This is a genomic window from Legionella fairfieldensis ATCC 49588 (assembly GCF_000621525.1).
In the GTDB taxonomy this organism is placed as follows: Bacteria; Pseudomonadota; Gammaproteobacteria; order Legionellales; family Legionellaceae; genus Tatlockia; species Tatlockia fairfieldensis.
Window position 1 is genome coordinate 57,672 of the sequence record NZ_JHYC01000010.1, and the last position, 57,671, is coordinate 115,342.

Genomic DNA, 57,671 nt, shown 5'->3' on the forward strand with positions numbered 1-57,671 from the left:
TTTCAAAATTGGAGTAAACAAGAAACCAACAATTTAATCGGTTCCATTTTTCTTTACGTTGATTTTACCCTCCCTCTTCCAAAACTCCGTAAAAAAGTGGAAGAAATATTAAAGTTTTCTCCTCTGTGGGATGGAAAAACAGGCAAAGTCCAGGTTTATGATCTTAAAGAACAGGTGATGCAATTAAGAATAGTAGCCAGCGCCAGAAACGCAGACGATTTGTCTGCTCTTAAATGTGAGATCAGAGAAAAAATTATCAGTTATATTGTCGATAATTACCCGCATGCTTTACCTATAACACGCACTATCAACATGCCGCTTATAGAAAATAGCACGATGGAAAAAAAACTCACCCAGGCGGAAGTGGAGGAATATGAAGTCACTAGATATTAAGAAAATGAGGAGTCAACGTATTCAACAAACGATAAGAATTTATGATTGAAAAAAATCCTGCCATTGTTTTATAAATTGTTGCATTTGGTCGTTCCAAAGTTCGCCTGTTTTTTTATAATCACTTAAATACGCATTGGTCTGTATAGACTTTTCCAGACCGGCAAACATTTTCTCCAGAACCTCTTTAAATGATTTATTCAGAGGATGATGAGCCAATATAATGAGATAACGCAGGGCATCGGGAGACAAAAATTGAGTAGCTCCACTTTCCATATCTACAAAAATCTGGAGTAAAGTCGCACTTGTAATATCCTTGCCACTAGTGGCATCTTCTACTCGAAAAGACAAATCATCAATAACATAACGCTGTAATTCTTCCACCGTTATGTACTGGCTTTTTTCTGTATCATATAACCGGCGGTTTTTATATTTTTTAATTAATCTCGTCATTTCACCCTGCAACCAAGCTCTTTTTATTAATAGAGGTTAAATTAATTAACCTCTGTCTTTAATACATATGCAAACCGCCGTTTATACTTAAATTCGAACCCGTAATATAACGACTTTTATCACTGATTAAAAACTCAATCGCCCAGGCAATTTCTTCAGGCTCCGCCAGACGTTTCGCCGGAATTGAGGCAATAATAGACTTTAAAATATCAGGACGGATACCCTGCATAAGCCGCGTATTGACATAACCGGGAGAAAGACTGTTTACGGTAATATTTTTTGTCATTAACTCTTGAGCAAGGCTCTTGGTAAATCCATAAACACCTGCTTTTGATGCTGCATAATTCGCTTGGGAAAATTGACCTTTCTGGGCATTTACCGAAGAAATATTCACAATTCGCCCACTTTCCTGATTACGCATGCAATCAACTACCTGTCTGGTCACATTAAACATGCCATCAAGATTGACTTGTAAAACAGTATCCCATTGCTCCTTGGTCATTTTATGAAACACAGCATCGCGTGTAACGCCGGCATTATTAATTAACGCGTCGACACGACCATATTCAGCAATAATTTGACCAATTACTTCTCCACATTGAGCAAAATTGGTGACATCCATATGGCGAAAAATTGCCTGGTGATAGCCTTGTTCATATAATTCCGACTGCCACAAATCGGCTCTATCATCGGACACCACGTCAAGCGCGATCACCTTACTATAAAGTGGTGCTAATTGTTTTACAATAGCTGTACCGATATCACCTGTACCCCCTGTGATTAAAGCAACTTTTTCTTTCTGCATTTTATTCCCTTATAAGCTATATGACGAGATCCCTACAAATTACATGTATTGACCACCATTTATATCCAAATTAGCCCCTGTAATAAAACCAGATTCGGGTGCTGCAAAAAAAGCAACCGCATCAGCAACTTCTTTGGGCGTTCCTAAACGTCTCACAGGAATATTGGCAATAATATTTTTCAATACGTCTTCTTTAACAGCAGCGAGCATAGGGGTTTCAATATAACCCGGCGAAATAGTGTTGACTGTAATACCTTTGCATGCAACTTCTTGTGCGAGACTTTTACTGAAACCAAACAGTGCAGCTTTTGTTGAAGCATAGTTGCATTGACCAAATTGCCCTTTACGCCCGTTAATAGAAGAAATACTGATAATACGCCCGTATTCTCTTTCGAGCATAAGAGGCAATATATTACGTGTTACATTAAATACCGACGTTAAATTCGCGTCCAGAACTTGTTGCCATTGGGACGAGGTCATTTTTTTCAGGCTAACATCTATGGTAATCCCGGCATTATTAACCAACACATCAATTCGCCCATATCGCTCCATAATTAAAGCGGCCAGTTTTTCGCAATCGGCAAAATGAGCAAGATCAGCGTAAAGAATATCAATATCATATCCCTTTTCTTTCTGGGTGTTTTGCCACTGCTTTGCTTCTTCGTGTTTCCCATCCTTGAAATAACAGGCAATAACCTGGTACTCCTCTGCCAACCGCTGACAAATGGCCGAACCAATGCCCCCCGTACCGCCAGTAACAACAGCCGTCCTTCGCTCCATAATACCTCCTTTTTAAAATGTAATTGGTAACTTCTACTTCAAAGCAAAAGCCTGCAAATGTCAATGTTAATCCTGAGGAAACAGGCTAAAAGCACAAAAGTAGAAAACGTGTAGAAAGAGGAAGTTCTTGCATAACCTGTAGATTTTGCTTTAGGGCAAGACACAAAGCGTTCGAGGAGCGGAGTTTATAGGTAGAGAACGCTTTGTAATGTGCAATAATGGAAAAGATGCAGGTTTATGCAAGAACTCTAATGACTGTACCTGATAAAAGTGCGGCTCACAGCGGTAGCTTATCGTATGAAAGTATAGTTATTTGGGTATACGTGAAGCGATAAACGCGTTATTTCTATTTGTCTCAAACCTCGTCATTAACGCATTGAGACAAATACAATAATAACTAATACCGCCACCACCTCCCTGGTTAGCGATAACCCTGCATCTTAACAGGCTTTGGTACATAGCCTTTCATTTGCTGTGCAAATTGCCACAGTACTTCCAGACCAGATTCCTCAGCTTGCTTACACCACTGTTGCAACGCCTCTATCAATTCCTTTTGTGAACTGGCTGTTTTTAGCCAAATGTTTTGCAATGATTGACGGTAATTATACACTACCCGCAATTGCTCCCGGCTTGCTAATAAAGCCTGTAAACGGGATCTGGCTCTTGGTGACAGCAGACTGTCCTGACGGCGCAGTAAACTTCCGGCTCGCTGGAACAAACGTCTATCCTCTTTATTTGCCGTACTCGAACGTTCATGCTTAAGAATGGGGCGTACTACACGTTTGTAATAATGAGACATAATTTGGAAGCGATTGCTGATCACTGCTTTAACTGTATCCAGATCGACATGCCGTTTTCCAGCGTCTCTTGCTAACTTAGGCGGTAACTTTTTAACTTTAGCTAAACCTAAAAAAGAAAGGCAACGAATATAAAACCAGCCTAGATCAAACTCCCACCATTTTACAGAAAATTTGGCTGATGAAGCGAAAGTATGGTGATTGTTATGCAATTCTTCCCCACCGATCCAAAAACCCCAAGGAATAATGTTAGTCGCCGCATCAGGACACTCAAAGTTTCTATACCCCCAATGGTGGCCAATTCCATTGATAACCCCCGCAGCATGCAAGGGTATCCACATCATCTGGATAGCCCAAATGGTTATACCCGGAAGACCAAAAAACAGAAGATCAATAAAAAGCATGAGCAGAATACCCTTTGAGGATAAACGAGTATACACGTTACGCTCTATCCAATCATTGGGTGTACCATGTGAGTATTTGGCAACCATGTCTTTGTCTTTAGCCGCATTCTGATAAAGTTCAGCGCCCTGCCAAAATACTTTTTTTAACCCCAGAACCTTCGGGCTGTGAGGATCTCCCTCTACATCCGTAGTTGCATGATGTTTACGGTGAATAGCAACCCATTCCGCAGTCACCATACCGGTAGTCAACCATAGCCAGAAACGAAAAAAATGGCTGACAATGGGATGCAGGGTCAAAGCACGGTGGGTCTGGTAACGATGCAAATAGATAGTAACAGCAGCAATAGTAATTTGAGTAAGTACAATCGTTGCCACCACATAACCCCACAACGACAGATTTAAAACACCATAAATCATAAGCTACTCCACATAGAATGAATCGATAGAGCATCTGGTTAACTCATTCAATTTAACCAAATCACCCCAATACGTTCTTTTATAATACCACAAATTGCACAATTAGCACTGCATCAATGCGCTTGTAACGGGTAATTTTACAACAAACGTCTTGTAATACCACCCTCGCAACGCTAAATTCAATAAGAAACCGTTAAAAAGAAAAATATATCCTTTCAAATAAGGTCATGAACATGAATGAAAAATTACAGAAATTTCTGGAAAATATACTCCCTTTTCTCATAATAGGAACTGCGATTGCTTTGATAACAGGGTTATTTATTATGCTTTCTTACGTCTTATTCTGGGGCTTGTTAATTGGTGCTGTGCTTTGGTTTTTTTCCTGGGTAAAAAGTTTTTTTGCCGTTAAAAATGATAATTCACCCACTCGAACCACCAAAGGACGAATTATTGAACATAGTGATAAAGATTAATGCCTGAATTACCTGAAGTAGAAACGACCCGTCGTGGTATTAGCCCTTTTTTGCTCGGACAAACGATTACTTCGGTGGTTGTAAGGCAACCGCGATTGCGTTATCCGGTTCATGCTCAATTAAACAGCTTGTGTAGCGGACAAACCATACACGCTGTCTCACGAAGAGCGAAATACTTGCTATTTGAGTTATCTCAGGGGTATTTACTCAATCATTTAGGAATGTCCGGTCATTTACGTCTGGTTAATTCTTCTTGTGCTGCCAAAAAACACGATCATGTTGAGCTGCTGTTAAGTAATAACTATATTCTCCGCTATAATGATCCGCGCCGCTTTGGTCTATGGCTTTATCTCGGGAGTGATCCGGAACAACATCCGCTTTTAGCTTATTTAGGCCCGGAACCCTTATCAGAAAATTTTAATGCTGAGTATCTGTTACATCGGGCGCAGCATAAAAAACAAAGTATCAAGTCGTTTATCATGAACAACGAAATTGTAGTAGGTGTTGGGAATATCTATGCAACAGAAAGTTTATTTTTAGCCGGGATTCACCCTCAAACGCCAGCGGGCTTTTTAAACCCGACCCAATGCAACCGCCTTGTGAACGCTATTCAACAAATCTTGCAACAGGCTATTGAGGCAGGTGGCACTACGTTACGTGATTTCTATGCCAGTGATGGCAAACCAGGGTATTTTTCTCATCAGTTACAAGTCTATGGCCGTAAAAACCTGCCTTGTTTTCACTGTGAAACATTAATCCGGACAATAACTATCAGCGGGCGAAATTCCACATTTTGTCCCGCTTGCCAATCCTGATTTAATACATGAGTCGGGTGAATAAAAAGTGGTATCAACACATTTTATCACCTTAAGCCACTCATAATTGACTCGAAATGAATCCATGTGAATAAATTATAACTTCTTTATGACACACTCTAACTATTTTATAGTACAATTAATTATTATAAATCAGCCTATACAGATGGCCTGATAAACATTTTGGCCTTTTACCCTATGAAAATAAGCAAACTTCGTACACTGTGGATCATGGCATTATCCATTTTATATACAGCTAATATTTGTAGCCGTTCCATAGTAAAACACTTCCTGGGTAAAACAACCCGCCCTTGGGTTGATGCAACAATTCAGCGTTGGGCAGAGCAAATACTTAATCTGGTGGGAGTGCAATGCAAGGTTGTTAATCCTCACCATGTAGCGCCTCAACCTGGTCAAGCAACAATCATTATGTGTAATCACAGCAGTCTCTACGATATCCCTATTAGCTTTAAAGCGTTTCCACACCACTCTGTGCGAATGCTGGCTAAAAAAGAATTATCCCGAATTCCTATTATGGGGAAAGGAATGACTCGTGCCGAATTTCCTTTTATTGATCGCAAAAATAGACATCAGGCAATAAAGGAATTGGCTGCTGTGCGGAAACTGTTACAAAGCGGTATTGTGATGTGGATAGCCCCTGAAGGAACCCGTTCTAAAGATGGTAAACTGGCTTCTTTTAAAAAAGGCGCTTTTATCACAGCCATTGAAGCCAAGGCAATGATTATTCCTATCGGTATTCGTGGAGCTTATAATATTTTACCCGCACGCACCACGCAATTTAACATTAATCAAATTGCTGAAGTTCATATTGGAAAACCTGTTGATGCTTCCCAATATAATTATGAAAATCGTGATAAGTTGGTTACTTTGGTGCATCAAACTATAAAACACCTGCTCGAAGAATAAACCGCACTTAAGATCGACTAACGTACTGATTAAATCGCTTGGTACCAGATAAAGATTAAATCAACAAGAACCCTGTAATTAATGACTAAAACCATACCCTCCCGGATTTAGAGTAACAGCACCTGCCAAACCAATATGCCTTGGGTCAGAAGCGGCCGTAATCACGTTATTCTTCTTGTCCCAGGTGATTGCCTGCATATCGCCATAATATTGCTTCAACATCATTAGTTTATAACCCATGGATTTTAACTGGGCCTGCAAAGCAGGCGAGAATGTTTCTGGTTCAACCTGTAGCCAATCCGGTAAATATTGATGATGAAAGCGCATGGCTGAAACCATGGTAATTGCGCCTGTATAATTACTAAAAGCAAGAGAAGCCAATAAGACCATCGTAGGAATGCGACTTCCTCCAGGCGTGCCCACAATAGCAAGGCGTTCTGGCATTTCAAGAAAAGTAGGAGTCATACTGGACAATGGTCTTTTACCGGGTTCAATCGTGTTTTTATCACTACCCACAATTCCATAGACATTTCGCTCCCCAGGTTTGGTGGAAAAATCATCCATTTCATCATTCAGTAAAACGCCCGTCCCGCCAGCCACCACACTGGAACCAAAAATAAAATTAACCGTCATTGTGGCAGAAACACGGTTTCCTTCACTATCCAAAACTGCAATATGGGTTGTATTGCCGCCTTCTTTTTGCGTTGGGTCTCCTTGTAATGCGCTGCTGGGTAATGCTTTATTGGCAGGGATTAGCTGGCGTAGATAGTTGGCATTATCGGCAGATACCAATTGCTCCACAGGAATACTCACAAAATCCGGATCAGCTAATGATTGGGAACGCTGCCAAAATGCAAGCCGCATTGACTCCACGACATAATGGACCCATTGCGCTTTAGTCAATGATTGCAATGGATAATCCGCCAAAATATTTAACATGGTTAACAACCCCACTCCTCCGGCTGAAGGAGGAGGTGCGGTAATAATTAACATATTATGAAACGCACCTTGCAAAGGTTCGCGTACCTTAATTTGATAGTGGGCAAGATCGTCCATAGTCCAGATACCCCCTGCCGCTCTCACTCCTTTTACCAAACGCTCCGCTATTTCTCCTCGATAAAAACCATCATGTCCTTTCTCGGCTAATAATCTTAACGTATTCGCCAGATCAGGTTGGCGTAAGCGCTCCCCAACCTGATAAACTGTCCCCTCATGCAGAAAAACTGCCGCAGTGTCAGGGAAACGTTGCAGCATCTGTAATCGATCACCCATCGTAGAAAAATAATTAAATTGTTCATCAACAATAAAACCCTCTTCAGCGAGACGAATAGCGGGAGCTAAAGATTGTGACAAAGGCAGACGACCGTAATGCGTTGCGATATAAACCAGAGCCGCCGGCTCACCAGGGATTGCCGCAGCTAATCCTCCATTTAACGATAAACCGGGGACAGGATTACCATTATTATCGAGGAACATGGTTTTATAAGCAGCGAGAGGCGCTGTTTCCCGTCCATCAATAAAACTATTTTTTTTATCTTTTTCCCGGTGTAACAACCAAAAACCACCGCCCCCTAATCCTGAATGATAGGGCGCAACAACAGCAAGTGTTGCACCAATAGCGACTGCCGCATCAAATGCATTCCCTCCTGCCGCTAAAATTTCAAGACCGGCATTCGTTGCCAGGGGGTGGGCAGTAGCGACTGCATAACTATTCGGTTTATCGATAGTCTGAATATTTTCGATGAAATGCGTATTTAACAAAGAAACAAGTGCTAGAAAAAAACCTGAGACACTCATACATTTTGCTCCTTATGTTGCTGCAAGGCACGCACCACCACGGGAGGAACAAATTGCGACACATCCCCACCCAACGAAGCAATTTCACGAACCAGGGTGGACGAAATAAACATTAAATGTTCGGCAGGAGTTAAAAAAACGGTTTCTACTTCTCTGGATAATTTCCGATTCATCCCGGCCAATTGAAATTCATATTCAAAATCATTGGCACGCAAACCGCGCAGAATGACACCTGCTTTATGCTCAAGAACAAAATCGATTAACAAAGTATTAAAACCTGCCACTGAAACACCCGGTAAGTGGCCTACTGCTTTGTTGATTAATTCGATACGTGTTGTCAAAGGCAAGTAAGGTCTTTTAGCATCATTGCCAGCTACAGCAACGATAACATGAGAAAATAATTTGGAAGCTCGCGTGATAATGTCCACATGCCCATTAGTAACAGGATCAAATGTCCCTGGATAAACTGCTTTATGTTTCATAATAACAAGCTTTAATTGCAAGTTTTTGCAGTCTAGCGTATTGTGAATAGAAAAACTATTCTGTAACGATATCACTTAAGTGGCCCGCGTTTTATTTACTACTCAACATGGGCTATTTTTATAAATTAAATAAAACACTCGCAATGACAGCTTATCGACCGCTTTGAAAAATAGATAAAATAAATTCACTATAAATATTTAATTGACAAGGATGAACTGGAGAATCGCAATGACTGCTATAAAATATTTAGGACTTGTTTTTTTTCTTTTACTCTCGGCCTGTGCAACAAAACCTCCTATTCCTGAGAACTCAGTCAACCTGGCACCTCCTGCAAAATCCTCTGTAGACACTCAAACATCAGCGCGTGATCGACCCACATCCTTTGCTGCTAAAACTTTATCGTCTGCTGAATCAGTTTCTGGAAACGATAAAACCTCAAAGAAAACGTTATCATCCCAGGAAACTTCTCTAAAGGAAAGCAAGCGTGCGCCCCTTTCTTCCACAGCTTCCAAAATATCGTCCTGGGAAATTTCAGGAGCCATGGCTGCTCGCAGTAAAGGTAAAGGCTGGAGTGCCTCCCTTAACTGGCTCCAACGAGGTCCTGGCCAATACCAAATCCGTTTGTCTGGTCCTTTGGGTAGCGGTACCTTACTTATCAGTAAAACGGGGCGATCAGTGACTCTGCGCGATGGTCCGAAGACAGTAACCTCTTCTGATGCCTCAAGTTTGTTAAAGCAGCAAACAGGCATAAGCCTTCCCGTTAATAATCTTTATTATTGGGCTAGAGGCATAGCAGCGCCGGGGGCTGTTCAAGGTGAAAAACGCGATCAAGCGGGACGTTTAATTGGTTTAAGGCAAGCAGGCTATACCATTCAATATTTACAATATACAGCCGCTGGCAATGCGATACTTCCAAGCCACATTCGATTACAAGGCAATGGCGTTTTCATCAAACTGATTATTAGACAATGGCGAGTTTAGTCTTTTCTTTCCAAAGCTAAAATTTTACATCCTGTGTCGTGAGTTATACACGGCATAAAAAGATGTACCAACATTCATTATAAACCCGGCTTTTCAATTTTATACGTTGAGAAGCCCTGGAAAAATCCAGTCTGATCGATTGAATAACTTCGCTTAAGGGTTTAGGTAATTTATCCGTAAGTATTTGAAGGGCAATAATCGCTCCTTGTCTCTCATCAACAAGGTACCTTTTTATGATTTCCCCGCTGTATGTAATATGTTCCTCAACATCTTGCTCTGTGAGACACCAAACCATTCTTACCTGTCAAAAAACACATTAAAAGACCAATCAGGCTATATATTTATCCTATTCAACAAATTCACATTACTTTTTTTACTTTTTGAAAAGTTAAGTGCCAGATTCGAGGAAGAACTCTATTAATAAAAACAATTACCCTGATAAATTTTACAAAATTTAATACCATATTCGTTGACAACACTTTAAATTCTTTGCAAAATACGCAGCACACTGCAGCAATGCACAAGATATACACGGACGAATAAAGAAGAATCTACAACATATTGGGGTGTCGCCAAGCGGTAAGGCACAGGGTTTTGATCCCTGCATACCTAGGTTCGAATCCTAGCACCCCAGCCACAACCTTGTTGATTCAAGTAAACAGACGGCAGAAGATAACCGGGAAGGATGCGTTCACCGGATCGCTTAAATAATAATTATATCTTTCTGGCTGTCTTCTGCTATGTGTTTAAGTTACCTGATTAACTCAATCGAAGGCTTTTTACACATGTCGACAATGATGATCTTTACCGGCAATGCTAATCCAGAGCTGGCACTTAAAATAGCTTCTCACTTGCAAATTCCCATTGGCCAGGCCACTGTGGGTACTTTTAGCGATGGCGAAACCATGGTTGAAATTCTGGAAAATGTTCGGGGCCGCGATGTATTCGTAGTGCAATCAACCTGCGCGCCAGCTAATGACAACCTGATGGAGCTGCTGATTATGGCCGATGCACTAAGACGCTCCTCCGCGGGACGAATTACAGCGGTAGTCCCTTATTTTGGTTATGCACGTCAAGATCGTCGTGTCCGCTCCGCGCGAGTCCCCATCACAGCAAAAGTCATTGCTGACATGATGGCCTCTGTTGGCATATGTCGTGTCCTTACGGTGGATCTGCATGCCGATCAAATTCAGGGCTTTTTTTATATGCCCGTCGATAATGTCTATTCAACGCCTGTTTTGCTTGAAGACATCAGGCAACAGAATCTTCCTAATCTCATGGTAATATCGCCTGATGTAGGAGGTGTTGTTCGCGCAAGAGCTATGGCAAAACTCCTTAACGATGCAGAGCTATCCATCATTGATAAGCGGCGCAGTGGGCCTAATCGCTCAGAAGTCATGCATATTATTGGTGAACCCGCAGGCAGACACTGTCTTATTATCGATGATATTGTTGATACGGCAGGTACTTTATGCTCTGCCGCCTATCAGCTAAAGTGCAATGGCGCAACCAGTGTACGTGCCTATGTGACTCATCCCGTCCTTTCAGGCCCGGCTGTAGAGAATATTAAGCATTCTTCACTGGACGAGGTAGTGGTCACTGATACTATTCCTTTGATTGAAGCAGCCAAACACTGTGAGAAGATAAGAGTGGTCAGTCTGGCTGACATGCTTGCTCAGGCAATTAAGCGAGTAAATGTTGAAGAATCCGTAAGCTCTATGTTTACAGAATAAGAAAACAGACCTATCAAACTATTTTAAAAAAAACTACATAGCAGCTCATCTTTCCATTGAGCTGCTATTTCATCTCATAAAGATTATGGTAAGTGTTCACACGGGCATGACCTAAAAATAATTGAAAAGGTGTTTAACAATAACCAAAAAATGAGAGGATCACTTAGCGCCTGCGTGGGAAAGACATTGACGTTATATACTTCTTAATTACCTATTCCGTGACACCTACAGATAATGAGTTTCAAAATACGTCAGTAGCCGGGGTAATTGTTCAATAGTACCCACTTATGTTCCACCATAACTTAATCAATCAATTCCGGCTCCCACAGACAAGCCGTGAGAAGCAAGTAATAAAATTTGGCCTTAAGTTTTACTTGACACTTGCAACTTGTCCACAGCAGGAAGAGGCTGATTTTGTGCCACAATCTCTGGGTATCATGGGCAAGCCACTGTTGTACGTAGGCATCATTTTTATTTAGCCAGACCGTGATTGACTTTTGCGCGGACGAAAAGAGATGGAATAATAATATCCGTGTTTGTTTTACTTAACTACTATAGGCTATTTTTATTTTGAGGATATTCAACTTTATTATCTTGTTGAAAATTATCGAGTGGTTCTTCTACTTTTACATGCGTTATCGTGCCATCCAAATTTTTATACGTTACCCATAAGAATTCTTTAGGAGGTATAAACTCGGTTCCTTTACTCTTGGCTCTGTAAAAAAAAGCTTTCGTCATCGCTTAATCTCAGTTATTTAATGAATAAAAATTAATCAAAAAAGGTGGTAAGTGTTCACGGGATATTCAAATTTTCTCTTCCAGACTTTGTTCCATGACTCGTCTTTCCCGCGCAGCGGGAATCAATCCGTAAAATTAGCACCATGTCTAATTTGTAGATAGTTTCCCGCCTGCGCGGGAAAGACATTGACGTTATATACTTCTTAACTACCTATTCCGTGAACACTTACAAAAGGCGAACTTCTATTAACATAAGAAAAGCTTGCAAGCTTCCTTGTGTTAATAGAAAATTCTGACTTATTATGGTTAAGTCCTTCTCTTAGTCGCGAGTACCTACGTATTTGTCATCAAAATAACGACGTAACTTCGTTCTTAACGTACCGCGGCTAATACCAAGCATGATTGCTGCACGAGACTGATTGTATTTACAATGCTCCATAACAGCGCGAAATAAAGGTGTTTCTATTTCCTCAAGAACAAACTGGTACAGGTCAACAGGATCAGTTCCCTTCAGCTCGGTAAAATATTTCTGCACTGATTGAGTCACACTCTCTGCCAGTGATGCAGTTGTATCCCCAGCTTCATTGCTGATTGTTGTCATTCTTTTTAACTCCTCCTTAAAAAGCAACATATTACCCAATTGAGCAATTCCTGACAAGTCCAGACTTCGAAAAATTGACTTAAAATCAGAAAATTACTGAAGTGAACCAGACAACGGCGCTGGTTCACACCATAGATTAATTATTGCCTGTTAAAATTTAGCATTGCAGGACTAAATGGCTTACCGTTCACTGTTAACTGGCCTTGATTAAGACTCATTTCAACCACGTAGTCACTTCCCTGAAGTGATAGAATACCAGATTCTACCATAGAGGCTAACTGCTTATCAGCTTCTGTGGCTGCCTGTTGCATCACTTCGGCAACATTAACCACCGCTGTGGTTGGGGCTGAATTAACAGTTGCTCCAGAAACAACAGCCTGATTAGTCTGCTGCTGTTGCATTTGCTGGACAATGCCCTGTTGAATAGTCTGTGGCGGTGGAGGGGCCAGCAGCTTCTGTTTGATTGATTCAGTAAGTACATTTTTCACAACCGAAGCAGGGACTTTCAATTTACCATTGCCTTGAATCTTTTGCAGTAATTCAAAAGGATTACCTACATCGGCTTTAGGTAATGAAATCAGTAAATTGCCTTCAATAGTTCCTTCAGGTAAAACAACATTGACCTCAGGAACTTCAAATTCAGCGCCTTTGCTAAATAATTTAGGTAATTCAGGCAACATTGTCAGAAGTGCCTGCTGGCGTTCAGCATCTGTTCCCTGTTGAAGTTGATTGACCTGCTCATTAATTTTAACAAGAACGGCTGCGTCCAGATTGCGAATAGCAACTTCCAGATGACCAGGACCATAAGTCTTATCATTAGTAAGCAGTTTTTCCAGCGATGTTTTAAAATGGGAACTGAACAAACCTTCTTCAATATTGGTATCCGATTGAATATCAAATTGACCAAGCTCGAACAGTTTTTTATCGCCACTCATCACTGTGAGAGAAGGAAAAGACAGGCTGGCGTCACCAAGATATAAACCATATTCATTTTTTCTATGCAGATTGTATTCACTGGTCACCATCGACATGGTTGTCTTTAATGGCTCCTTTACAAACGTTAAACCATCAATAGTTATATTTCCATTTATTTTATTCAGGTTTGAAGAAATAGTGGTCGAAGAAGTCAGGCCTAACCAGTTGAATTCACTCCCGCCTTGTTTGGCAAGTATCTTAAAGGCCGGAACAGTTGCATCAACATTTGTATTATTAAGATAACTGACAAACATGCTCAGATCCAGTTTTGGCTGAGTTGAATCAGGAGAAAAAAACTGATTAAACTGCTCAGACCATCTGGGGGGCAGAGGTACGTGAGTATAAGCATAGCCTAGTCCGAATTTAATACTTTTATCGGCAAAAATTATTGGACCGTGATAAATTTTAACCGGCATCCGCAATTGATGATCTTGAGCGGGAACCGTTACTCCAGTTGAAGAAACAGTGTGCTCAGGTATATGTAAACGCCAGTTAAGTATGGCATCGGAAGTCAACCACCCTCGTTGGTATTGCTCTACACTGGCACTAATGCCATTCGATTGATTAACGATATTGAGGTTCTCTCTTACTTTTTTCTCAGTGAGATACCCCATACCGAAATACGCGCAGAGGACCAGGGCGGCTACCACACCCACCAATCCCATGAATTTTTTCATTATTATCTCCGTGTTAGTGTTCAATCAATGGCGTCAACTTAAGGCCAATTTTCATTACCTGCGCCTTAGAGCTTGTCTGTGGAACGCAGGCATTTCTTCTTAAGTTGATACCATCGAGTGTTCAGTCTTCCCAACCAGACAAGATCCTGCCTGGTTGAGGAGGCACCGCAGTAATTAAAACATGAGACGCCCTAACTAGCAAAGAAAATACAAAAAATGAGAGTGATAAAACGCTTACCGCATTTTTCGTACAGGCTTACAATACGTTTCTCGTACAAAAAAAGCGAGAATTAAAGCGACCAGGGAGCATAGCGGTAAAATGCGCAACCCTGCCTGAAAATCGGATAATAATAACGTTTCCACATTATAGGCGCGTGCCTCGGACACTAAATCCACTAAATAACCAACCAGAGGCTGCATCGATGCACCCACAAAAATAGAAATCATATTGGTAAAGGCAATAGACGTTCCTACAACCTTGCTTTCGTGTATTTCTGTTGAAACAGCATAAGCAAGAGCCACGCCTGTGTTAGTTATGCCGAAAATAAAAAATAGAATGTAGGCCGTTGTCTTATCCATATGCGGATAAAATACAAAACAAGAAACCAGTACAAACCCACACAAGGCCGAAAGAATCATTAAAGGCTTGCGACGACCCATCCTGTCAGATAACCAGCCGGATAGAGGCCCTCCGATAACCCAACCAATGAAAATCAGACCTGTAGCGAACGCAGCGGTATGAGCCGTCAAACCGCGGCCATATTGCAAATAAGCAGGCCCTATTGCTTCACCAATCACGGCGGTAGGGGCATATAAAAAACCTGCGTATAAGGCATTCAACCATGTTTGAGGATGCGAAAGAATGATACGCAAACTGGCGAAGATACCAAGCCGGGATTCATACTTAAACTCCTGCTGCCTGGAACGCGGACTATCTTGTATAAATTGATATAAAAGACCGGCGAGAGCAATAAACAGAAACGCAATGATCAACATGCTATGACGCCAGCCCGCATTATCAACCAAAAAAGAGACAGGAGCTTGTCCAGCGGCAGCTCCCAGCATGCCTAAAGCCTGAGTCAATCCGGCAAGCAATCCCAACATGGCAGGAGGAAACCAGGATGTAGCCAACCGCAAAGCACTCACAAAAGCAAAAGCAGCACTGAAGCCAATGAACATCCGTCCTACTGACGCCATTACCAGACCATCTGCCAGACCAAACACACCACAACCCAAGGCAGTAATCAGCGACATCACTGTCAAAATAGCTCGGATGCTCAGCCTGTCGACTGAAAGACCTACCGGAACCTGCATTAGAATATAAGGTATGTAAAACGAGGCTGTCAGAATACCAAAACCAGCCTCATTAATACCAAAAGCAAGTTGTAAACTATGATGCATCACACCGGGCGCTACCCTTGCAAGGTAATCGGAAAAATAAAACGCCGCAGCTAACCCCCAAACAACCCATGCGAAGCCTATCTGGCTAATACGACCTGTTTTTTCACTTTGAGACATTGCTATCATATTATTATTCACTACTCAGCACCATTTTCCATCCTGAATGAGCCAAAAAGCTCATCGCTCAAGTATCTGACAAAATAATTATTGTTCAATAAAATAACAAACCAGATTACATTATACTGTTGATGATTATTATTTCAACATACTGCCTATCTTGAAAATTGTTTATTCTATTTGTGATAACTCTACTCGATCAGTAAGCAACTTTGAAGTAAATCAGTTATAATTCCCTAATTTTGCAGCTAGCTTATAGTAAAAAGCTGTTTCTGCATAGGTAAGGGATAAAGATGAATGCTCTTGAATCAGCAATAAAAAGCGCTCTGGACTCGGCAGGCAACAATAAAGAAGCCAATAAAGCCTATCTTGAATTTATTAAAGCAAACTTCATAATACCTGTTAACAAACAGTCTGCCGCCGAACAACCTGAAGTATTATATCTGGAAGAAAATGGCACCTGTTTTTTGCCGGTTTTTACTAACATGTCTTATTTTAACCACTGGGTCAATGAAATCAGCGATGCTGTGCAAATTCTTCGTTTATCAGGCGTTGATTTATTAAAAGGGATCGGCGAACAAGTTACAGTTTGCCTTAACCTGGGAAGTGAGATTTATAAAGAATTTAATCCTGCTGAATTAGCTCGAATGAAAAGTATGGTTTTAAAGATATTTAAATAAAGCACTGAAAAAAACAGTCAGGCTGATTCAAAAGGAAAATCAGCCGATTAATTATTTTTCAAGCCAGACTCCATTATGTTCAAGGTTATTAAGCTACCAGTTCCAAAACCTGATATCCAACCACTGCTGTAGCGGCGATTGCCCCAGTAATCTTCAACACATTCGCAAAAAAATTATTGCTGATAAATCGCTCTATTAAATGATAACTTTGATCGTTAGCTGCTTCATTTTTGATTGGGGGTAGTGCAGCAGGCGATTGAAGTTCAAAAAGCGGTTTTTCGCCGTAAAATCCATCCCACCAGCCTTCCATCCATTGCTCATACTCCTGCGTACCCGGGGGATAGGGGTTTTCCTCTTCCTCTACTTCGGCTAAAGCGCTTTCGTAGCCATAAGCATAGCATTCTTCAATCCCTGGATGGTCAATATTAAAACGCAATTTAATATGGGGTAACAACGTTGTTGTATCATTCATGTCAGTATCCTCTTGTTAGCGCCTTAAAATATAACGTTTAACTTTTACAAAGCATTTATCCTGCCATAAATACTTCGTTATAATCATTCTACGACTATAAAATTAATAATTAATCAAAGTGATTATTTTTTACTATTTCTTGACAAATAGTTTGCGGATGTTGCGATGAGGATGGTTAGTGGTTTATCGGCGATGGTATAAAACAAGAAAAGTAGATATATACTGTCAATGCCCCGAAATCAGGGCGCCAGGCGACAGTAAACCCAGTGTCCTCTTTTTTTATAATAAAGAATTCGATCATGGAGACGATTATCACGCCCTTGCCAAAACTCTATTTCTTCAGGCATAAGCATATATCCTCCCCAGTGTTTCGGTCGCACAACAGGTTGCTGATGCTGTTCGGCTAAAAGTTTATTAAAGGAATTTTCCAACTCTGTCCGGCCGGCAATTTGCCGGCTTTGCGGCGAAGCAATCGCTGATAGCTGGCTAGTGACTGGCCTTGATGCAAAATATTCATCCGATTGTATTTTTGGTAGCCGTTTAATACGTCCTCGAATACGTACCTGACGAGCCATTTGAGACCAATAAAAATTTAATGCGGCGTAGGGTATTTGACGCAATTGCAACGATTTCGTGCTTTGATAATTCGTGTAAAAAACAAAAGCATCTTCCTCTACTCCTTTAAGTAATACGACACGGGAATCAGGGCGTCCCCTTTCATCGACAGTTGAAAGCACCATGGCCGTTGGGTCGCTTTTTTCCGCCTGCAATACCTCTTCGAACCATAACTTGAATTGAGTGATTGGGCTAGCCTCAATAGTCTCTTCGTTTAAACTTAATTCTCCATAATCTCGTCTTATATCAGCTAACGTTTTCCAGTCGCTCATCTACAACCTCAAAGAATATAATACTCTTGTAACATATTATCGTGAACTCAATTCCAAAGCACAAGATTGGTAACCTTAAGTCAAGGTAATATTTTTTTACAGAGAACACTTATTACAAAATAAGCACTAAACGATTAAATAAAAATTCCCTTTTGGAGAAAGAGCCGGAAGCTTCTGAATCGATATGAAATTAATGATTTATCCGGATACTTACTACTTACAATAATCATTCTATACTATTTGCATATTCATTTACTCAAATAACAACAATGATAATGGAACGCTATTTAAAAATTCTGGATTCTTTTAAAAAACATCAGATTTCAAACGTTTTGCGCACCATTAGACACCAGTTAATTAATGCGATTGAAAGCCCCTATTTTAATGCGCAACTTAAGGCTTATTTTCCAGGTATAAGCCTGGAGAGAAAACCTTTTACCGACTTTATGGATGAACCCGCCCAAATTATACGGATAAAAATTCTGCTTAACACCCTTTACCATGCGGAATTGGCTTGCAAGGATCTGGAAACAGTTGATTTGCGGCGAGGAAACAGAGTAAAAGATCTTTGGACGCTTTACTTTCACACACTCGATCACAGCACCCAAGCCAACGCTCTTCTGTTTAAGGCAGGTATGGGCATCCTTACTTTTTTTGGAACCGATATAAAACCATTACTCGGCCTCTTAACCCAATTTAACCGCATTACCCAAGATAGCATAAACAATAGCCTCCTGCTTAACAGGGAACCGTCCCAACATTCTTTTGCCTACAAAGCCGGCTTGGCAACAGGCATTACCATCAACCAGTTGAAAATCAATCATGATGAATTTAATTGTAGTTTTTTAATCCAATTCAGCACTATTCTGCCCGACTATTTACAACAAGCCACACACTATATTCAACAATATACCGAGCTTTCAACCATTAAATCTGCTCTTAATAAAGAAAAACTCGCTATTTTACAATATGAAACGTGCCGGCTATTAAATTCCCTGGAAAGCCTGCGAGGCAATACTCTTTTTTTATCGGCCAGAATAATCTACTACCTGGATCTGCTTCGCCACATTATTTTTCTTTCCATAAGCACCCTGGAACAAGTGGAAAAAATGAATGAAACCTCCCAGGAACTTGTCTGTGACAAATTAGCCCAATTAAAATACGGTTGGTTAGTAAAACTATTCAGTTTAACCGATTATATTGAAAATGAAGCCCTGTTAGCACCAGGTACCCTCTCTAAACCGCTTATGGAGGCTATTAAGCCGTTTTATCACCAGCTGATTAGTTATTTGTCAAATATTATTGATTTCTCGAACAAAGGACAGGAGCTTAAAATTATTGACGATAGTGATTTTCTTGCCTTACGTTTTAATGAAACACGACAAAGAATCAATAATGCCCAGCAACAATTGGAACGTATTAATAAAACAAAACGAGCTATTGATACTTTTTTTGCTATTCTGACTCAACCCGAACATATCAATGCTTATTTGATCAGTTGTTCGGCGGAAATCAAACAAAATCTCCTTAAACAATACAAATTATTTGAACCCTGTTTGGAATCTATTAACTCTGACTTAAATCAAACTATCTGGCGCGCCTTAAATGAGGAAAGCCACTGGACATTTACAACAATAAATCCATGGCACTGGTTTCCAACGTCAGCTGAAAAACTTACCAATAAAAACCTGGTAAAATCTTTATATAATCAACTGGAAAATTTGCTAGAAAAAAATGCAAAAACACAACAGTGTTATATCACGCTGAATGAAACGCTTATCCAATCAGCCTATTTGCAAGCTAATCTGGTAGCGCCCCCCAATTACGACGCTTTAACCACTGGTGGGCAAAGCGACAGCGAAAAGTATTTTGAGCCAGCCATAAAAATCGCTCAAAATGATACGCCTCCAAGCGCCAACACGCGAGGCCAATCCTTCAACTATTCACAAATCTTAATGGCCTTTAAATCTTACCTTTTACAATTAAAGGGTCTGTTTAATCAAACAATCAATCATGAATTGGAAATGGCTCAAACAATCGGCCTGCCTTTTCCCGAACTAGAGGATACGGATAAATTACTCACACAAAGTAAACAGGTTTTAGCTTTAAAACGGATTTTTAATTCTCTCTATTACCTTGAACAGCTTGAGAAAGAATTAACCCATTTAACAACTGGCAAACTCTATTATTATCATTTTCTTGAGGCTTGTTCTCATCTTAATGAAATTATTAATTTAACTTTAGCATTATATGAAGATCCCTACCTGTCCCTTTTAGCCAAAAATTTAATAGAAAAAGTTCAGGATATTAATCAATTACTAAAACAACAAAGTGAAAATTACATAGAGAATCATCATGCCGTGATAACCGAAGAAAATCTGAGTATCAAATACAACTGTCTTTGGTATACGCTCAATGCATTTACACTAATTCCCGAACATATCGGCGCTATTTCAAGACAAACACCGTTGTCTGCCAGAGACCTATCCCTTATTCAGGCAAATACTAAACGTGTTGTATTAAAAATAGAAAATATTATTGCAAATGCAGATTCTCATTTTAAACTGCTATTAAAAACACCGATCATGTTTAGCCTGTATCAGGAACTCAGAATAAAAATCAATCAATTTACCACCACATCTTATAACATGATACTTACCCGGTTAGAGGAAATTAATACCGATCTGTTTACCCGGATTCTGATAGAAACGGACACATGGGAAGATAAATTGTGCTTAAAACCGGGTAAGTTAACCGATCCGATGAAAAGTATTCTTGACGAGTTTTATAATGGCTTAATTGCTCCGCTAAACCTTGCTCCGCAACAACTATTAAAGCTGGCAAACCATTGTTTACCCATAGAGCAACGAATAATGGCTGTAAAGAAAATCAGGGAAAAAATTAAGCATGAGAAAAGGGAATACGAAGCGGCGAGTCTTATTCTTCAGCAATTAAAAGATTGTATTAAACACTTTACTCATTTTACGACAACCATTCCCAGTACATTCCCAATACATTTAGTTAAAATAAAATTAATAGATCATTATAAAAAAGCACTTCCTCTATTCGAAAAAGAACAGTCTCTTTTTCTTTCTCTTCTTGAAAACATTGATTCAACCTCTTCAGATATTGATGAATTACTTAATACTGAAGTAGAAAAAGAAGGTAAGCCTCCCAGAAACCATATTGTTGCCTTATGCGACCTGGCTTTTAATTATTACCAGGGTTTGATTAATACCTGTCGTTTGAATGAAGAAACTGCCAATGAAAAAATGAATTATTTGGAAGCATTGAAAACAATGCAAGAATCCGCTCATAAAAAAGCTATCAACAATTTTATTAAAAAAATTTTTGCAGAACAACTCAAACATCTTTCTAATCAAAATAAACCCTTGTTACATTACATGAATCAAGACTATTCCAAACAGAAAACCGCTCACTTACAAAATCATTATTCTGCGATTCTGGCACTAGCCCAATCATCCGATAATCTTGTCAAAACAGTTCGGGAGCAACTACTTCTGGCAATAAAACGATTTGATCAATCTTGTTTGAAAGACTATTTTCACCTTGACGGCGTTATGGCTGTGTTGTCTCAATTCAAATTATATATTCGCAACGTAAAAAATGGTTCCGATTACAATTCATCCCTCTTTGAAAGTGCAACCACGTTGAATAACAAAGCTATATTAATTAACGAATTAGAAACAATCGCTTTAAACTCAAATCTGTCTGTAAAAATGCGATTACAAATGATGCAAAAGAAAGTAGATAACGATCAATTCAAAGCTATCCTTCTCGACTGTGCACGCCCTGAACCATTTACCTTGGCCTGGCTAAACTATTGGCTTTATTTTCTTCTGAAATTGCTTCATATTTATACCCCCTCACCTGTTCAATATTATGATCAATTAAAGGATGCGTTAAATAATAAAAAAGAGACGGCACAGCGAAACCCTTTCAAATTTTTCAATAACCCCCTATCTTCTTCTCCGTTTACCCATATTGGACCTTCTGAACCCACTACCAGCATTTTTAACATTCCGGCTCAAAAATAACTGCTCTAATAACGATACGAAGCTAAAGTATTGTATAGTACTAAACGTTTTCCTATAATCGTACCTTCTTTTTCAATAAGTTGTTAATTATGAAGAAATTCATTGGGGTTGTATTGGCCAGCCTTTTTGCTATTCACGCCCAGGCCAGGACAAGTTTTGTCTGTGGCTATAAAGACTACTTTCATCTCAATAATAAGATTCATCCGGCCATTCACATTGTCTCTGCCACCACAGATCAGGATGTTTACCTGCATGTAATTAGTTCACGCAGTTTTGAAATGAAGGATACAGAACATTGTAAAAACGGTTACGCTCATGTTACCGTTGCCTACGATAACTATAGTTGGTGTGTATTGGATATCAAGGACGGTCCTTATATGATGCATCCGGTTATCCATGCTTCTTGCTATGGAATGCAGTATAAGGGGATTAGTTATGACGGGTTTAATAGCTATTCCTATACGATTAATCTTGATTAAATGAAAATTTTTTAAGCTTATTTTATGCATCAAAAATCCATTTTGATTACTGGCTGTTCTTCTGGCATTGGTCATGATGCAGCACTTGCCTTGACACGACGTGGACATCAGGTTATCGCCTCTTGCCGCAGCGAGGAAGACGTTAACAAACTTATTGGGCAAGGTATCGATGCGGTACGTATGGATGTTAATGACGAACAATCGGTTGCTTCTGCTTTTGCAGAGGTGATGACCAAAACATCTGGCCAGCTCGATGTGCTGATCAACAATGCAGGGTATGGACAAGCTGGCGCGCTTGAAGACCTCTCACGAGATATCTTACGCCGTCAGTTTGAAACCAATGTATTTGGCCTTATGGATCTCACGCGGCTGGCAATCCCGGTAATGCGTCGTCAGGGACAGGGGCGCATTATCAATCTCAGTTCGTTGTTAGGTCTCATTAGCTTGCCATTTCGCGGAGCTTATAACGCGTCAAAATATGCCGTGGAGGGTTTATCAGATACGTTACGTCTTGAATTGAAAGCTTCCGGGATTGATGTCATTTGTATCGAACCCGGGCCAATTACCAGCCGTTTCAGAGATAATAGCATTGCTCAGGCCCTGGAACACATTGACAAAGAGCACAGCCATTTTCAGCAGCAATACCAACAAATGATCACTAGCTTTCGAACCAAAAAAGAGGAGTCGATATTTACACAAGGTACTGATGCTGTAATTGTCAAATTGATTCATGCCATTGAAGCTAAACGACCAAAAGCTAAATACCCGGTTACCTTCCCTGCCCATCTTTTTGTCGTCCTCAAACGTATCCTCAGTACAAAAATGCTTGATCGTTTACTCGGCATTATATCTAAAAAAGAATTACGCTCCAGTTAATAAAAAGCTCTCCCGGAAGCAAACAATGTCATCCAATCAAAATAAGGATTAGATGACATCGAAAACCCGCGCTGTTTGTTTTCGACCGTAAAACAGATCAGACTCGTTTGAACGTGAGGTTCAATTGAATTATAAAAAATAGCTGTTAAACATTGATTGACATGCCCCATTAATGACCAATATGATTTTATATAAACACATATTGTGATAGAATGTTTTTTTTGATCAGACTTTATCGAGTGCAATATGCCCATAGAAAATGCTTCTATTTATTCTGTAAAATATCCTGAGGGATTTAACCAAGCTCATTACGCCGCTCTGTCAGAAAATCCCGAGGCACTGGATAAGATACGAAGCCATACTCCAGATTTATTGGAGCAACAAGATAAAGGGGGACTTACCATTGCTCATTATACCGCCTTATCAGAAAATCCCGAAGCGAAACTGGATTGGATACAAATCCATTTTCCACATTTATTGGAACAACAAAATAAAGAGGGCTTCACCTTTGCTCATTTTGCTATCTTCTCAGTAAATCCCCCGGTACTGAATTGGATAAAAACCCGCGTCCCCTATTTTTTGGAACAAATATTGGAACCAAAAGATAAAGATAAGCCCACCATTGCTCATTGCATCGCCTTACGCTCATCACACCTCCCCCTCCAGGCGCTGGATTTGGTACAAACCCATGCTCCACATTTATTGGAGCAAAAAATCAAAGGGGGTATCACCATCGCCCATTGTGCCGCTTCTTCAGGAAATCCCGCAGCACTGAATTGGATAAACACCCACGCACCACATTTATTGGGACAAAAAGATAACAATGATAATACCATTGTCCATCATGCTGGCTTATCAGGAAATCCTGCCTGCTTTAATTATGCCTTGCGATGTACTTCCACTCCTGATTCTTTTTCTTTAAAATTAAAGAACGACATGGATACAAGAATACAACTTAAAATATTAAACTGTATTAATAAAGCGCTGGATACTAATTTCACTTTAAAGACCATTCTATCTCTCCCTACACAGTCAAACAATGAGCAGATAACAGCACAAACACAGGAAATAGAACAAAAACTATTACGCAATCAAGCTATTTCACCAACAATGGAAAGCTTTTTTGCCTTCTTAATAGGATATCCACAAATAATGGCTAACAAACAGGCTCCATTGCCACCTGAAATTTTAAAAATCATTTTAGAACAATGCCTCCCTGCTAAAACACCTCCCAATAAGGTTAATCAACTATTAGATAAAGCTTATAACCGGAAAGAAACCGTTCTAATTAATCGAGTCACAACGGAAATAACGCGTTTACAAAAAAGAAATCCAATTATAAACTTCCTTATTGCTCTAGGGATATTGGAATCAGCTGATGATAAGATCAGATGTTTAACAATACTACAGGAAAGTCTTACCGAGTTAGACAATCCATCAATGCCCACTTCAACACCAATTGATAAATCATTAGAAACAACTTTTAATACTTGGATGCAAGAAAATAAAACCACTATGGAAGCACAACGCAATTGTCTGCATACTTTTTTTAACTCTCAACATAAACCTAAATCGGGTGTTTTTTTGGAAAAAATGAAAACAGAGATAACGTTTAGATAACGTATTGATTTTTTTCAACAGCATACAAGCCACAGAACGTAGACTCACGGTAAACGCATCTAATTGGCCCAATCACTTTATAGGAATTTGAAAGAAATGAGGGATGAGCGTGGTCTTAATTGGATCATACCACTGAAGATAGAGTGGTTTCACATAAATTTTTATCATTTTATACAAAAAAATTGCATCATGAGTTATATATGTATAAAATGATAAATATAATATCAAATTTTATTAAAGGTAATATCATGAGAATTAGAAACTTCGATTCAGAGGATTTTAATCAGTTTCGTGAGGACATATCAGATTTAAAGGAACAGGCTACGAAATTGCAAGCAGAGATTACTGAACTGGTGAACACTTGGCGTGCATTTGAGCAGTCGAATCGCCCTAGTAAACCTATGTCGATGCAAGAGGCAGATGACATTGCAGCAAGCTATAGCAGTAAAAGTATTTATCCAGACTATAAGACATATAAAACTATAAAAAGACACTATGAAGAAGAGTATCAAGTTTATTTAACCAAGAGAAAAGAAAAACACATTCCCGATTTGGAGAAAAAGATAGAAACTCTTCAACAAGAAAATTTCGATATTGAAACTACGATAGGAATAATGCAAAAATAAAGCTACTTTTATCTCAAACAATAGGTGCTAAAGAGATTGATTTTGTCAAGAGTGACTGGGAAGAAAAAGAAGGGACAATTCGGCTAAAAGAAGATGTCAAAAAGCAACTTAAAACATGGAATGTGAACGATAGTACCATTGACACAGTAGAAAAAGCACTTCAAACTCTCAAGAAGATAGATAAAGCCTGTACTGATGCATTAAAAGGAGATTTAACGTCGTTGGAAAAAAAAGTTGTCAATGGCATTCAAGCGAAACTTTTTCCTAATTCCCCAAACGAATGTTTAAATGCAGTAAAGAGAGTGGAAGAGATCTCATCAGCCCTTAGAAAAGCCGAACACGTCGTAGGAAAAGGTTTTAACACCAATTCGTTTATACGTTTTTTAGGGGCCTGTAAAGCTGCAACAAAAGCATTTTTTACCCCCAAACAATCAGCGGTTAAAGCATTTAAAGAAGTTTATCATAAAGATGTTGTCAATACCTTAAAGCAACGTATGGCCTCCAAAGAAGAGGAAGAAGCGCCTCATGACCGACCCAAATTAGGTCACTGACTAACCGTGTGGCAAGTAGCTTATTAAGAGACGTCTTTGCTTGAGGTGGAAAACCCGGGGATAATTTTGCTTTCACCCGGGCTACATTAGTTAGCAATAACCCCTTTTATAAACTTTTACTACCAACCCGTGACCTCAGCAATCGCATCGCCTAAATCGGCTGGAGAACGAACTGTTTTTACGCCAGCCGCCTCAAGAGCAGCAAACTTTTCAGCCGCAGTTCCTTTACCGCCTGAAATAATAGCACCGGCATGGCCCATACGCTTACCTGCCGGAGCCGTCACACCGGCAATATAAGAAACAACCGGTTTACTAATATGGGATTGAATATATTCCGCCGCTTCTTCTTCGGCTGAGCCACCAATTTCACCGACCATAATAATTGCTTCGGTTTTATCATCTTTCTCAAAAAGAGCTAAAGCATCGATAAAATTGGTACCAGGAATTGGATCGCCACCGATTCCTATACAGGTACTTTGACCAAACCCCTTATCAGTCGTTTGTTTAACCGCTTCATAAGTCAAGGTTCCAGAACGGGAAACAATACCAACCTTGCCCGGCAGATGGATTGAACCCGGCATGATTCCAATTTTACATTCACCGGGTGTGATAATACCAGGGCAGTTAGGGCCAATTAAGCGGGCCTGGGTATTATTTTCCAAATACACTTTCACCTGCAACATATCAAGTACAGGAATACCTTCCGTAATACAAACAATTAATTTGATACCAGCATCTGCCGCTTCAAGAATGGAATCTTTACAAAACGGTGCGGGTACGTAAATGACAGAAGCATCTGCCCCTGTTGCCTCTACAGCTTCGCGCACTGTGTTAAAAACAGGTAGTCCTAAATGCTTTTGTCCTCCCTTCCCTGGCGTAACACCACCGACCATGTTCGTACCATACGCAATTGCCTGTTCAGAATGAAAAGTGCCTTGCTTGCCAGTAAAGCCCTGGCAGATTACTTTGGTTTCTTTATTTACTAATACACTCATTACTAGCCTCGAAATTTGGTTCTGGCTGCCTGACCTCTGTCAGACAGTCCACTAATGATAATTAAGCGACTGCTGCCACAATTTTTTTCGCGGCATCTGTCAAACTATCTGCGGCGATAACGTTCAAACCACTTTTATTCAGAATTTCGGCACCCAACCTGGCGTTATTACCTTCCAGACGTACCACAACAGGGACTTTAACATCCACTTCTTTAACAGCAGCAAGAATACCTTCAGCAATTAAATCACAACGTACAATACCACCAAAAATATTGACTAAAATACCTTTGACCTGTTCATCAGAAAGAATAATTTTAAACGCTTCACTGACACGTTCTTTAGTCGCACCACCGCCTACGTCCAGGAAGTTTGCAGGTTCTCCGCCATGCAGCTTAATCACATCCATCGTTGCCATAGCAAGACCAGCACCATTCACCATACAGCCGATTGAACCATCCAGAGGGATATAATTTAATTCCCAATCCGTTGCGCGATTTTCGCGCTCATCTTCCTGTGTAGTATCACGCATCCCTTTCAATTTGGGTTGTCTGTATAGCGCGTTTCCATCAATATTGACTTTCCCATCAAGACAAAGAAGCTGACCGCTTTTAGTTACGACTAAAGGATTAATTTCCAATAAACTTAAATCACATTCAACAAACATTTTACCTAAAGCAAGCATTAAATGAGTGAATTGCTTCACCTGCTGTTCATTGAGTCCTAATTTAAAACCTACCTCGCGACATTGATAAGGCATGACACCAACAAGAGGATCGACAGTTACCTTAAAAATCTTTTCTGGCGTTTCATGAGCTACTTTTTCAATTTCTACTCCGCCTTCAGTAGAAGCCATGATAACTACACGACGGCTTGCTCGATCAACGACTGCGCCCAGATACAATTCTCGATCGATATCGCAAGTTTCTTCAACCAAAACCACATTAACGGGCTGACCTTTTGCATCAGTCTGATAAGTGACCAAACGGGTTCCTAATAAAGATTTGGCAACAGCCGCTAATTCGTCTTTTGTTGAAACGAGTTTAACCCCTCCGGCTTTACCGCGGCCTCCCGCATGCACTTGTGCCTTGACAACCCATTTCGTTGTTGAAAGTTGAGAAGCAGCCTGCAGCGCATCTTCCACACTATGCGCCACTTCACCACGTGGAACGGGCAAGCCATAGCTGGCAAATAATTGCTTGGCCTGATATTCATGTAAATTCATTGTTCACACCCTTTTAAAAAAGCAAACCCGCAATAAACTGCGGGATGCAGAAGTCATCATATTAAACATTCAGCAGCAAGCGTGTCGGGTCTTCCAGCAACTCTTTAACACTTACCAGGAACTGTACGGATTCTCTACCATCAATTAACCGATGATCATAAGACAAAGCCACATACATCATAGGACGAATAACAATTTGTCCTTTTTCAACAATGGGTCTGTCTTCAATTTTATGCATACCCAAAATACCCGTTTGCGGTGGGTTAATGATAGGCGTCGCCAATAAAGAACCAAACACACCACCGTTGGTAATGGTAAATGTCCCTCCCTGCATTTCTTCCATCGCCAGTTTACCTTGTCTGGCACGAGTTGCCGAATCATTGATGGCTTTTTCGATATCAGCCATATTCATCTGATCAGCGTCTCTTACTACAGGAACAACCAGTCCTCGCTCAGTCGATACAGCAATGCCGATGTCATAATAGCCATGATAAACAATATCCTGGCCATCGATGGACGCATTTACTGCCGGGAAACGTTTTAAAGATTCGACCACCGCTTTGGTAAAAAAGGACATAAAACCCAATTTAACCCCATGCTTCTTCTCAAAACTGTCTTTGTATTGTGCTCGTAAATCCATAACCGCTTTCAGATTCACTTCGTTAAAAGTGGTCAGCATAGCCGCATTGTGCTGTGCTTGCACAAGTCGTTCAGCAATCTTCGCTCGCAACCGAGTCATTGGCACACGACGTTCTTCACGAGCGCCCATCATTGCAGGTACAGATTCAGCCTGTGCGGTAGACGATTTAGCGGTTTTTTCGCGATTTGACTGAATAAATGAAAGGACATCTTCTTTGGTAATACGACCATCTTTTCCAGACCCTGAAATTTGACTCGATTTCAAGTCATTCTCAGCCAGCATCCGTCTTACTGCCGGACTTGCTGATTTATCGTCTGAAGCCTCATTTTCCTTTTCTTCCTGTTTTTCTTTTTCCTCAACTTTAGCAGGCTCAGCAGCACCTTCTTCAATTCGTGCCAACAATTGACCTGCACCTACTGTTTCACCTTCCTTGAAAAGGATTTCTTGCAAAATACCATCAGCTGGAGCAGGTACCTCAAGAACTACTTTATCTGTTTCCAAATCCAGGATGTTTTCATCGCGTGTTACTTTATCACCCACTTTCTTGTGCCATGCGGCTACAGTAGCATCGGCTACCGATTCGGGTAAGGCAGGTACTTTAACTTCAATAGACATGATGATACCTTCTGTTATATTTTATTAATCCAATAAAGCCTGTTCAACCAAAGTCTGTTGCTGTTGCGCGTGCAGGACAGGGCTTCCCACCGCGGGGGCCGCCGCAAACTCTCTTCCAGCATAGCTCAAGGTTTGGTCATTCCGCAGACAGTCTATAATGTTATGCTGAGATGAGAACCAGACCCCCTGGTTTTGTGGCTCTTCCTGACACCAGACAATTTTTTTAGCCTGCGGGAACTTGTCAAGCTCCTGCATCAGTGCTTTTTTCGGGAAAGGATAAAGCTGTTCTACCCGTATAATAGCCACATGATTTAATTTTTTATCTTCACGTCGTCTTTGCAAGAGATCATAATACACCTTACCACAACACAACACGACTTTTGTGATCCGGGTCTCATCTAACTCATCGATTTCGGGAATAACGGTATGAAATTTACCTTTACTCAGATCTTCCAGGGGAGATACTGCCAGTTTATGGCGCAGTAAACTCTTCGGCGTCATCACAATTAATGGTTTACGGAATTTACGTAATACCTGGCGGCGCAGCATATGAAACATTTGAGCAGGCGTTGTCGGTGTACAAACCTGAATGTTATGCTGAGCGCACAATTGCATGAAACGCTCCAGACGTGCGGAAGAATGCTCAGGCCCCTGGCCTTCATAACCATGAGGTAAAAGCATGACCAAGCCACATAAACGACCCCATTTCTGTTCTCCGGAGCTGATGAACTGATCAATAACAACCTGAGCACCATTGGCGAAATCACCAAACTGGGCCTCCCATAATACGAGAGAGGTTGGTTCGGAAGCAGCGTAGCCATATTCAAAAGCAAGTACGGCTTCTTCAGAAAGAACAGAATCAATCACTACAAAGGGTTTATTCGGATCAGTGGCGGTCTTTTCCAAAGGAACGTAAGTTTCGCCGGTCTCCAATTCATGCAGAACAGCATGGCGATGTGCAAACGTACCACGTCCTGAATCCTGACCCGATAAACGCACCCCATAACCCTCGTGTAACAAACTGGCATAAGCCATTATCTCGGCATAGCCCCAATTCATAGGAATTTCGCCAAAGGTCATTTTTTCACGATCTGCCAGTAATCGTTTGACAACAGGATGTAATTCAAACCCTTGTGGTAATTCACCAAGCTGCTTTGAAAGAATTTGAATCGTACTGGGACTTATCGTTGTATCCGCTTTATCTGTCCACTTTGCATTAATATAAGGTGTCCAATCGACAGCAACTTTGCCCTCATAATTGTCATGAACAACATCAACAACTGCTTGCCCCTTATCTAACCGACTCCGGTAGTTTTCTACTTCCTGATTCACTTCGTCACGAGTAATACAATTTTTTGCAACAAGTTGATCCGCGTAAATTTCACGTAAAGGACGCATCGCTTTAATTTTTTTATACATGGTTGGCTGCGTTACCGCTGGCTCATCCGCTTCATTATGACCATGGCGACGATAGCATACCAAATCAATCACTATATCCCGTTTAAATTTCATTCTGAATTCAAAAGCTATTTGTGTCGCGAACACAACGGCTTCGGGGTCATCGCCATTGACATGCAGAACAGGGGCCTGCACTATTTTTGCAACATCAGTACAATACAAGGTCGAACGCGCATCCAAAGGATTGGAAGTGGTAAAACCGATCTGGTTGTTAATGACAATGTGAATCGTACCTCCCGTGGAATAGCCACGGGCTTGAGAAAAATTGAATGTTTCCATAACAACACCCTGACCAGCGAAAGCAGCATCGCCATGCACCACCACCGGGACTACCTTGTTCTTTTTATCCAAATCATGTTGGCGTCGTAACCGGGAACGGGCGGAACCTTCAACGACAGGTCCAATAATTTCCAAATGTGAGGGATTAAAAGCCAGAGCAACATGGACAATAGCCTTACTCTCTGTACGCAAATCCGAGGAAAAGCCCATATGATATTTCACATCACCTGTACGCTCTGATTTTATTTTGCCTTCAAATTCCTGGAATAACTCATCAGGTTCTTTTCCTAACACATTCACCAAGACATTCAGGCGTCCGCGATGTGCCATGCCAATGACTATTTCTTTAACGCCACTCTCGCCTCCCTGCCTGATAATTTCTTTCATCATGGGAATAAAAGAATCGCCCCCTTCCAGAGAAAACCGTTTTTGCCCTACATAACGGGTACCTAAATAACGTTCAAGGCCATCTGCAGCAATTAGATCTTTAAGGATTTCACGTTTTTTAGAATCATTAAAATTGGGTCTGCCACGCGCAGGCTCCATCTTTTGCTGCAACCATTCCGTTTCAGTGTTATCAGAGATGTGCATGTATTCAATTCCAATACTGCCACAATATGTTTCACGAAGTGCCTGAAATATATCGCGCAACGGCATCTGTTCACCATTAAAATACTTCCCGGCAAAAAAAGAATTCTTCATATCTGCTTCAGAAAGCTGATGATAAGTCAGTTCAAGGCTTGGAACCTGTACTCGTTCAGCCATCTCCAGGGGATCGAGCCTGGCGGCATGATGACCATGTGCTCTATAGGCATTAATCAGGTTGGCAACCTGATATTGTTTGCTATTATCTTCCGAATTAATGCGTTGAATTCGTTTTTTATCTGCATTTTGTAAAAAATAAGCTTGAATATTACGATGTGAAACATCCTGACCAGCACCATTTACTTTAGGCAAAGCATCAAAAGCAGCACGCCAATCTGCAGGAACAGAATTGGGGTCAGCCAGGTAATCTTCATACAAGGCATCCACATAAGCCATGCTTCCACCTGATAAGTAGGAAGAAGCCCATTGATTTTGCAGGTCAGTACTGCTCATTATGTTCTCTCCAAAGGGGTATGCCCTATTAATCAGGACAACTGAAAATCGCTATCGCTCTATCAATGGCGTCAACTTAAGGCCAATTTTCATTACGTCCCGCAGCTTGACCACGGAGTCCGGGATTGATATATGTTCGGGATTCCGCGGTCAGACCGCAGAACATCGACATCCTTCTTAAGTTGACGACATTGATTACTCTATTCGTACGTTTACATTTGATAGTTTAAAAATGCACATTACTCATACTTTAATAAGTAGCGTCTTTATCCCATCTCACAATTAAGCGAAATATGAGCTATTAAGTTTCCTCAGTCAACATTTGCTTACGAATCTCGGCAATTGCTTTCGTTGGATTGAGTCCCTTCGGACATACATTCGTACAATTCATAATTGTCCGACAGCGAAATACAGAAAATGGGTCCTGTAATTTATCCAAACGATGCGCTGTTGCTGTATCGCGGCTGTCTGCCAGAAAACGCCTGGCTTGCAAAAGTCCGGCAGGGCCAACAAACTTTTCGGGATTCCACCAGAACGATGGACATGAACTTGTACAACAAGCACACAAAATACATTCATATAATCCATCAAGTTGGGCACGCTCTTCTGGCGACTGTAACCGCTCGCGTGCAGGCGCTACCGCGTCATTTTGCAAATAAGGTTCAATACGTTCATATTGTTGATAAAATTGGCTCATATCAACAGCCAAATCACGAATTACCGGGAAGCCCGGCAGGGGACGAATGACTATTTTATTCGTTTTTAATTGGGAAAGCGTTGTTATACACGCCAGGCCATTAGTCCCATTAATATTCATCCCGTCGGAACCACATACGCCTTCCCGGCATGAACGCCTATAAGTAATTGTCGCATCTTGCTCGTCTTTCAAACGTTCAAGCAAAGTAAGTAACATTGGATCGCTTTTAGCCGGAATTTCTATCGCATAATCCTGCATATAAGGTTTCTTATCTACTTCAGGATTATATCGATAAATAGACAGGCTCAAAGTTCTGGTATCAGCCACGGCATATCCTCTCTAATAAACGCGTTCTTTAGGCTCAAATGGCGCAACGTATTTGGGTGATGTATTTACAGGACGATAATCAATGACATCACCTTCCTCAAAATATAGCGTATGTTTAATCCAGTTTGCATCATCCCGTTCGGGGTAGTCTTCCCGGCTGTGGGCGCCGCGACTTTCAGTACGGGCAATTGCCGATTGGGCTGTCGCACAGGCTGTCGCCATTAAATTATCAAGTTCCATTGCTTCTATCAAAGCGGTATTAAACACTTTTGATTTATCTTTCAGGTAAGCATACGATAAGCGCTGCCTCAATGCATCCAGACGTTGTAAGCCTGAAGCCATAATATCACCTGTGCGAAACACACCAAAATCTTCCTGCATCACACGTTGCATTGCATCACGAAGTACGGCAGGACTTTCTCCTTCTTTAGAGTTTTCCCAGCGATGATAACGACTCAACGATGCAGCAATATCATCCTCGGAAATATAAGGCATATCCGGCATTTGGTTCGACTGCCACAGTGTTTCCACGTGTAAACCGGCAGCGCGGCCGAAAACGACCAAATCGAGAAGCGAGTTGCCTCCCAGACGGTTAGCGCCATGTACTGAAACACAAGCACATTCGCCTACCGCGTAAAGCCCCTCGACAATATATTCCTGGCCATTTTTACGTGTTAATACCTGGCCATGCATGTTGGTGGGAATACCTCCCATACTATAGTGACAGGTGGGTACCACTGGAATAGGCTCAACGATTGGATCAACGCCTGCAAATTTCATCGATAATTCACGAATACCAGGTAACCGTGACATAATTAAATCGGCGCCTAAATGATCGAGCTTCAATTTTACATGATCAACCCCTTTTGGATCGAATCCTTTGCCAGCACGAATCTCCAACGCCATGGAACGAGCGACAACATCTCTGGAGGCCAGATCTTTAACACGAGGCGCGTAACGCTCCATAAACCGTTCACCATCCTTGTTAATAAGATAGCCGCCTTCACCTCGACAACCTTCTGTGACAAGAACACCCGCGCCGGCAATACCCGTAGGATGGAATTGCCACATTTCCATATCCTGTAAAGGAATGCCTGCGCGTAAAGCCATACCAAAACCATCGCCGGTATTGATATGAGCGTTAGTAGTTGACTGATAAATACGCCCCGCGCCTCCTGTTGCCAGAATACAGACACGGGTTTGATAGAAAACAATATCACCTGTTTCAATACACAGGGCCGTAACCCCTGCAATTCGACCATGAGCGTCCTTAACAAAATCCAAAGCAAACCATTCACTAAATACATGGGTTTTAGCTTTTAAATTCTGTTGATAAAGCGTATGTAACAGAGCATGACCTGTTCTATCCGCTGCTGCACAGGTACGCGCAGCTTGTTCGCCCCCAAAATTTTTAGACTGACCACCGAACTGGCGTTGATAAATTTTGCCATTCTCCATACGTGAAAAAGGCAAACCCATATGCTCAAGCTCATAAACTGCTTCAGGTCCCGTTTTACAAAGGTACTCGATACAGTCCTGATCACCAATATAGTCAGCTCCCTTCACGGTATCGTACATGTGCCAGCGCCAATCGTCTTCATCCGCATTCCCCAGCGCTGCGGTAATACCGCCCTGAGCTGATACGGTATGCGAACGAGTAGGAAAAACTTTGGATAACAACGCAACTTTTAAACCAGAGTTGGCCAGTTGCAAAGCAGCCCGCATTCCTGCGCCACCTGCACCAATAATTACTGCGTCGAATGTGTTACGTGCAAATGCCATGCTACTGCCCCCACATAATCATAAAACCCCAAACAAGCTGCACCAATAACCACAATAAAACCAGCATTTGCGTAGAAAGCCGAATAGCCGTGCATTTTATATAATCTGTGGTGACAGTCCAAATACCTACCCAGGCATGTAATGAAAGAGCAAATAAAGCAATTAAGCTGGCAATTTTAAATTCTACACATTGAAACAATACGTGCCATTGCTCATAGCTTAATTGTGGATGTGCCAATAAATAAATTAACAAAAACAGTGCATAAACAGCAAAATAAATGGCAGTAACCCGCTGCACCAACCAATCTTTTAAACCATTACCGGTCAAACTTGTTACATTGCTTACCATATCCAGATTCCCAGGAAAATTGTCAAAACAACCGCTAAAAAGATGACTATTATGGCACTATAACGCCCCGCCTTTAAACTTTCACCAAAGCCTAAATCCATAACCATATGGCGAATACCTGCGAGAAGGTGATAAACCAGAGAGGCACTAAAGATCCACACCAAAAATTTGTAATAAGGACTTGCAAGTTGCAGGTAAAGGGTAGCAAAAGATTCAGGGCTGTTCAGTGATCTGCTTAATAAATAAAGCATAAACGGCAACAATAAGAACAGGAAAAGTCCTGATATACGATGTAAAATGGAAGCGATAGCCATCGCGGGAAACTTCATTGTTCCTAAATCCAGATTTACTGGTCTTTTTTGATTCACTGTCACAATCTTCCTTAAAAAAGTATAAATAATCTAATTAACATCAGAGGCGGTTGTTAGTTTACCGACCAGAATTCAATAAAGTAATTATGAATACCATCTTTTCATTACAACTCTGGCAAAACACCGATTACTAAAACAAAAACCCGCGCAGTATAGCACTCTGTTTTTAGGTCGAAAAGTATAGATTACATTGAGTAAGCACTTTGCTTCAAAATAGCTCTGTTATTCAGGGTAGGACAGCCATTTACCCTATCAATTTATTTATAAATTGAACATTAATTGATTATCTACCAAAACACATACTATTCTTCATAGTAGCCAGCTCTGTTTTCGTATAATGCATCAAACGTTGAGCAAAGCTAGGGTACAGACAAAATGAGAATACAAATATGCTTATAAAACGCCCTATGTACAATGCCCAGATGGAATGTGTAGCAATAGAAATTATTGCGGATGAACAAGCAGGCAAGCATTTTGATTTATTTGAGCATTTCGCAACCTTGTTAAGAAATACTGAGCAAAATTTACCCTTATTTGTCCCTTATGCACTAAAATTGCTGGTCGAAAAAGCAGACTCTCCCACTGCTCATTCCTTTGTTCTAAAATTACATGCCGCCGATATTGATAAAGAGTGTCCACGCCAGGAATTAGAAACTTCACCGTACCAAATAGCTTTATTGATTGATACTCCTTCTCAATTGGCGTGGTTAAATTTTGCCGATTATATTGCTTTAAGTGAGCAATTAATATTGGTAGCTAACGTCAGCAATGTCGTAAAATACAGTCAAGCCAGACACCACAAGGTTATTGCTTACGATCTTAGTCATCAGGATCATTTTGAACGCTGTAAACGAATGGCGATGGATTATTTTTGTGGTGATTTTATTTTTCATCCCGCTGACCGTGAAAATCAGGACGTTGCAGCGAATCAATTAAACCTGATGGAACTGATTTCCAGGTTGCAACAGCCTGACACAGATTTGGACAGTGTTGTTGAACTTATTCAAAATGATCCCATGTTAAGCTACCAATTACTAAAAGTGGTCAATTCAGCAGCTTTCTCAGGTTACCAGGCCATCGAATCCATTCAACAGGCTGTCATGCGTCTCGGGGTATTAAATTTAAAAAATTGGGTTACAGTCTTGTCAATGACGAAGGTTTCCAATAAACCTATTGAAATTATTGAATCTGGATTAATCCGGGCGTATATGGCGAAAAAACTTGCAGAAACTCAACCGGAACTTTGTGCGCAAAGCGCTTATACAGCCGGCTTACTTTCTGTTCTCGACAGTTTAATGGATACTCCGATGGCCAGGCTCATTGAAAAAATTACGCTGGCTGACGAGATTAAAATAGCTCTCCTTTCTCATAAAGGCGCGCTTGGCGAATTGCTCGCCACGGTTATTCGTTATGAGGAAGGGCATCTGAATAATCAGGAGGAAGTAACTTATTTCGGGATCGATCTGGAGAAAGTCTATATTGATTGTATAGAACAAGTTGCACAAAGCAAAAAAGCCATGAATGAAATGTCCTAATGTCTTAGGGTTTGTTTTGGCCAAGATAATAGGAAGGTCAACAGACCTTGCTTTTCTTCTGATTTCAATTTAGTAAGATATAGTCGGTAAAGCGCCAGAACCATGACGGAACCGATCTCGCGGTGCTTCGGGCGGGTAACCGTAGCCTTTATCAGCCAGACGTTTTACAATTCGCAAATAATGCTCACCCCAAACGCCGGGATCAAAGTTAGTAACAACGACGTTGTAGCTTAAGTTAATAATGGATTCAAAAGCCTTGCGTTGGGCTAATTCGTGCCCTCCAAAAGCCACCTGCACTTCCGTTTCAGTATCAATCCCACCCGTTTTTAACCGTTCAACCAATATGTAAATCATTTTTTCAATCGTGTAATACAATTTGCACATTGACATACCACTTGTATACATATCCTGGCTTTTAGAAGTAAGCAATTTAAAACCATAATCGTGAATATCATAAACGAACTCATATTCATTCCCTTCCGATACAACATCGGGTTTGATAATCACCGGAGGAGAAATGGTTTCAATAGTGGGATTAATAATAAATAACTCAAAATCAGCCCAGTGCCACCAGAGTTGATAGACTCGCTCTACTAAAGCAACGGGGTCTTCTACCATACTCGCTTCGCTGACTCTTTGACGTACTTCTTCTGCCAGGTTTGCAAAATGTTCTTCAGATTCAGCCATTACTATTACCTGTTATCACTCTATAAAGGTATCTTAGCCCAAAATGCTTGGCTGAGCACGTCTAAAAATCATAAGAAAACGTAAAAACCGCATGTTCGATATTACCCGCTTAACAATATTGGTAATAAACCGGCGGCTGAATGTGGCACTTAAAACAACGGCTTTGGCAGGCTGATTTTTCCTGACAACATTTAATCATTCCTTTGTGAAGACAAAGATCAAGCATCGGCTGTAACGTTTGTATGTCCAAACGAAATTCGCGAGCTATCTGTTGATTACTCGCGACACGCTCACGACGTAAATAATCAAGAATTTGTAATAGCATGAATTTTTGTCTCCCAATTGCCAAACATCCCAATATGACGATTACACTACGGGGTTACTATTTTCGATTTATAACGGCAAAAAATAAAAACGCCTCCCGCACAAAGAAATACGCCGACAATCCAACCTAATGTTTGTTGCGGGTGGTTTGAAAAAGTAGCAAGCTGGTAAAACAATACAGCAACAACATAAGCGATAGTTAAGGACCAGACAATGGAAAATCTCATTAGTTTGCTATTAGCTTCCTGACGAATGACTGCCATCGTGGAAACGCAAGGAATATAAAGGAGGATAAAAAGCAGATAAGCATAGGCACCAGCCTGACCGTCAAAACGTTGCACCATCATACCATAAACTGATTGAGACATTTCCCCATCCGGCGCACTCGCAATCACCGGATTTAATAATGCTTTTCCTAATTGCGCAAAATTCTGTGGAATCGACCATAATGCTGTCTGCAAAGACCCCAAAAAATCAACAGGGGTTACTGCCATCTGTCCCAAATGGCCCATTTGGGCGTACAGGGAATTCAATGATCCAATGACTACTTCTTTAGCTAACATACCGGTCAATAAACCCACTGTGGCAGGCCAATTATCAGGATGTATACCCATCGGTGCAAATAATGGTGTTAGCCATTGCCCTAATAAGGAAAGAACGGAATGGGTATTGGCTTCATTCGCACTTACCCCTCCTTCAATAGTCAAGGCATTTAAACCACCTAAAAGGATACAAACCGGCACAATTACACGCCCTGCCCGCCATACAAAATGGCGTAGCCTCATAACCGTTTCTTTCAACAACCGCTTTAAGGCCGGTTTATGATAGGCAGGCAATTCTATAATGAGGGGAGATACTTCACCGCGCAAAGTAGTTTTACGTAAAATAAATCCTGTTAACACTGCCATTAAAATGCCAATTAAATAAAGAGAAAATACGATGTTTTGACCCCCATGCGGGAAAAAAGCAGCAACAAATACCGCGTAAATTGCGAGACGGGCGCTACAGGACATGAAAGGGCTCATTAATACTGTCAGTAAACGTTCTTTTTCCGAATCAAGCGTGCGGGCAGCCATAATAGCAGGTACGTTACATCCAAAACCGACTATCATGGGAACAAAGGCTTTTCCAGGTAACCCTAAAGCGCGCATGGCTTTATCTACTACAAAAGCTGCCCGCGCCATATAACCCGATGTTTCCAATAAGGATAAAAAGAAAAACATCGCTGCGATAACCGGTATAAATGTTAACGTCGTGTTAATCCCTTTGCCCACTCCATTGGCAACGAGAGCAATAAGCCAATCTGGTGAATGGACGCGTTGCAATAACCAGGCACTTCCCTGAACAAAGATCGTATTAGTAGTGATATCAAAGAAATCCTGAAAAACACCGCCGATATTGATTGCAAATAAAAACATCAGATACATCACGGCAAAAAATAAAGGCAACGCCCACAAACGATGCAAAACAATACGATCTACTTTTGCAGTAAAATATTCACTCGCATCACTGCACTTCTGTTGCACTGTAGCGACCAGTTGATGAATTGCCTGATATCGTGCATCCGCAAGAAGCACATCAAACTCTTCCTGTTGAGGTGCCTCGGGCAATACATTAGCCAGTTGTTGATTCGAAGGCAGCAAAGTATCACCTTCCATCAGACGATAGGCAAAGTAGCGAGCGTGCTGAATCGCAACGCCTGCGGAAATCAACTGCCGTTCAAAATGCTCTACAGCATTTTGGGTCACTGAAGACAAATGAAGTGTCAAAGGCTTTGCTTTATCAGGAATTGTAGTCAATGTATGCAAAAGTTCAGTCAGACCTGACTGTTTATGAGCCTGAAGTGGCAAAACAGGACAATTTAATTGGTGAGCCAGAGCTTTCACATCAATGGTGATCCCCCGATTTTTAGCGATATCCATCATATTTAATACGATGATAATCGGTTTACCTAATTCCAATAACTGGCTTGTCAAATACAAATGACGCTCAAGATGGCTGGCATCGATCACATTAACGATTAGATCCACATCAAGATTTATCACAGCTTGCGCCGCAATTTGCTCATCCAGACTGATATCATCCCCGGTTGCAGCCAGTGAATAGACACCAGGCAGATCGGTCACTTGCAGAAGTTGTTCCTTAAAAGTAAAACACCCGGTTTTCTTTTCAACAGTCACCCCCGGCCAATTACCCACTCGCTGGTTTGCGCCTGTTAACGCATTAAATAAGGTTGTCTTACCACAATTAGGATTACCTGCCAGTAAAAGATGTGTCATACATACTCCCACTCCAATTGCCCGGCCTCTTCCTTACGCAAAGTCAGGAAGGTACCTCGTACTTCGACCTGCACCGGGCATCCAAGAGGTGCTTTTCTAATAATGGACAATTCAACTCCACGAGTAATTCCGAGAGTCAATAAACGGCGCCTGTAGGATAAATTCGTTTGACCAAAATCGACCAATCGCACGCGATCGCCTATAGCTAACTCAGTAATTCGCATTTTTTTAATTTTAAAAACCAGAGATGTAAAAGTTTAACACAAATGATATCGAGAATCATTCTCATTTTGTAATAAATGGAGTTATATTTATACTTTATTATTTACCGACTGTTCAATACTGATACATTGTCGTTTACATCCAGACCATCCTCCGCCCAACGCCTTAATTAATTGCACGCTAGCCAGCTGGCGTCGGATATGAATATCAACCAGGGCAAGCTCTGATTGCAATGCAATATTTTCATTGACAATGACATCCAAATAATTAGTAATGCCTCCCTCGTAACGTTTATTTGCCTGAACTAGCGACAATTTGGCTGCTCGTGTTGCCGCTGTCTGACTACGAGTTTCCTGTTCAAGACGGTGTACGGCGACAAGATTATCTTCTACTTCCTGAAATGCGTTTAATACCGTTTGGCGGTAGAGAGCCACTGTTTCATGATAACTTGCCTTGGCAGCATTCAACAAACCCTTAAGCCTGCCTCCATCGAACAAAACCTGTTTCACCATCGGTTGAACCAGATTTAAGGAACTAAGCGGCCCCAAAGACCAAAATAAACTGGGCTTGGAAATAAGATTTCCCAGAGATTGACTTTCAAAACCACCGATAACAGGAACAATAATCTGGGGAAAAAATGCAGCACAGGCAACACCTATTTCTGCATTGGCTGCTTGTACACGTTGTTCAGCAGCAGCAATATCGGGTCTGCGTTCTAACAAAACAGAAGGAAATACCGGGGCTACAACTATTGGATTCATTGCAACCTGAGCTTTGGGCATCTTGAAATTTGCAGGCACCTCTCCTGTCAAAATAGCAATTGCATGCTCTAATTGAGCCCGCGCCAAACGCATATCGGTTGCCAACGTTTTAGCATTTTCCAGCTGAGTTTCCGCCTGATAGACATCAGCAACAGAAGAAACACCGCCATCATGGCGTTTGCGAGTTAAATAGAGGGCTTTTTGATAAGCAATGACCGTTCTGTCCAGAATACGCTGTGCTTCTTCCTCCCCCCGCAATGTAAAATAATCTGCGGCCAGCAGGGCATGTAAACTAAGCGAGACACCTGCAAGATCGGACTCGCTGGCCTCAGCACGATACTCGCTTGAGGCTACTGAATTGCGGACTCGGCCCCAAAGATCTACTTCATAATTTAAATTTGCCCCAATCATAAAATCACTAAACCGGGTGTTTGAATTCACATTGGCAACATGACGTGATGTTTCCTGGGTATCCGCATTGGCAATTCCCATAATAGAAGGATAATACGCAGAACGAGCGACCTGAACGAGAGCTTGTGCTTTTTGATAACGCGCAAAAGCAACTTTTAAATCCTGATTGGCGCAGGTCAATTTTTCCTCAAGAGCATTTAACACAGGATCATTAAACATTCGCCACCACCGCCCGGCTTTTGTTAGTTGTTTAGCTGACTGAGCAGGTTTCCATCCCGCAGTTTCTTTATATTGAGGGGGAATAACCATCAATGGACGTTGATATCGGGGAGCTAACGAACACGCCGCCAACATCAGAATCAATACAGAAAACACAAGCTTCGTCATTTTCTTATTTATTTTCATTAGAAATTGACCTTGGTTGCGCGAGCGTTTTTTTCTCTTCTGCCAATCGCACTGTTTCACCGTTAACAATACCATCAGACGGATTTAAAATAACACGCTCGCCAATATTCAGTCCCGTACTCACTTCTACTTCATTGCCAAAGTCACGACTCACTGTAATTGATTTCAATACAACCTTGTTCGCGTTATCTACTGTAGCCACTTGTAATCCCTGTGAACGAAATAATAACGCATTAACGGGTACACGAATCAGTTTGGGCGACAGAGGCATGCTGAAATGCATTTCAGTGTAGCCACCGGGCAATAGTTCTTCTCGAGGGTTAGCCGCAGTAAACTGAGCCAGCAAAGTACGTGTTGTCGCGTTAATGGCATCAGCTGTCTGGTACAGTTTTGCTGGAAAAATCTTGCCCGGATACTCGGTAAAATGCAGAGTTACCTGCATGTCGGGTTTAATTCGAGTAGCATAGGTTTGAGGTATTTGCACATACACTCGTAAAGGATTTGATTGCACAATGTGAAACAAAGGAAATACGTTTGCTCCACTCCCTGCATTAATGAGAGAACCAATGTCAATAGAACGCAGGCTGATGGTTCCATCAAAAGGAGCAATGACTCGCTCATAACTTACCAAATCGTGTAATCTGTCGCGATTGGCCTGTGCAGCAGCAACGATTGCTGTGGTCGCTTTTTGTGCGCTGACTTTTTCATCAGTCTCTTGTTGAGAAACAGAATCTGACTTCAATAAATTGACCCAGCGTTTTGCTGTTACACGAGCCAAATCCTCATTGGCAATCGCTGTATTTAAATCTGCTTTCGCTTGATTTAACTGCGCATCCACCTCCGGAGCTTCAATTTCTGCCAATAAATCACCTTTCTTCACCCGGCTGCCAATATCAACATACCATTTCCTAATATAACCATTTATACGGGCATAAATAGTAGCTTCATGCCAGGCTTGAACAGTTGCGGGTAAAACAATTTCTTCGGCCGCAGGCCCAGGCTTGGTTACAAAAGTCGCAACGACCCGAACTGAGTGAGTGTTGGTATCTGTTCGCAACGTTTCTGCAGCACGAATACGAAAAAAAATAATGGTTAGAGCAAGGACTAAAATAAGACTTATAGCACTATAAAAACGCCCTGAAAATTTAAATTTTATCGGTCGTTTATCCTCAGACATGTGTGCCTCTCTCTTTTACCCGCCATTTGCGGCGGTGAATCAGACAATAAACCGCTGGCACAAAAAATAAGGTAGAAATAGTCGCGAAAGACAAACCACCAATGACCGCCCGGCCCAAAGGTGCATTTTGCTCACCCCCCTCTCCCAGGCCAAATGACATGGGCAGCATGCCAATAATCATCGCCAAAGCAGTCATTAACACAGGACGCATACGTGTCTTCCCGGCCTCAAGTGCTGAGGTAAACGGATCATGTCCTTCTTTCATATGATCGCGAGCAAAACTGATAACAAGAATTCCGTTTGCCGTGGCAACTCCCATACACATGATGGCCCCCGTCAACGCGGGAACACTAAGTGTTGTATGGGTGAGAAATAACATCCATACAATACCGGCAAGGGCCGCGGGTAAGGCGGTAATAATAATAAATGGGTCCAGCCACGATTGAAAATTAATCACAATCAGCAGATATACCAGCACAATAGAAAAAATAAGCCCCCAATACAATCCTTTAAATGCTTTTTCTTTTGTTTCTATTTGGCCACGCACGGCTACGGAAGAACCCAGGGGCAATTCTTTTTGGGTGTCATCAACAAGTTTTTGGATAGCCTTTGCCACTGAACCCAGATCGCTATCCTGTATTGAAGCAAAAATATCAATCACTGGCTGTACATTGTAATGAGAAACAACAACAGGTGAAACGTTCCGATCAATGGAGGTCATTGCACCCATAATCTGTGGTTGTGAGACTGTCGCTGCGTTAGCAACGGTAATATTACGTAAAGCCTGTAAAGAGTTCATGTAATATTGCGGCGCCTGAGTCGCAACAGGATAAGACACATGGTTTTTGGGATTCACCCAAAAAGTTGGCGCAATTTGGAAACTACCCGATAGGGTAATTAATAAATTATTGGCAATATCAAACTGACTATATCCCAGTTCACGCGCCCGACTGCGATTTGAGTTGACCAGCAAGGTGGGGTAATTAAACGCTTGTCTGAAATGAGCATCAACAACACCCGGAATATGTTTCAGACGCTCCAAAAACCGGTTTGCGTATTTCAAATTCTCGTCCAGCTTCAGACCAATAACCTGAATGTCAATCGGCGAAGGTAGACCAAAATTAAGGATCTGATTGACAATATCAGCTGGTAAGAAGGAAAAAATAACACCAGGAAACCTGTTTTGCAGGATGATTCTTAATTGTCGAATGTAATCATTAATTGGCTTATGTTTTTCATCCAGTGAAATTAATACGTCCGCATCGCTGGCTCCATTAGTTGCAGAGTTACTATAAGATAAATTAATACCACTGGTAGGCAGGCCAATGTTATTCACTATGCTATCCAGTTCATTAGCAGGAATCACTTCTCGAATTACAGCGCCAATTTCGCTGGCCAAACGAGCAGTTTCTTCCACTCGTGTACCAGTAGGTGCTTGAAAGTGTAATTTAATCTGGCCTGCATCTACAGTAGGAAAAAAATTGGACCCAATCCATGGAAACAAAAGTAACAAAGAACCCATGATAAAAAACAAAGAAACAACAATAAAGCGCTTCGGATCTTGCAGAATCCGCGCTAATAAATCCCCGTAACGCTGACGGAATCGCTCAAAGCGCTTTTCAAATCTGGTATGAAAACGGGCGAACCAATTGCCTTGCCCGGATTGTTCTTGTCCAATCTCATGTTTACTTAATAAATATTTAGCGAGCGTTGCAACGAGTGTACGCGACAAAATATAGGAGGCCAGCATCGCAAAAATAACTGCTTCGGCTAAAGGAGCAAACAAATATTGCGCAACGCCGCCCAGATAAAACATCGGTACAAAAACAATACAGATACAAAGTGTAGATACCAGTGCAGGGATGGCGATTTGTTTAGCGCCGTCGAGAATAGCCTGCTCTACTTCTTTTCCTTGCTCCAAATTCCAGTTAATATTTTCGATGGCTACCGTAGCATCGTCAACCAGAATGCCAACGGCTAATGCCAATCCGCCCAGCGTCATGATATTAACCGTCTCTCCCAATGCGGATAAAATAGCCAGCGAGGCCAAAATAGACAAAGGAATAGAAAGGGTGATGATAAAAGTACTACGCCAACTACCTAACACAATTAAAATCATTAACCCGGTTAAACAGGCAGCAATAATCCCTTCTTTAATAACGCCTTCAATCGCTGCAAGGACAAAAATAGATTGATCACCAAAGTTGGACAGATTTAAAGCCGGGGGCATCATATTTTTTAGTAAGGGAAGCAATGCCTTTACCCGGCTTACAATGTTTAACGTCGAAGCATTTCCTGTTTTTTGAACCGACATCATGACCGCTCGTTGGTCATTTACAGTGACAACATTCGTTTGTGGGGCAAAACCATCCCGAACATGGGCCACATCCCGAATATAAAGGACTCCTCCGCCTGGCAGTGATTTAATTGGAAAATTATTAAACTCTTCAGTGGTCAGGGGACTGCCATTAAGGGTAACCAGATATTCGTATAAACCTATTTTTTCTGTTCCAGCAGGCAAAATTAAATTTTGTGCGTCAATAGCGGCATTAATATCCTGAGCGGATATGCCGTAAGTTTGCATTGCCTTTGGATGAAGGTCGACTTGCACCTGCCGTACCTTACCGCCGTAGGGGAATGGAAGAGATGCCCCTTGAACGGTTGCCAGTTGCGTACGGATAAAATTATTACCCAGATCATTCAAAGCCTGCTCCGACAACGTTGGGCTGGATAATACCAATTGCAGTACAGGAACAGAGGCAGCATTGTAGCTTAATATCTGCGGCGGTGTAGTCCCTGGCGGCATTTGTCTTAATAAAGTCTGGCCAACGGCAGTAACCTGACTCAAAGCCACTGCTATTTTTACGCCTGGATGAAAAAACAGTTTAGTGACGCTAACCCCTAATAGCGATGCTGATTCAATATGTTCAATGTCATTAACGGTAGTTGTTACCGCTCGCTCAAACAGGCTGGTAAGACGATCAGCCATATCCTGGGGAGACATGCCATTGAATGTCCATAATACGCTCACTACTGGAATATCAATGTTGGGAAAAATATCTGTAGGTGTACGCAATATCGCTAATGGCCCAATAATCAGCAACATTAAAGCCAATACAATAAACGTATACGGCCGAGATAAGGCCACCCACACAAGCCACATAGCAGTCCGTGCCAAGGAATTGGAAGATTTTCAGTATAGCAATGGGAATCATTGAGATCTATGATTCAATATCACCTTTCTTCGTACACCGCAGAAAAATATGCCTTGCCCGGACAGACGCTGCTATTTCTGATTTGTTACTGAGGAAAATCAATTAACTCGCTGACTTACAATGAAATTATATAATCTTACTAAGAAAGGTATGAGGTACAACGATACACAGGGCGTAATTTTATAAGCTATCGAAGAAAAGAGTAACGATGTGAGACAATAAGCTTTGGCAACCAACCCGAATGAAAAAATGGAAGAGAAACACTATTATGTTTATATATTAGCCAGTAAAAAATATGGAACTCTTTATACTGGAGTAACAAGTAATCTTATACAACGAATATATCAACATAAGGAAGGTTTGGTCGAGGGATTTACGAAAAAGTACAATATTCATCACTTGGTTTATTATGAGATACACTCAGATGTTTATGAAGCAATAACAAGAGAAAAACGCATCAAGAAGTGGAATAGACAATGGAAAATAAACCTGATTGAGCAAAACAATCCTCAGTGGCTTGATTTGAGCATTGGATTATTTTAATAGATGGTTGCCCGCCTGCGCGGGCAAGACAGATGTTAACAAGCATCTATTAATTAAAAAACTGTCTTACCCCGCAAAAGCGCTGTGTGATCCTCTCATTTTGTGCAATTGAGGTTTAATGGATGCTTTGAAATTATTTGACCCCTATAATTTTATTTGGTCATCCCCCGCGCAGGCGGGGGATCCATCTCTCACCCCCCAAAGCAACCGTGTAATTTGAGAAACTCTCGTTTTCACCCTGAGTAATCCTCTCATTTTTTGTGCAATTGAGGTTTAATGGATGCTTTGAAATTATTTGACCCCTATAATTTTATTTGGTCATCCCCCGCGCAGGCGGGGGATCCATCTCTCACCCCCCAAAGCAACCGTGTAATTTGAGAAATTCCCGTTTTCACCCTGAGTAATCCCTAATTTTTTGTGCAATTGAGGTTTAATGGATGCTTTGAAATTATTTGACCCTTATAATTTTATTTAGGTCATCCCCCGCGCAGGCGGGGGATCCATCTCTCACCCCCCAAAGCAACCGTGTAATTTGAGAAATTCCCGTTTTCACAGGAATGACCTAAAAATAATTGAGAGGGGTGTTTAACAATCATACAGAAAAATGAAAGGATCACTCAGCAAGCAACCATTCATGGTTTAATAATGAACGTTATATTTTTTCTTTAATTTAATTAGGCATGTGAGTATCGGAGCACAAAAAATCTGCCTATTTTGGCCAAGATGACAGAACTATCAATGGAGTCTAAAAACTGCTTTGAGATGTCCGGGGATGACGCCTGACGTAATCGGCAGATTGCATTTCCTGTAAACGACTTAAGGTGCGTTTAAAACTTTGTCTCATCTCACCTTGTATATATAATTGCTCTAAAGGCGCAGCCGCGGAAAGAACCAGGCGTATACCCCGATCATACATCACATCAATAAAATGGATTAGTAAAATAACGCCAATGGAGTCATTTTCGGTAAGAGCCGGGATATTGGCTACAAAAACCGTGTCAAACCGATCAGCAATTTCCAGATAATCCAATTGACTACGCGGTAAATTACAGATCACGCTGAAATCAAACCAAATAGCTCGTCTTCCACAATGAATAAAGGGTATTTCTCTATTTTGTACAGTTAACATACCCGATTCATGCAATCCTTCTCCAGTTATCGCGACAAATTGATCCGCTAAAAGCTTGTCCGTAGCGCCACCTAATGGATAGAAATAAGCACTGCCCAAAGGCTCACGCCCGCAACGATAATCTTTTTTCTGATGTAAGCTGATTACATCACAATGTGTCTTGATTAGCGCTATAGCCGGGAGAAAACGCGCGCGTTGCACGCCACTCCAATATAACTCATCCGGCCTGGTATTTGAAGTCGCTACTAAAATTACACCCTGGGCAAATAACGCTTGCAGCAATTCTGCAAGGATCATGGCATCAGCAACGTCGTGTACCAGAAATTCGTCAAAACATAAAATGCGAATGCGTTTGGCAAGATCCGCGGCAATTTGACGTAAAGGATTTTTTTGCCCCTGTAAATGACGCAATTGAGCATCAACCTGTTGCATAAATTGATGAAAATGAAAACGCGCTTTCTGCTGTTCATCAATAGAATGATAAAATAAATCCATCAGATAGGTTTTACCCACCCCTACAGAACCGTAAAGATAAACACCTCGAATCAGCCTTTTTCGACGTCTGGGAAACCATGAAGAAACCGGTTTATCGAGATCATCCAACACTCGTTGCATGGACAATAAGACCTGACGCTGCTCCTTGTCATCCTCGATATCACCAAGCGCGATAGCAGCTTCGTAATGTTCTATTAAAGTCATAAATCGGTAACCTGACGGATTTTCTCTATTAATTGCGCTTTAAGTTCAAGCAATTTACCGTGAAAAAAATGACCTGTTTCAGCAAAACGATACACGGACAAAGGAGGGGTGTGGTCATTGGCAAAATCAAGAACATGCGATAAAGACACTACTTCATCATCCTCACCTTGCATAATAAACCACGGCTTTTCTCGTCTGAATTCCTGATAATTATAATGATGTACGGGGGGTGCAATAGTCACTAACATCTCGCTTTCGCATAGTGAGGCCGCACGATAAGCCACATAAGAACCGAAAGAAAAACCCGCGAACAGACTCTGAGCACCTGGTTTTTCTCGCTGCCAGAGACGCATTAAAATGAGCATGTCATCACTTTCGCCAATTCCCGCATCATAGGCACCTTCTGATTGTCCAACACCACGAAAATTAAACCGCAAACTGGGAATACCAAGCTCTTTAAAAGCGCGAGCCATGGTTGTTACCACTTTATTATTCATTGTCCCTCCCTGGAGCGAATGAGGATGTCCAAGCAGAGCAATGTAACGCTCATTGACGTGAGCAGGTGTAGTCAACATTCCCTCCAGCTGCCCAACCGCTCCTTCAAAAACAAAAGGATGCTCGCCTGCGGTATTTAATTTGTCAGTTAATGGCATGAAAAAACCTGTTCTGTTAAAAATACAATCATAACCCATCTTGCAATTTCATGCGCGTCCTTTATGATTCTATTCAGCACCGACTTCATGGGGAGCGGTGACTTTTATTAATGAAGCATTATTGGAGGACTTGATCCATGCGACAGGTACCTGAGTTTTTTTCCTTTTTTTCTTTTTTATCTGCAAACTCCCGGATAAGGAGAGTTGCATGAAGATTCATGACTTTCAACGCAAAAAAAAGCAGAAAACAAAAATCAGCATGCTGACTTGCTATGATTACCCCTCTGCTCGTATTGTGGCAGAATCAAATATTGATTGTGTTTTAGTAGGTGATTCGGTAGCAATGGCAGTGCATGGGTATGAAAGTACCATTATGGCAACAATGGATATGATGGTAATGCATACTCAAGCTGTCGCACGAGGTTTAAACCAGCAATTTCTGATCGCAGACCTTCCTTTTTTAAGCCATCGCATTTCTCAGGCTGAGACAATCAGTAATGTAAAACGCCTGATGCAATCAGGTGCACAGGCCATAAAAATTGAAGGCGCGGATAACGAGACTTGTCAATCCATTGCCTATATAGTTGCCTCAGGGGTTCCAGTGTGTGGACATATTGGCTTAATTCCTCAATCGGTTCATCAATTAGGCGGTTACCGTGTACAAGGAAAAAATGAGGAGCAAGCCGCTCTTTTAATACAACAGGCAGCGCATCTTGAAACCGCTGGATGTTTTGCCCTTGTCCTTGAATGTGTGCCTCAGCAGTTGGCGAAAAAAATTACTGAAACGTTGAAGATTCCAACTATCGGCATAGGTGCGGGTGTTCACACCGATGGTCAGGTGTTAGTCTGGCATGATCTTTTAGGCTTGCAAACTGAATTCCATCCCCGATTTTTAAAGCAATATGCGCAAGGTAAGGATCTGATATTAACCGCTATTAATCATTATGCGCACCAGGTGCAATATGCCGAATTTCCTACTGAGTCCCATTCATTTTAATTCACTTTCTTTCAATTAGTATTCTAAAGAGGAAATATGCAAATTTTTCATGATGTTAACGAATGGTTGACTGTTCGGGATGCGCTGGAATCCGACGTTTCTCTAGGTTTTGTTCCCACTATGGGTAATTTACATCCAGGACACATTTCCTTATTAACTAAAAGTAAACAGGAAAACCATTCCACGATTGCCAGTATCTTTATCAACCCCACGCAATTTGATCGTACCGATGATTTCATTCATTATCCACGTACTTTGGATGCCGATCTTAAATTGCTTGCACAAGCAGGCGTAGATTATTGCTTACTCCCTGACAAAGAGAGGCTCTATGCCGATAATTACTGTTATCAATTACAGGAAACAACACTCTGCCAATTAATGGAAGGAAAACAAAGACCAGGACACTTCACCGGTATGCTCACCGTCGTTATGAAATTACTTAACCTGACAAGACCTCAACGGGCTTACTTTGGTGAAAAAGATTATCAACAATATCTTTTAATCCGTGATATGGTCGCCGCTTTTTTCTTAAAAACAGAGATTAAAGTGTGTCCCACTGTGCGTGAACCAGGTGGTCTTGCCTATAGTTCTCGTAATACTCGTCTAAACGACAGCCAGCGTTTTAGAGCAGAGCAGTTTGCTCAAATTTTTCATCAGGACAAACCGCGTGAAGACCTCATTGAAGAACTTTGCAAGGCAGGGATACAAGTGGAATATCTTGAGGACTATGAAAACAGACGCTTTGTGGCTGTCATGATCGATGACATTCGTTTGATTGATAATTATTCACTAGTCAGGCGTTAATTTAATCCAACTAAAAGGGATAGATGATAGTTATATAACCGCCATCTATCTCATCACTTTTCATACGCTAAATGGAAGTGATTCGTTTATTTAAAGCATGGCAGGCCCGGCAGGTGATATTTTCTGTGTCTCATTTTCTTTTCCTTTTTCTTGACAGGAATCATCTAACGTAAGATGAGAAGCATCAGAGTTAAGAAATAAATTCCTGTTTACCTCTTTCTCGTCGCAAAGAATACTTCCAATATCAGGACTTTGAATTTTTATTTCCTTATCATGATAAGAATGAAGCGCGAAGCAGTCTTTTGGAATAAAACTGACTAACGTGCTGGAATCTGGTAAACCTGAGCGATATTGATCAGTTGCAGACCCTTTTAAATTAAAAATAATGCCTGTTAAAGGTTTGTCAAACATGGCTGGCAACGCGTCTACCAATAAAGCAGACTTGCATTCGCCGCTAAAAAGAATTGTCAGATCAAAATAAAGATGCTGAGCTATAAAATGCCCTCGACATTTTGGTGTATTCATGCACAAAGAAATAGCCGAATGCGCACTCTCTCCTTTTTCTTGCAAAGGACGCATCACAATAATTTGAATAGGTTCTTCTTCATGTTTTCCTTGATAAACAACATAAGCGTGAGTGTAGCCATTGACCTCTCTTCCGGTAGCAGGCAATACAGGAAGCGCTCCATCCAATTGACTTAGTCCTATCTGCTGTAATCTGCCTTCCTGATTTAAAACCAAATAATTATGTTGATGAAAGCACTTTAACTGGGCAATTTTGGTCTCGTGAGTCATTTCACAACTCCTCTTAGTTGGTTTATAGATAAACATTTAGATGTACTCATTATGCGGAGTATAAAACGTACATCTTCATTTCTTATCAATTCGAAGGATATTATTGACATTCCTATGAAGACAAAAATCTATCCTCAATTAAACAGGGCGTTATATACCGAAGAGATCCCGCTTTAAACAATAACATTTTAGACTATATCTCTTATTTGGCAATTTTTAAGACAGCAGAAAAAATTTTGTACTTATAGAAAATAAATCCAGTATTGCCTTGAGGTTATAGTTACCCTATCAACAATTTTACTATCGGGTTTTGCCAGACTAACTTTAGTTTTATTTTACAAGCTCTGAGCACGAGCTAACGTTTCCTCAGCCAATGTGAGACGCTTCTCTATTTTTCCCACCTCCCCCTGGAGAGTCAGTATTGCCTGAGTATTCCCACGAATTTGCATTTGTTTTAAAGCATTCATCATCGCTTCCCTCTGTATTGTCAGTTCATTAATAGTATGTTCTAACGAAGACAGCCATTGTTGGCGCGTACTTATTTTATTCAAATTAAAATTGACGTTTTCTTCTACTTTTGGCTTTTTTGATTGTAAATAACACAGAGTAACTAAAACATTTATTTTTCGATGGATTCGTTGGGCAAGATAATAAGCGCTGCATTCGCTTTTTTGCCTGCCCAGGGTTTGAATATTTTCTTTGATTTCGGCAATGCAGGCTGCTGGTGTGGGTTCCTGGAAGAGGTGAAAAAGACCGGGCGGAAGTGATGTCATTGAGAAAGCGCTCGCAGACTCTTTCATTTTCCATTCCAGTTCAGGCAATCGGGTTTCTAATTCGCATAACAGAGATTTAATACTCATAATAATCAGGCAAGATCGACCTCCAGTGGCGATATTAAACGGCGGGTTTGCCACCAGGAACTAATAAAAGGCGGCAAACACATAATAATAAGCCCCAAAATCAGCGTAATTTCATAACGCCCAATACTACCTACGTTAATGCCTGTCGGTGGCATAAAACTGACCACCAGCGTTGTTAATGCGCCTATACTTCCAATGCCCGCTACCAAAAACATTCCCATCGTTCCACCGGGAATACGGAAAGTACGTACATGCTCAGCAGCACTAAAACGTAATTTAATAGCCGCAGCGAACATTAGCAGGTACATCAGCATATAAAGTTGGGCCGCTAAAGCCGTTAATAACCAATAAGAGCCATTAACACTGGGCATAAAAAGAAAAAGGGCGGAAAGGACCGTCACAATAATAGCTTGCGTAATTAACATCACAACAGGCGCTCCCTGTTGATTGGTTTGTTGAAAAACAGCCGGTAAATTACCGTCTTCAGCAGCAACCAATAAACCTTTTGTAGGAGCAATAATCCAGTTACTCACGCCCCCTAATCCTCCAATCACCAGCATTAATGCAACTATGGGCATAAACCCTGTCAAGTGGTACTTGGAGAAAAAAGCGTAAAAAGCCTGCATAATCCCGGCAACCAGATTAATATCGTGTTGAGGCAAAACAACAGCAATCGCGAGAGAACCCAAAATTAAGGTACTTAAAATAATCAAAACGGAATATGTTAAAGCACGTGGAAAAGCGTGTTGCGGATTGTTAACGTCATTAGCATGAACCGTAGCAATTTCGATACCACAAAATGACATCATAATGGCAGTTAATGAAACCCATAGTGATTTTTCCTGCCAATGAGGACTTAAGCTCTGCGCATCAAACTGTACCTGTAAAGGATTACCACCCACTATCCATAAAGCACCTAAACCAATAATTAAAACCATGGGCAATAATAGGCCAGACAGAGCGCAAATGTTACTAAACAAGGCCGAGGAACGCATACCTCGCAAATTCAATAAAGTGACACTCCAAAAAGAACTGACAATCACTATCCAGAGAAAATAAGGATTATTAGCCACATCAGGATTAATTAAATAACCAATTGTTCCCGCCACAAATGATAAGATTGTAGGATACCAAATTACATTTTCGATCCATTGCAACCAAATAGCCAGAAATCCTGCTCGTTTACCAAACGCTTCCTTTACCCAAATATAGATACCTCCCTGTCTGGGCCAACCAGAAGCGAGTTCCGCAGAAACCAGTGCCGTAGGAATCAGGAAAAACAAAGCCCCGAGTATAAAGAAAGAGATCAGTTGACTACCGAATAACGCTGTAGCAGGTAAATTTCGAATACTGTCCACTGAGCCGACGGTAATCATAGTGAGGCTGAAAATAGTCAACGCATGCTTGTTACTACTCATTGCATTCCTTCTTTGCTGTTGCAACAACTTACAAAAATTTAATTGTAGCGAAACAAACTTAAGATAATCTTAATAATCGTGTAAAAAATAATCAAAAATCGTAGTGCCGAACAAAAATTCAAGCATATCGAATTACCAACGAAAGTCGGTATCCGAATCTTAACTTAAAGATCCTCATGGATGCCGACTCTTGGCTCAACATGGATTTACACCATGACTGCAATGGGTTGAGCCAACACCCAACTACAAATTTTCTAATCCAACGAGTATAAAATCGAACTTTGATGAGATTACCTTGAATCAAAAAACCCTCTTACTCTACGCGAGTTAAATTATTTTGTAAATTAAATTCGTTTAATTTAAATCAACTTGCATTAAAAAATGACAAATTTGGCAGTATCGCTATATTTTAGGGTTATGAATGGCACCTGAGTTTCATGGCCAATGTGACATTTGCCTTCAAAGAGTACCGAATTGCCGATGACAGTCGGCAATTCGGTAAAGATTAGAATGAATAATTATAGGCAGAATAATTATCTTGATCGTAAGCACGATTTAACTCATTAAGCATCGCAAACATAATTAAATGAGCTACAAAATATTCAGTAACAGGATCTCTACTCATAAAATCATTGGAATTCTCATTGTCTTCACCACTACTAAAAGTAGCACTGGTTTTTTCTGCAACCCGCGGTTTGGATTGCTCATACAACATAGTAAGAAGCATTATCAGTGATAACGTCTCTATAAAGGATGAACCTGAGTAACCAAATGAATATCCTTCATGAACGGATGGCCTGATTTCATCTGTAGTCGATTTATTATCTGATTTGGAATAATTAGATGAAGACGAGAAAAAAGACGATGTTTTAGGTGCTTTATAATCGCGTTCTGGCTCGGAAAAGTAAGGCGTGATTCTTTCTCCTTTCTCATCAATTTCTCCATTGTCATATTGCTTTCGATTCTCTTCATCACCTAGAATTTCGTAAGCTGCAGTGATTTCTTGAAATGTTTCCTGGGCACCAGGCGTCTTATTTTTATCAGGATGGAATTTTAAAGCTAACTTACGATAAGCTTTTTTAATTTCCTCCTGACTTACATTCTCATCACTATCAAATCCCAAAACTTGATAAAGTTTCTTGGCCATAATTACTCCTCTTATTTCTCTTAATTTATTCACTGAGTATAATTATTAAATATTATCAGAACATTAAGTTCCTATTTTTTACAGCAATAACCCTTCTGCACAGGACAAAAATTATGAGACAAGCTCCTGTTGAGGATAAATATTGAAAAATATGTCTAATATTTTTTTAAATTGAGATATTTTTTTAAAGGGATTGATAATGAGTTCCCTAATAAAATCAAAGCCATAACGAAAGAAACTATTTTGAGGGCGATAACTATCACGATGCTTGTTGAGCCTAATTGCTTTTTTCGTGACAGCTTTCCATTCACCCACTTTATGTGCCCAGCAAAATCCGATGGCTAATACAGCAGTTAATTTCTCTACGCTCTCCAGTGTGGTCATGTGAGTCTCTTCGAAACGAAATCCGCGTCACTTTCTTTTTTATTTTGCACAAAATTAAATAATGTTTCGTAATCATGTACTAAAGAAGTTTTGATGTCATATTTTTTAAACGTATCAAGAATTTTGAATGAATATTTTTTTAAATGGACTGCAATACTTTCCGTATAATTTCTATTAATTAATTGTACTTCATCAAAATGGGGGGGGTTCTATACTACTTTACCCTTCGTTCTATTTTATGGTAAATCATGGGTGAAATTGGTAAAGAATGTGGTTAAAAATTCTAAGTTAGGATATCGAATAATTTTACTACAGGTCTTCGGGGAGTAACGGAACTGTATTGTATCATTTTGCTTGACACGTCATTATGTTTGCGGCTGCAATAATAGCAACTCCGATTAACCAAGAAGGCTCAGTACATGCGATACAAAGACCCGCAGTTACATTTGTGGTAATAAAAAGCTTGTGACTGATTTCCATCATCAGGTAAGAGCTTCGACATAAAAATCTCTCTAATAGTTAAAACAGGTTTTGTTGTATCAAATAAGATCATAAACTACTGAAAAAACTATTTTTGTCTACAAAAGGTTGTAAGATCAGAAAGTGGACACTAGACTTAACAAAGAACGCGAGCCAGCGATGCGCTCGGAATTTAGTTTCGCACCATATATTTCGTTTCAATGATCTAACAAGGAGGAAGTCATGAGCATTTTTGGTAGCATCCGTTCTGCAATTTTTGGAACTGCAAAAGCAGCTACACCAGTGGACACCGGTGGCATTTCCGGCAACACGCCAGTAGCACCCTCCACCCCAAAGCCGATGACAGGAGCCGAAGTCGAAGCGATGATCCAAAAGGTCGCCGATACTACTGGTCGTAAGGACTACAATTGGAAAAAATCCATTGTCGATTTGATGAAGCTACTGAACCTCGATTCAAGCCTTAGCGCCCGCAAGCAGCTTGCACAGGAACTTGGCTACACTGGGGCGCTCGACGGTTCAGCTGAGATGAATGTCTGGCTCCACAAGCAGGTTATGATTAAGCTCGCCGAAAGCGGCGGCGTTGTACCTAACAGCCTTAAATAAAAATACGGAAAAGAACCAATGCGGCCCATAACGGTGACCTTATTTATGGCTCTACCCCAAATAGGCCAAATAAGGGGAACTTTAATGATCTTAATGTAAACCATCAAAAAGGAGATTAAAGTGCCGAAGTAGGCCTGCTGTGTACGTATTTCCTGTTTTGTGACAACTTAGCTCTCTTTTCACTAAAATATTTTGGAATTATGGATTATAGGAGCGTTTATTTAAAACAAAAGTTCCTTCCATAAATTTTTACTGCTTGTTTGTGCTAATGTGCAAAAGAATTAAATTATTCACAAT

General features: G+C 40.9%; 52 protein-coding genes and 1 tRNA gene (1 of these 53 only partly in view). 19 read left to right on the top strand and 34 right to left on the bottom strand.

The window, feature by feature from the left end:
• Window positions 1–393, top strand: the 3' portion of a protein-coding gene (locus tag T345_RS13495; protein WP_051555122.1) for a mechanosensitive ion channel family protein. It extends 891 nt beyond the left edge of the window; 393 of the gene's 1,284 nt are visible here — the last part of the coding sequence; the start codon falls outside the window, past its left edge; it ends in the stop codon at window positions 391–393.
• A gap of 39 nt (window positions 394–432) precedes the next feature.
• Here T345_RS13495 and T345_RS0103905 read toward each other — a convergent pair whose 3' ends face one another.
• The 4 genes from T345_RS0103905 to T345_RS0103920 form a co-directional block, all read right to left on the bottom strand.
• Window positions 433–843: a polyhydroxyalkanoate synthesis regulator DNA-binding domain-containing protein gene (locus tag T345_RS0103905; RefSeq protein ID WP_028388188.1), complete on the bottom strand. Its 411-nt coding sequence runs from the start codon at window positions 841–843 to the stop codon at window positions 433–435.
• Between the two features lie 58 nt (window positions 844–901).
• Entirely contained in the window at window positions 902–1,648 is a 747-nt protein-coding gene (phbB, locus tag T345_RS0103910; RefSeq protein WP_028388189.1) for an acetoacetyl-CoA reductase, read from the bottom strand.
• A 39-nt stretch (window positions 1,649–1,687) separates the two neighbouring features.
• Window positions 1,688–2,428, bottom strand: coding sequence for an acetoacetyl-CoA reductase (phbB, locus tag T345_RS0103915; RefSeq protein ID WP_028388190.1), 741 nt, complete (start codon window positions 2,426–2,428; stop codon window positions 1,688–1,690).
• 421 nt (window positions 2,429–2,849) lie between these two features.
• The gene (locus T345_RS0103920; protein ID WP_028388191.1) at window positions 2,850–4,046 is read right to left on the bottom strand and encodes a DesA family fatty acid desaturase; all 1,197 of its coding nucleotides are present in this window, start codon (window positions 4,044–4,046) and stop codon (window positions 2,850–2,852) included.
• Between the two features lie 233 nt (window positions 4,047–4,279).
• On the opposite strand from T345_RS0103920, the gene T345_RS0103925 reads away from it, so the two are divergent.
• The 3 genes from T345_RS0103925 to T345_RS0103935 all read left to right on the top strand — a co-directional run bounded on the left by T345_RS0103925 (window position 4,280) and on the right by T345_RS0103935 (window position 6,261).
• The gene (locus T345_RS0103925; RefSeq protein ID WP_028388192.1) at window positions 4,280–4,519 is read left to right on the top strand and encodes a hypothetical protein; all 240 of its coding nucleotides are present in this window, start codon (window positions 4,280–4,282) and stop codon (window positions 4,517–4,519) included.
• A complete protein-coding gene (gene mutM, locus T345_RS0103930; RefSeq protein ID WP_028388193.1) occupies window positions 4,519–5,334 on the top strand; it encodes a bifunctional DNA-formamidopyrimidine glycosylase/DNA-(apurinic or apyrimidinic site) lyase in 816 nt (271 codons plus the stop codon). The genes T345_RS0103925 and mutM overlap by 1 nt, the downstream gene beginning before the upstream one ends.
• Window positions 5,335–5,532: 198 nt before the next feature.
• Window positions 5,533–6,261 carry a lysophospholipid acyltransferase family protein gene (locus tag T345_RS0103935; protein WP_028388194.1) on the top strand — a complete coding sequence of 243 codons (729 nt, stop codon included), beginning with the start codon at window positions 5,533–5,535 and terminating at the stop codon, window positions 6,259–6,261.
• Window positions 6,262–6,339: 78 nt separating this feature from the next.
• Here T345_RS0103935 and ggt read toward each other — a convergent pair whose 3' ends face one another.
• The gene (ggt, locus tag T345_RS0103940) at window positions 6,340–8,058 is read right to left on the bottom strand and encodes a gamma-glutamyltransferase (RefSeq protein ID WP_028388195.1); all 1,719 of its coding nucleotides are present in this window, start codon (window positions 8,056–8,058) and stop codon (window positions 6,340–6,342) included.
• Window positions 8,055–8,540, bottom strand: coding sequence for a pantetheine-phosphate adenylyltransferase (gene coaD / locus T345_RS0103945; RefSeq protein ID WP_131777721.1), 486 nt, complete (start codon window positions 8,538–8,540; stop codon window positions 8,055–8,057). Before coaD ends, ggt begins: the two co-directional genes overlap by 4 nt.
• Before the next feature lie 229 nt (window positions 8,541–8,769).
• Between coaD and lolB the strand changes: the two genes are divergently transcribed.
• The 3 genes from lolB to T345_RS0103965 all read left to right on the top strand — a co-directional run bounded on the left by lolB (window position 8,770) and on the right by T345_RS0103965 (window position 11,255).
• Window positions 8,770–9,522: a lipoprotein insertase outer membrane protein LolB gene (gene lolB / locus T345_RS14735; RefSeq protein ID WP_028388197.1), complete on the top strand. Its 753-nt coding sequence runs from the start codon at window positions 8,770–8,772 to the stop codon at window positions 9,520–9,522.
• 562 nt (window positions 9,523–10,084) lie between these two features.
• A tRNA-Gln gene (locus tag T345_RS0103960) sits at window positions 10,085–10,159 on the top strand.
• Between the two features lie 148 nt (window positions 10,160–10,307).
• Entirely contained in the window at window positions 10,308–11,255 is a 948-nt protein-coding gene (locus T345_RS0103965; protein WP_028388199.1) for a ribose-phosphate pyrophosphokinase, read from the top strand.
• Between the two features lie 552 nt (window positions 11,256–11,807).
• Here T345_RS0103965 and T345_RS15565 read toward each other — a convergent pair.
• From T345_RS15565 to T345_RS0103985, 4 genes are all read right to left on the bottom strand, one after another.
• Window positions 11,808–11,993: a hypothetical protein gene (locus T345_RS15565; RefSeq protein ID WP_028388200.1), complete on the bottom strand. Its 186-nt coding sequence runs from the start codon at window positions 11,991–11,993 to the stop codon at window positions 11,808–11,810.
• A 319-nt stretch (window positions 11,994–12,312) separates the two neighbouring features.
• Entirely contained in the window at window positions 12,313–12,594 is a 282-nt protein-coding gene (locus T345_RS0103975; protein ID WP_028388201.1) for a helix-turn-helix domain-containing protein, read from the bottom strand.
• Between the two features lie 140 nt (window positions 12,595–12,734).
• Entirely contained in the window at window positions 12,735–14,246 is a 1,512-nt protein-coding gene (locus T345_RS0103980; RefSeq protein ID WP_028388202.1) for a YdgA family protein, read from the bottom strand.
• Window positions 14,247–14,480: 234 nt separating this feature from the next.
• On the bottom strand, window positions 14,481–15,764 hold the full coding sequence (locus T345_RS0103985; protein WP_131777722.1) for an MFS transporter: 1,284 nt from the start codon (window positions 15,762–15,764) through the stop codon (window positions 14,481–14,483).
• A 293-nt stretch (window positions 15,765–16,057) separates the two neighbouring features.
• Between T345_RS0103985 and T345_RS0103990 the strand changes: the two genes are divergently transcribed.
• Window positions 16,058–16,444 carry an SseB family protein gene (locus T345_RS0103990; protein WP_028388204.1) on the top strand — a complete coding sequence of 129 codons (387 nt, stop codon included), beginning with the start codon at window positions 16,058–16,060 and terminating at the stop codon, window positions 16,442–16,444.
• Window positions 16,445–16,532: 88 nt separating this feature from the next.
• On the opposite strand, the gene T345_RS0103995 is transcribed toward T345_RS0103990, so the two are convergent.
• A complete protein-coding gene (locus T345_RS0103995; RefSeq protein WP_028388205.1) occupies window positions 16,533–16,916 on the bottom strand; it encodes a hypothetical protein in 384 nt (127 codons plus the stop codon).
• 239 nt (window positions 16,917–17,155) lie between these two features.
• Complete coding sequence (gene pdxH, locus T345_RS0104000; RefSeq protein WP_028388206.1) at window positions 17,156–17,803, bottom strand: pyridoxamine 5'-phosphate oxidase; 648 nt, start codon at window positions 17,801–17,803, stop codon at window positions 17,156–17,158.
• A gap of 275 nt (window positions 17,804–18,078) precedes the next feature.
• On the opposite strand from pdxH, the gene T345_RS0104005 reads away from it, so the two are divergent.
• From T345_RS0104005 to T345_RS0104035, 6 genes are all read left to right on the top strand, one after another.
• Window positions 18,079–21,861 carry a hypothetical protein gene (locus tag T345_RS0104005; protein ID WP_028388207.1) on the top strand — a complete coding sequence of 1,261 codons (3,783 nt, stop codon included), beginning with the start codon at window positions 18,079–18,081 and terminating at the stop codon, window positions 21,859–21,861.
• 89 nt (window positions 21,862–21,950) lie between these two features.
• On the top strand, window positions 21,951–22,340 hold the full coding sequence (locus T345_RS0104010) for a hypothetical protein (RefSeq protein ID WP_028388208.1): 390 nt from the start codon (window positions 21,951–21,953) through the stop codon (window positions 22,338–22,340).
• A gap of 24 nt (window positions 22,341–22,364) precedes the next feature.
• Window positions 22,365–23,216, top strand: coding sequence for an SDR family NAD(P)-dependent oxidoreductase (locus tag T345_RS0104015; RefSeq protein WP_028388209.1), 852 nt, complete (start codon window positions 22,365–22,367; stop codon window positions 23,214–23,216).
• 246 nt (window positions 23,217–23,462) lie between these two features.
• Window positions 23,463–24,836, top strand: coding sequence for a hypothetical protein (locus T345_RS0104025; RefSeq protein ID WP_028388211.1), 1,374 nt, complete (start codon window positions 23,463–23,465; stop codon window positions 24,834–24,836).
• 200 nt (window positions 24,837–25,036) lie between these two features.
• Entirely contained in the window at window positions 25,037–25,462 is a 426-nt protein-coding gene (locus T345_RS0104030; protein ID WP_028388212.1) for a hypothetical protein, read from the top strand.
• Window positions 25,463–25,584: 122 nt separating this feature from the next.
• A complete protein-coding gene (locus T345_RS0104035) occupies window positions 25,585–26,013 on the top strand; it encodes a hypothetical protein (protein ID WP_028388213.1) in 429 nt (142 codons plus the stop codon).
• Between the two features lie 119 nt (window positions 26,014–26,132).
• Here the strand turns inward: T345_RS0104035 and sucD are convergent, their stop codons facing one another.
• From sucD to sdhC, 8 genes are all read right to left on the bottom strand, one after another.
• Window positions 26,133–27,008: a succinate--CoA ligase subunit alpha gene (sucD, locus tag T345_RS0104040; RefSeq protein ID WP_028388214.1), complete on the bottom strand. Its 876-nt coding sequence runs from the start codon at window positions 27,006–27,008 to the stop codon at window positions 26,133–26,135.
• Between the two features lie 61 nt (window positions 27,009–27,069).
• Complete coding sequence (sucC, locus tag T345_RS0104045) at window positions 27,070–28,230, bottom strand: ADP-forming succinate--CoA ligase subunit beta (protein WP_028388215.1); 1,161 nt, start codon at window positions 28,228–28,230, stop codon at window positions 27,070–27,072.
• 61 nt (window positions 28,231–28,291) lie between these two features.
• Window positions 28,292–29,485 (bottom strand): 2-oxoglutarate dehydrogenase complex dihydrolipoyllysine-residue succinyltransferase, encoded by a 1,194-nt coding sequence (gene odhB, locus T345_RS0104050; protein WP_028388216.1) that lies wholly within the window; start codon window positions 29,483–29,485, stop codon window positions 28,292–28,294.
• Between the two features lie 24 nt (window positions 29,486–29,509).
• Window positions 29,510–32,320, bottom strand: a complete 2,811-nt coding sequence (locus T345_RS0104055; RefSeq protein ID WP_028388217.1) for a 2-oxoglutarate dehydrogenase E1 component — start codon at window positions 32,318–32,320, stop codon at window positions 29,510–29,512.
• A 301-nt stretch (window positions 32,321–32,621) separates the two neighbouring features.
• Window positions 32,622–33,344: a succinate dehydrogenase iron-sulfur subunit gene (locus tag T345_RS0104060; protein WP_028388218.1), complete on the bottom strand. Its 723-nt coding sequence runs from the start codon at window positions 33,342–33,344 to the stop codon at window positions 32,622–32,624.
• A gap of 12 nt (window positions 33,345–33,356) precedes the next feature.
• Window positions 33,357–35,126 carry a succinate dehydrogenase flavoprotein subunit gene (sdhA, locus tag T345_RS0104065; protein WP_028388219.1) on the bottom strand — a complete coding sequence of 590 codons (1,770 nt, stop codon included), beginning with the start codon at window positions 35,124–35,126 and terminating at the stop codon, window positions 33,357–33,359.
• A 1-nt stretch (window position 35,127) separates the two neighbouring features.
• The gene (gene sdhD / locus T345_RS0104070) at window positions 35,128–35,475 is read right to left on the bottom strand and encodes a succinate dehydrogenase, hydrophobic membrane anchor protein (protein WP_028388220.1); all 348 of its coding nucleotides are present in this window, start codon (window positions 35,473–35,475) and stop codon (window positions 35,128–35,130) included.
• Entirely contained in the window at window positions 35,469–35,843 is a 375-nt protein-coding gene (gene sdhC, locus T345_RS0104075; protein ID WP_028388221.1) for a succinate dehydrogenase, cytochrome b556 subunit, read from the bottom strand. The genes sdhD and sdhC overlap by 7 nt, the downstream gene beginning before the upstream one ends.
• Before the next feature lie 392 nt (window positions 35,844–36,235).
• Here sdhC and T345_RS0104080 point away from each other — a divergent pair, with 392 nt between their 5' ends.
• The gene (locus T345_RS0104080) at window positions 36,236–37,381 is read left to right on the top strand and encodes an EAL and HDOD domain-containing protein (RefSeq protein WP_028388222.1); all 1,146 of its coding nucleotides are present in this window, start codon (window positions 36,236–36,238) and stop codon (window positions 37,379–37,381) included.
• Window positions 37,382–37,450: 69 nt separating this feature from the next.
• Here the strand turns inward: T345_RS0104080 and T345_RS0104085 are convergent, their stop codons facing one another.
• From T345_RS0104085 to T345_RS0104115, 7 genes are all read right to left on the bottom strand, one after another.
• Window positions 37,451–38,068, bottom strand: a complete 618-nt coding sequence (locus tag T345_RS0104085; protein WP_035918104.1) for a hypothetical protein — start codon at window positions 38,066–38,068, stop codon at window positions 37,451–37,453.
• Between the two features lie 109 nt (window positions 38,069–38,177).
• Window positions 38,178–38,393: a FeoC-like transcriptional regulator gene (locus T345_RS0104090; protein WP_028388224.1), complete on the bottom strand. Its 216-nt coding sequence runs from the start codon at window positions 38,391–38,393 to the stop codon at window positions 38,178–38,180.
• A gap of 46 nt (window positions 38,394–38,439) precedes the next feature.
• Window positions 38,440–40,671, bottom strand: a complete 2,232-nt coding sequence (gene feoB / locus T345_RS13510) for a Fe(2+) transporter permease subunit FeoB (RefSeq protein ID WP_051555123.1) — start codon at window positions 40,669–40,671, stop codon at window positions 38,440–38,442.
• Window positions 40,668–40,895, bottom strand: a complete 228-nt coding sequence (locus T345_RS0104100; protein WP_028388225.1) for a FeoA family protein — start codon at window positions 40,893–40,895, stop codon at window positions 40,668–40,670. Before T345_RS0104100 ends, feoB begins: the two co-directional genes overlap by 4 nt.
• An 87-nt stretch (window positions 40,896–40,982) precedes the next feature.
• Entirely contained in the window at window positions 40,983–42,470 is a 1,488-nt protein-coding gene (locus T345_RS13515; RefSeq protein WP_242604569.1) for an efflux transporter outer membrane subunit, read from the bottom strand.
• Window positions 42,457–43,647 carry an efflux RND transporter periplasmic adaptor subunit gene (locus tag T345_RS0104110; protein ID WP_028388226.1) on the bottom strand — a complete coding sequence of 397 codons (1,191 nt, stop codon included), beginning with the start codon at window positions 43,645–43,647 and terminating at the stop codon, window positions 42,457–42,459. The genes T345_RS13515 and T345_RS0104110 overlap by 14 nt, the downstream gene beginning before the upstream one ends.
• Complete coding sequence (locus T345_RS0104115) at window positions 43,640–46,810, bottom strand: efflux RND transporter permease subunit (protein ID WP_028388227.1); 3,171 nt, start codon at window positions 46,808–46,810, stop codon at window positions 43,640–43,642. Before T345_RS0104115 ends, T345_RS0104110 begins: the two co-directional genes overlap by 8 nt.
• Window positions 46,811–47,111: 301 nt before the next feature.
• Here T345_RS0104115 and T345_RS0104120 point away from each other — a divergent pair, with 301 nt between their 5' ends.
• Window positions 47,112–47,405, top strand: a complete 294-nt coding sequence (locus tag T345_RS0104120) for a GIY-YIG nuclease family protein (protein ID WP_028388228.1) — start codon at window positions 47,112–47,114, stop codon at window positions 47,403–47,405.
• Window positions 47,406–48,150: 745 nt separating this feature from the next.
• Here the strand turns inward: T345_RS0104120 and zapE are convergent.
• Both zapE and T345_RS0104130 read right to left on the bottom strand, forming a co-directional pair.
• Window positions 48,151–49,233, bottom strand: a complete 1,083-nt coding sequence (gene zapE / locus T345_RS0104125; RefSeq protein ID WP_028388229.1) for a cell division protein ZapE — start codon at window positions 49,231–49,233, stop codon at window positions 48,151–48,153.
• On the bottom strand, window positions 49,230–49,886 hold the full coding sequence (locus T345_RS0104130) for an alpha/beta hydrolase (RefSeq protein ID WP_028388230.1): 657 nt from the start codon (window positions 49,884–49,886) through the stop codon (window positions 49,230–49,232). Before T345_RS0104130 ends, zapE begins: the two co-directional genes overlap by 4 nt.
• Window positions 49,887–50,094: 208 nt before the next feature.
• Here T345_RS0104130 and panB point away from each other — a divergent pair, with 208 nt between their 5' ends.
• Both panB and panC read left to right on the top strand, forming a co-directional pair.
• Entirely contained in the window at window positions 50,095–50,883 is a 789-nt protein-coding gene (gene panB / locus T345_RS0104140) for a 3-methyl-2-oxobutanoate hydroxymethyltransferase (RefSeq protein ID WP_028388231.1), read from the top strand.
• Between the two features lie 36 nt (window positions 50,884–50,919).
• Window positions 50,920–51,687 carry a pantoate--beta-alanine ligase gene (gene panC, locus T345_RS0104145; protein ID WP_028388232.1) on the top strand — a complete coding sequence of 256 codons (768 nt, stop codon included), beginning with the start codon at window positions 50,920–50,922 and terminating at the stop codon, window positions 51,685–51,687.
• Between the two features lie 90 nt (window positions 51,688–51,777).
• Here panC and T345_RS0104150 read toward each other — a convergent pair whose 3' ends face one another.
• The 5 genes from T345_RS0104150 to T345_RS13525 form a co-directional block, all read right to left on the bottom strand.
• The gene (locus T345_RS0104150; protein WP_028388233.1) at window positions 51,778–52,482 is read right to left on the bottom strand and encodes a hypothetical protein; all 705 of its coding nucleotides are present in this window, start codon (window positions 52,480–52,482) and stop codon (window positions 51,778–51,780) included.
• A gap of 335 nt (window positions 52,483–52,817) precedes the next feature.
• On the bottom strand, window positions 52,818–53,342 hold the full coding sequence (locus tag T345_RS0104155; protein WP_028388234.1) for a hypothetical protein: 525 nt from the start codon (window positions 53,340–53,342) through the stop codon (window positions 52,818–52,820).
• Between the two features lie 5 nt (window positions 53,343–53,347).
• On the bottom strand, window positions 53,348–54,760 hold the full coding sequence (locus tag T345_RS0104160) for an APC family permease (protein ID WP_028388235.1): 1,413 nt from the start codon (window positions 54,758–54,760) through the stop codon (window positions 53,348–53,350).
• A 505-nt stretch (window positions 54,761–55,265) separates the two neighbouring features.
• Window positions 55,266–55,907 carry a DnaJ domain-containing protein gene (locus tag T345_RS14510; protein WP_028388236.1) on the bottom strand — a complete coding sequence of 214 codons (642 nt, stop codon included), beginning with the start codon at window positions 55,905–55,907 and terminating at the stop codon, window positions 55,266–55,268.
• Between the two features lie 111 nt (window positions 55,908–56,018).
• Window positions 56,019–56,291 (bottom strand): hypothetical protein, encoded by a 273-nt coding sequence (locus T345_RS13525; protein ID WP_051555124.1) that lies wholly within the window; start codon window positions 56,289–56,291, stop codon window positions 56,019–56,021.
• 702 nt (window positions 56,292–56,993) lie between these two features.
• Here T345_RS13525 and T345_RS0104175 point away from each other — a divergent pair.
• Window positions 56,994–57,374 carry a DUF3597 domain-containing protein gene (locus T345_RS0104175; protein WP_028388237.1) on the top strand — a complete coding sequence of 127 codons (381 nt, stop codon included), beginning with the start codon at window positions 56,994–56,996 and terminating at the stop codon, window positions 57,372–57,374.
• Window positions 57,375–57,671 lie beyond the last annotated feature (297 nt).

What these genes read in the sequence shown, in the direction of transcription:
- T345_RS0103905 (WP_028388188.1), bottom strand. Translation starts at nt 843, where the DNA reads ATGACGAGATTAATTAAAAAATATAAAAACCGCCGGTTATATGATACA.
- phbB (WP_028388189.1), bottom strand. Translation starts at nt 1,648, where the DNA reads ATGCAGAAAGAAAAAGTTGCTTTAATCACAGGGGGTACAGGTGATATC.
- phbB (WP_028388190.1), bottom strand. Translation starts at nt 2,428, where the DNA reads ATGGAGCGAAGGACGGCTGTTGTTACTGGCGGTACGGGGGGCATTGGT.
- T345_RS0103920 (WP_028388191.1), bottom strand. Translation starts at nt 4,046, where the DNA reads ATGATTTATGGTGTTTTAAATCTGTCGTTGTGGGGTTATGTGGTGGCA.
- T345_RS0103925 (WP_028388192.1), top strand. Translation starts at nt 4,280, where the DNA reads ATGAATGAAAAATTACAGAAATTTCTGGAAAATATACTCCCTTTTCTC.
- mutM (WP_028388193.1), top strand. Translation starts at nt 4,519, where the DNA reads ATGCCTGAATTACCTGAAGTAGAAACGACCCGTCGTGGTATTAGCCCT.
- T345_RS0103935 (WP_028388194.1), top strand. Translation starts at nt 5,533, where the DNA reads ATGAAAATAAGCAAACTTCGTACACTGTGGATCATGGCATTATCCATT.
- ggt (WP_028388195.1), bottom strand. Translation starts at nt 8,058, where the DNA reads ATGAGTGTCTCAGGTTTTTTTCTAGCACTTGTTTCTTTGTTAAATACG.
- coaD (WP_131777721.1), bottom strand. Translation starts at nt 8,540, where the DNA reads ATGAAACATAAAGCAGTTTATCCAGGGACATTTGATCCTGTTACTAAT.
- lolB (WP_028388197.1), top strand. Translation starts at nt 8,770, where the DNA reads ATGACTGCTATAAAATATTTAGGACTTGTTTTTTTTCTTTTACTCTCG.
- T345_RS0103965 (WP_028388199.1), top strand. Translation starts at nt 10,308, where the DNA reads ATGTCGACAATGATGATCTTTACCGGCAATGCTAATCCAGAGCTGGCA.
- T345_RS15565 (WP_028388200.1), bottom strand. Translation starts at nt 11,993, where the DNA reads ATGACGAAAGCTTTTTTTTACAGAGCCAAGAGTAAAGGAACCGAGTTT.
- T345_RS0103975 (WP_028388201.1), bottom strand. Translation starts at nt 12,594, where the DNA reads ATGACAACAATCAGCAATGAAGCTGGGGATACAACTGCATCACTGGCA.
- T345_RS0103980 (WP_028388202.1), bottom strand. Translation starts at nt 14,246, where the DNA reads ATGAAAAAATTCATGGGATTGGTGGGTGTGGTAGCCGCCCTGGTCCTC.
- T345_RS0103985 (WP_131777722.1), bottom strand. Translation starts at nt 15,764, where the DNA reads ATGTCTCAAAGTGAAAAAACAGGTCGTATTAGCCAGATAGGCTTCGCA.
- T345_RS0103990 (WP_028388204.1), top strand. Translation starts at nt 16,058, where the DNA reads ATGAATGCTCTTGAATCAGCAATAAAAAGCGCTCTGGACTCGGCAGGC.
- T345_RS0103995 (WP_028388205.1), bottom strand. Translation starts at nt 16,916, where the DNA reads ATGAATGATACAACAACGTTGTTACCCCATATTAAATTGCGTTTTAAT.
- pdxH (WP_028388206.1), bottom strand. Translation starts at nt 17,803, where the DNA reads ATGAGCGACTGGAAAACGTTAGCTGATATAAGACGAGATTATGGAGAA.
- T345_RS0104005 (WP_028388207.1), top strand. Translation starts at nt 18,079, where the DNA reads ATGGAACGCTATTTAAAAATTCTGGATTCTTTTAAAAAACATCAGATT.
- T345_RS0104010 (WP_028388208.1), top strand. Translation starts at nt 21,951, where the DNA reads ATGAAGAAATTCATTGGGGTTGTATTGGCCAGCCTTTTTGCTATTCAC.
- T345_RS0104015 (WP_028388209.1), top strand. Translation starts at nt 22,365, where the DNA reads ATGCATCAAAAATCCATTTTGATTACTGGCTGTTCTTCTGGCATTGGT.
- T345_RS0104025 (WP_028388211.1), top strand. Translation starts at nt 23,463, where the DNA reads ATGCCCATAGAAAATGCTTCTATTTATTCTGTAAAATATCCTGAGGGA.
- T345_RS0104030 (WP_028388212.1), top strand. Translation starts at nt 25,037, where the DNA reads ATGTATAAAATGATAAATATAATATCAAATTTTATTAAAGGTAATATC.
- sucD (WP_028388214.1), bottom strand. Translation starts at nt 27,008, where the DNA reads ATGAGTGTATTAGTAAATAAAGAAACCAAAGTAATCTGCCAGGGCTTT.
- sucC (WP_028388215.1), bottom strand. Translation starts at nt 28,230, where the DNA reads ATGAATTTACATGAATATCAGGCCAAGCAATTATTTGCCAGCTATGGC.
- odhB (WP_028388216.1), bottom strand. Translation starts at nt 29,485, where the DNA reads ATGTCTATTGAAGTTAAAGTACCTGCCTTACCCGAATCGGTAGCCGAT.
- T345_RS0104055 (WP_028388217.1), bottom strand. Translation starts at nt 32,320, where the DNA reads ATGAGCAGTACTGACCTGCAAAATCAATGGGCTTCTTCCTACTTATCA.
- sdhA (WP_028388219.1), bottom strand. Translation starts at nt 35,126, where the DNA reads ATGGCATTTGCACGTAACACATTCGACGCAGTAATTATTGGTGCAGGT.
- sdhD (WP_028388220.1), bottom strand. Translation starts at nt 35,475, where the DNA reads ATGGTAAGCAATGTAACAAGTTTGACCGGTAATGGTTTAAAAGATTGG.
- T345_RS0104080 (WP_028388222.1), top strand. Translation starts at nt 36,236, where the DNA reads ATGCTTATAAAACGCCCTATGTACAATGCCCAGATGGAATGTGTAGCA.
- T345_RS0104085 (WP_035918104.1), bottom strand. Translation starts at nt 38,068, where the DNA reads ATGGCTGAATCTGAAGAACATTTTGCAAACCTGGCAGAAGAAGTACGT.
- T345_RS0104090 (WP_028388224.1), bottom strand. Translation starts at nt 38,393, where the DNA reads ATGCTATTACAAATTCTTGATTATTTACGTCGTGAGCGTGTCGCGAGT.
- feoB (WP_051555123.1), bottom strand. Translation starts at nt 40,671, where the DNA reads ATGACACATCTTTTACTGGCAGGTAATCCTAATTGTGGTAAGACAACC.
- T345_RS0104100 (WP_028388225.1), bottom strand. Translation starts at nt 40,895, where the DNA reads ATGCGAATTACTGAGTTAGCTATAGGCGATCGCGTGCGATTGGTCGAT.
- T345_RS13515 (WP_242604569.1), bottom strand. Translation starts at nt 42,470, where the DNA reads ATGAAAATAAATAAGAAAATGACGAAGCTTGTGTTTTCTGTATTGATT.
- T345_RS0104110 (WP_028388226.1), bottom strand. Translation starts at nt 43,647, where the DNA reads ATGTCTGAGGATAAACGACCGATAAAATTTAAATTTTCAGGGCGTTTT.
- T345_RS0104115 (WP_028388227.1), bottom strand. Translation starts at nt 46,810, where the DNA reads ATGTGGCTTGTGTGGGTGGCCTTATCTCGGCCGTATACGTTTATTGTA.
- T345_RS0104120 (WP_028388228.1), top strand. Translation starts at nt 47,112, where the DNA reads ATGGAAGAGAAACACTATTATGTTTATATATTAGCCAGTAAAAAATAT.
- zapE (WP_028388229.1), bottom strand. Translation starts at nt 49,233, where the DNA reads ATGACTTTAATAGAACATTACGAAGCTGCTATCGCGCTTGGTGATATC.
- T345_RS0104130 (WP_028388230.1), bottom strand. Translation starts at nt 49,886, where the DNA reads ATGCCATTAACTGACAAATTAAATACCGCAGGCGAGCATCCTTTTGTT.
- panB (WP_028388231.1), top strand. Translation starts at nt 50,095, where the DNA reads ATGAAGATTCATGACTTTCAACGCAAAAAAAAGCAGAAAACAAAAATC.
- panC (WP_028388232.1), top strand. Translation starts at nt 50,920, where the DNA reads ATGCAAATTTTTCATGATGTTAACGAATGGTTGACTGTTCGGGATGCG.
- T345_RS0104150 (WP_028388233.1), bottom strand. Translation starts at nt 52,482, where the DNA reads ATGACTCACGAGACCAAAATTGCCCAGTTAAAGTGCTTTCATCAACAT.
- T345_RS0104155 (WP_028388234.1), bottom strand. Translation starts at nt 53,342, where the DNA reads ATGAGTATTAAATCTCTGTTATGCGAATTAGAAACCCGATTGCCTGAA.
- T345_RS0104160 (WP_028388235.1), bottom strand. Translation starts at nt 54,760, where the DNA reads ATGAGTAGTAACAAGCATGCGTTGACTATTTTCAGCCTCACTATGATT.
- T345_RS14510 (WP_028388236.1), bottom strand. Translation starts at nt 55,907, where the DNA reads ATGGCCAAGAAACTTTATCAAGTTTTGGGATTTGATAGTGATGAGAAT.
- T345_RS13525 (WP_051555124.1), bottom strand. Translation starts at nt 56,291, where the DNA reads ATGACCACACTGGAGAGCGTAGAGAAATTAACTGCTGTATTAGCCATC.
- T345_RS0104175 (WP_028388237.1), top strand. Translation starts at nt 56,994, where the DNA reads ATGAGCATTTTTGGTAGCATCCGTTCTGCAATTTTTGGAACTGCAAAA.